63 protein-coding genes and 1 pseudogene (1 of these 64 only partly in view) are annotated in these 55,425 nt (G+C 54.7%); 50 read left to right on the top strand and 14 right to left on the bottom strand.

Annotated elements, in window-relative coordinates:
• Nucleotides 1–445: the 3' portion of a class I SAM-dependent methyltransferase gene (locus ET33_RS02780; protein ID WP_036676189.1), read on the top strand. 287 nt of this gene lie to the left of the window's left edge; the window shows 445 of its 732 coding nt (coding positions 288–732); the start codon falls outside the window, past its left edge; the stop codon is at nt 443–445.
• Between the two features lie 126 nt (nt 446–571).
• On the opposite strand, the gene ET33_RS02775 is transcribed toward ET33_RS02780, so the two are convergent.
• Both ET33_RS02775 and ET33_RS02770 read right to left on the bottom strand, forming a co-directional pair.
• Nucleotides 572–1,192, bottom strand: coding sequence for a TetR/AcrR family transcriptional regulator (locus ET33_RS02775; protein WP_036676187.1), 621 nt, complete (start codon nt 1,190–1,192; stop codon nt 572–574).
• Between the two features lie 99 nt (nt 1,193–1,291).
• Entirely contained in the window at nt 1,292–1,501 is a 210-nt protein-coding gene (locus tag ET33_RS02770; protein ID WP_036676186.1) for a hypothetical protein, read from the bottom strand.
• Between the two features lie 213 nt (nt 1,502–1,714).
• Here ET33_RS02770 and ET33_RS02765 point away from each other — a divergent pair, with 213 nt between their 5' ends.
• The 7 genes from ET33_RS02765 to ET33_RS02735 all read left to right on the top strand — a co-directional run bounded on the left by ET33_RS02765 (nt 1,715) and on the right by ET33_RS02735 (nt 7,756).
• Nucleotides 1,715–2,449 carry a metallophosphoesterase gene (locus tag ET33_RS02765; RefSeq protein ID WP_036676182.1) on the top strand — a complete coding sequence of 245 codons (735 nt, stop codon included), beginning with the start codon at nt 1,715–1,717 and terminating at the stop codon, nt 2,447–2,449.
• Nucleotides 2,446–3,309: a GNAT family N-acetyltransferase gene (locus tag ET33_RS02760; RefSeq protein ID WP_152570582.1), complete on the top strand. Its 864-nt coding sequence runs from the start codon at nt 2,446–2,448 to the stop codon at nt 3,307–3,309. The genes ET33_RS02765 and ET33_RS02760 overlap by 4 nt, the downstream gene beginning before the upstream one ends.
• A gap of 235 nt (nt 3,310–3,544) precedes the next feature.
• Nucleotides 3,545–4,822 (top strand): threonine synthase, encoded by a 1,278-nt coding sequence (locus ET33_RS02755; protein WP_036676519.1) that lies wholly within the window; start codon nt 3,545–3,547, stop codon nt 4,820–4,822.
• Entirely contained in the window at nt 4,819–5,484 is a 666-nt protein-coding gene (locus ET33_RS02750; protein WP_036676181.1) for an amino acid ABC transporter permease, read from the top strand. Before ET33_RS02755 ends, ET33_RS02750 begins: the two co-directional genes overlap by 4 nt.
• Entirely contained in the window at nt 5,465–6,151 is a 687-nt protein-coding gene (locus tag ET33_RS02745) for an amino acid ABC transporter permease (RefSeq protein ID WP_036676179.1), read from the top strand. The genes ET33_RS02750 and ET33_RS02745 overlap by 20 nt, the downstream gene beginning before the upstream one ends.
• Nucleotides 6,132–6,899 carry an amino acid ABC transporter ATP-binding protein gene (locus tag ET33_RS02740; RefSeq protein WP_036676177.1) on the top strand — a complete coding sequence of 256 codons (768 nt, stop codon included), beginning with the start codon at nt 6,132–6,134 and terminating at the stop codon, nt 6,897–6,899. Before ET33_RS02745 ends, ET33_RS02740 begins: the two co-directional genes overlap by 20 nt.
• A complete protein-coding gene (locus tag ET33_RS02735) occupies nt 6,896–7,756 on the top strand; it encodes a transporter substrate-binding domain-containing protein (protein ID WP_200879177.1) in 861 nt (286 codons plus the stop codon). Before ET33_RS02740 ends, ET33_RS02735 begins: the two co-directional genes overlap by 4 nt.
• A 72-nt stretch (nt 7,757–7,828) precedes the next feature.
• Here the strand turns inward: ET33_RS02735 and ET33_RS02730 are convergent, their stop codons facing one another.
• Complete coding sequence (locus ET33_RS02730) at nt 7,829–8,638, bottom strand: inositol monophosphatase family protein (protein WP_036676175.1); 810 nt, start codon at nt 8,636–8,638, stop codon at nt 7,829–7,831.
• Nucleotides 8,639–8,951: 313 nt separating this feature from the next.
• On the opposite strand from ET33_RS02730, the gene ET33_RS02725 reads away from it, so the two are divergent.
• The 4 genes from ET33_RS02725 (at nt 8,952) to ET33_RS02710 (ending at nt 13,230) form a co-directional block, all read left to right on the top strand.
• Nucleotides 8,952–9,956, top strand: coding sequence for a 2-oxoacid:acceptor oxidoreductase family protein (locus ET33_RS02725; RefSeq protein ID WP_036676172.1), 1,005 nt, complete (start codon nt 8,952–8,954; stop codon nt 9,954–9,956).
• 38 nt (nt 9,957–9,994) lie between these two features.
• Nucleotides 9,995–12,298, top strand: coding sequence for a thiamine pyrophosphate-dependent enzyme (locus ET33_RS02720; RefSeq protein ID WP_036676171.1), 2,304 nt, complete (start codon nt 9,995–9,997; stop codon nt 12,296–12,298).
• 89 nt (nt 12,299–12,387) lie between these two features.
• Nucleotides 12,388–12,687, top strand: a complete 300-nt coding sequence (locus ET33_RS02715; protein WP_036676170.1) for a hypothetical protein — start codon at nt 12,388–12,390, stop codon at nt 12,685–12,687.
• A gap of 21 nt (nt 12,688–12,708) precedes the next feature.
• A complete protein-coding gene (locus ET33_RS02710; protein WP_036676167.1) occupies nt 12,709–13,230 on the top strand; it encodes a hypothetical protein in 522 nt (173 codons plus the stop codon).
• Between the two features lie 86 nt (nt 13,231–13,316).
• On the opposite strand, the gene ET33_RS02705 is transcribed toward ET33_RS02710, so the two are convergent.
• Nucleotides 13,317–13,796, bottom strand: coding sequence for a GAF domain-containing protein (locus tag ET33_RS02705; RefSeq protein WP_036676165.1), 480 nt, complete (start codon nt 13,794–13,796; stop codon nt 13,317–13,319).
• A gap of 133 nt (nt 13,797–13,929) precedes the next feature.
• Between ET33_RS02705 and ET33_RS02700 the strand changes: the two genes are divergently transcribed.
• The 3 genes from ET33_RS02700 (at nt 13,930) to ET33_RS02690 (ending at nt 16,627) form a co-directional block, all read left to right on the top strand.
• Nucleotides 13,930–14,619, top strand: a complete 690-nt coding sequence (locus ET33_RS02700) for a response regulator transcription factor (RefSeq protein WP_036676163.1) — start codon at nt 13,930–13,932, stop codon at nt 14,617–14,619.
• Nucleotides 14,616–15,983 (top strand): sensor histidine kinase, encoded by a 1,368-nt coding sequence (locus ET33_RS02695; protein WP_036676162.1) that lies wholly within the window; start codon nt 14,616–14,618, stop codon nt 15,981–15,983. The genes ET33_RS02700 and ET33_RS02695 overlap by 4 nt, the downstream gene beginning before the upstream one ends.
• Before the next feature lie 161 nt (nt 15,984–16,144).
• The gene (locus tag ET33_RS02690; RefSeq protein WP_036676161.1) at nt 16,145–16,627 is read left to right on the top strand and encodes a C40 family peptidase; all 483 of its coding nucleotides are present in this window, start codon (nt 16,145–16,147) and stop codon (nt 16,625–16,627) included.
• Nucleotides 16,628–16,694: 67 nt separating this feature from the next.
• Here ET33_RS02690 and ET33_RS02685 read toward each other — a convergent pair whose 3' ends face one another.
• Nucleotides 16,695–17,612 carry a DMT family transporter gene (locus ET33_RS02685; RefSeq protein WP_036676160.1) on the bottom strand — a complete coding sequence of 306 codons (918 nt, stop codon included), beginning with the start codon at nt 17,610–17,612 and terminating at the stop codon, nt 16,695–16,697.
• Between the two features lie 207 nt (nt 17,613–17,819).
• On the opposite strand from ET33_RS02685, the gene ET33_RS02680 reads away from it, so the two are divergent.
• The 5 genes from ET33_RS02680 to ET33_RS02660 all read left to right on the top strand — a co-directional run bounded on the left by ET33_RS02680 (nt 17,820) and on the right by ET33_RS02660 (nt 21,548).
• A complete protein-coding gene (locus ET33_RS02680) occupies nt 17,820–18,344 on the top strand; it encodes a hypothetical protein (protein ID WP_036676159.1) in 525 nt (174 codons plus the stop codon).
• Between the two features lie 184 nt (nt 18,345–18,528).
• On the top strand, nt 18,529–19,758 hold the full coding sequence (locus ET33_RS02675; protein WP_051775072.1) for an NAD(P)/FAD-dependent oxidoreductase: 1,230 nt from the start codon (nt 18,529–18,531) through the stop codon (nt 19,756–19,758).
• 125 nt (nt 19,759–19,883) lie between these two features.
• Nucleotides 19,884–20,654: a (S)-benzoin forming benzil reductase gene (locus tag ET33_RS02670; RefSeq protein WP_036676155.1), complete on the top strand. Its 771-nt coding sequence runs from the start codon at nt 19,884–19,886 to the stop codon at nt 20,652–20,654.
• Nucleotides 20,655–20,681: 27 nt separating this feature from the next.
• A complete protein-coding gene (locus ET33_RS36195) occupies nt 20,682–21,260 on the top strand; it encodes a hypothetical protein (protein WP_051775071.1) in 579 nt (192 codons plus the stop codon).
• Between the two features lie 48 nt (nt 21,261–21,308).
• Complete coding sequence (locus ET33_RS02660; RefSeq protein WP_036676153.1) at nt 21,309–21,548, top strand: YkuS family protein; 240 nt, start codon at nt 21,309–21,311, stop codon at nt 21,546–21,548.
• 759 nt (nt 21,549–22,307) lie between these two features.
• On the opposite strand, the gene ET33_RS02655 is transcribed toward ET33_RS02660, so the two are convergent.
• Nucleotides 22,308–22,616: a hypothetical protein gene (locus ET33_RS02655; RefSeq protein WP_036676150.1), complete on the bottom strand. Its 309-nt coding sequence runs from the start codon at nt 22,614–22,616 to the stop codon at nt 22,308–22,310.
• A gap of 63 nt (nt 22,617–22,679) precedes the next feature.
• Between ET33_RS02655 and infC the strand changes: the two genes are divergently transcribed.
• The 8 genes and pseudogenes from infC to ET33_RS02615 all read left to right on the top strand — a co-directional run bounded on the left by infC (nt 22,680) and on the right by ET33_RS02615 (nt 29,758).
• Nucleotides 22,680–23,159 (top strand): translation initiation factor IF-3, encoded by a 480-nt coding sequence (gene infC / locus ET33_RS02650; protein WP_036676148.1) that lies wholly within the window; start codon nt 22,680–22,682, stop codon nt 23,157–23,159.
• Nucleotides 23,160–23,246: 87 nt separating this feature from the next.
• A complete protein-coding gene (locus ET33_RS02645) occupies nt 23,247–24,095 on the top strand; it encodes a class I SAM-dependent methyltransferase (RefSeq protein WP_235206629.1) in 849 nt (282 codons plus the stop codon).
• 37 nt (nt 24,096–24,132) lie between these two features.
• Nucleotides 24,133–25,014: a phosphotransferase family protein gene (locus ET33_RS02640; RefSeq protein WP_051775070.1), complete on the top strand. Its 882-nt coding sequence runs from the start codon at nt 24,133–24,135 to the stop codon at nt 25,012–25,014.
• Between the two features lie 227 nt (nt 25,015–25,241).
• Nucleotides 25,242–25,970, top strand: a complete 729-nt coding sequence (locus ET33_RS02635) for an MBL fold metallo-hydrolase (protein ID WP_036676144.1) — start codon at nt 25,242–25,244, stop codon at nt 25,968–25,970.
• Between the two features lie 3 nt (nt 25,971–25,973).
• Nucleotides 25,974–26,570 carry a TetR/AcrR family transcriptional regulator gene (locus ET33_RS02630; RefSeq protein WP_036676142.1) on the top strand — a complete coding sequence of 199 codons (597 nt, stop codon included), beginning with the start codon at nt 25,974–25,976 and terminating at the stop codon, nt 26,568–26,570.
• A gap of 121 nt (nt 26,571–26,691) precedes the next feature.
• A pseudogene (locus ET33_RS02625) lies at nt 26,692–27,253 on the top strand (permease).
• A gap of 461 nt (nt 27,254–27,714) precedes the next feature.
• Nucleotides 27,715–28,614 carry an EamA family transporter RarD gene (gene rarD, locus ET33_RS02620; protein ID WP_036676139.1) on the top strand — a complete coding sequence of 300 codons (900 nt, stop codon included), beginning with the start codon at nt 27,715–27,717 and terminating at the stop codon, nt 28,612–28,614.
• Between the two features lie 244 nt (nt 28,615–28,858).
• Entirely contained in the window at nt 28,859–29,758 is a 900-nt protein-coding gene (locus tag ET33_RS02615) for an aldo/keto reductase (protein ID WP_036676137.1), read from the top strand.
• A gap of 4 nt (nt 29,759–29,762) precedes the next feature.
• On the opposite strand, the gene ET33_RS02610 is transcribed toward ET33_RS02615, so the two are convergent.
• Nucleotides 29,763–30,959: an MFS transporter gene (locus ET33_RS02610; protein ID WP_081890182.1), complete on the bottom strand. Its 1,197-nt coding sequence runs from the start codon at nt 30,957–30,959 to the stop codon at nt 29,763–29,765.
• 204 nt (nt 30,960–31,163) lie between these two features.
• Between ET33_RS02610 and ET33_RS02605 the strand changes: the two genes are divergently transcribed.
• From ET33_RS02605 to clpP, 3 genes are read left to right on the top strand one after another with little or no spacing between them, the layout of a single operon-like run.
• Nucleotides 31,164–31,583 (top strand): MerR family transcriptional regulator, encoded by a 420-nt coding sequence (locus ET33_RS02605; protein ID WP_036676130.1) that lies wholly within the window; start codon nt 31,164–31,166, stop codon nt 31,581–31,583.
• A complete protein-coding gene (locus ET33_RS02600) occupies nt 31,580–32,122 on the top strand; it encodes a hypothetical protein (RefSeq protein WP_036676127.1) in 543 nt (180 codons plus the stop codon). The genes ET33_RS02605 and ET33_RS02600 overlap by 4 nt, the downstream gene beginning before the upstream one ends.
• A gap of 18 nt (nt 32,123–32,140) precedes the next feature.
• Nucleotides 32,141–32,725 (top strand): ATP-dependent Clp endopeptidase proteolytic subunit ClpP, encoded by a 585-nt coding sequence (gene clpP, locus ET33_RS02595; RefSeq protein ID WP_036676125.1) that lies wholly within the window; start codon nt 32,141–32,143, stop codon nt 32,723–32,725.
• On the opposite strand, the gene ET33_RS02590 is transcribed toward clpP, so the two are convergent.
• Nucleotides 32,722–33,687 carry a cation diffusion facilitator family transporter gene (locus ET33_RS02590; protein ID WP_036676123.1) on the bottom strand — a complete coding sequence of 322 codons (966 nt, stop codon included), beginning with the start codon at nt 33,685–33,687 and terminating at the stop codon, nt 32,722–32,724. The two genes, clpP and ET33_RS02590, sit on opposite strands and share 4 nt — an antisense overlap.
• A 319-nt stretch (nt 33,688–34,006) precedes the next feature.
• Between ET33_RS02590 and ET33_RS02585 the strand changes: the two genes are divergently transcribed.
• The 13 genes from ET33_RS02585 to ET33_RS02525 all read left to right on the top strand — a co-directional run bounded on the left by ET33_RS02585 (nt 34,007) and on the right by ET33_RS02525 (nt 42,536).
• Complete coding sequence (locus tag ET33_RS02585; RefSeq protein ID WP_036676121.1) at nt 34,007–34,783, top strand: DUF1836 domain-containing protein; 777 nt, start codon at nt 34,007–34,009, stop codon at nt 34,781–34,783.
• Between the two features lie 99 nt (nt 34,784–34,882).
• Nucleotides 34,883–35,320 (top strand): GNAT family N-acetyltransferase, encoded by a 438-nt coding sequence (locus tag ET33_RS02580; protein ID WP_036676120.1) that lies wholly within the window; start codon nt 34,883–34,885, stop codon nt 35,318–35,320.
• A 62-nt stretch (nt 35,321–35,382) separates the two neighbouring features.
• Nucleotides 35,383–36,498: an NADH-dependent flavin oxidoreductase gene (locus tag ET33_RS02575; RefSeq protein ID WP_036676117.1), complete on the top strand. Its 1,116-nt coding sequence runs from the start codon at nt 35,383–35,385 to the stop codon at nt 36,496–36,498.
• Between the two features lie 191 nt (nt 36,499–36,689).
• The gene (locus ET33_RS02570) at nt 36,690–37,343 is read left to right on the top strand and encodes a TetR/AcrR family transcriptional regulator (protein ID WP_036676114.1); all 654 of its coding nucleotides are present in this window, start codon (nt 36,690–36,692) and stop codon (nt 37,341–37,343) included.
• Nucleotides 37,344–37,414: 71 nt separating this feature from the next.
• Complete coding sequence (locus ET33_RS02565) at nt 37,415–37,858, top strand: SRPBCC family protein (RefSeq protein ID WP_036676112.1); 444 nt, start codon at nt 37,415–37,417, stop codon at nt 37,856–37,858.
• The gene (locus ET33_RS02560) at nt 37,858–38,454 is read left to right on the top strand and encodes an NAD(P)H-dependent oxidoreductase (protein WP_036676104.1); all 597 of its coding nucleotides are present in this window, start codon (nt 37,858–37,860) and stop codon (nt 38,452–38,454) included. The genes ET33_RS02565 and ET33_RS02560 overlap by 1 nt, the downstream gene beginning before the upstream one ends.
• An 83-nt stretch (nt 38,455–38,537) precedes the next feature.
• Nucleotides 38,538–39,002 carry a hypothetical protein gene (locus ET33_RS02555; protein WP_036676101.1) on the top strand — a complete coding sequence of 155 codons (465 nt, stop codon included), beginning with the start codon at nt 38,538–38,540 and terminating at the stop codon, nt 39,000–39,002.
• 3 nt (nt 39,003–39,005) lie between these two features.
• Complete coding sequence (locus tag ET33_RS02550) at nt 39,006–39,548, top strand: DUF1697 domain-containing protein (RefSeq protein ID WP_036676098.1); 543 nt, start codon at nt 39,006–39,008, stop codon at nt 39,546–39,548.
• A gap of 130 nt (nt 39,549–39,678) precedes the next feature.
• Entirely contained in the window at nt 39,679–40,215 is a 537-nt protein-coding gene (locus ET33_RS02545; protein WP_036676088.1) for a GNAT family N-acetyltransferase, read from the top strand.
• Nucleotides 40,216–40,266: 51 nt separating this feature from the next.
• Complete coding sequence (locus ET33_RS02540; protein ID WP_036676086.1) at nt 40,267–40,566, top strand: hypothetical protein; 300 nt, start codon at nt 40,267–40,269, stop codon at nt 40,564–40,566.
• Nucleotides 40,554–40,874: an ArsR/SmtB family transcription factor gene (locus ET33_RS02535; protein ID WP_036676505.1), complete on the top strand. Its 321-nt coding sequence runs from the start codon at nt 40,554–40,556 to the stop codon at nt 40,872–40,874. The genes ET33_RS02540 and ET33_RS02535 overlap by 13 nt, the downstream gene beginning before the upstream one ends.
• A 58-nt stretch (nt 40,875–40,932) precedes the next feature.
• Entirely contained in the window at nt 40,933–41,889 is a 957-nt protein-coding gene (locus ET33_RS02530; protein ID WP_036676083.1) for an NAD-dependent epimerase/dehydratase family protein, read from the top strand.
• A 71-nt stretch (nt 41,890–41,960) separates the two neighbouring features.
• Nucleotides 41,961–42,536 (top strand): putative glycolipid-binding domain-containing protein, encoded by a 576-nt coding sequence (locus ET33_RS02525; protein ID WP_036676082.1) that lies wholly within the window; start codon nt 41,961–41,963, stop codon nt 42,534–42,536.
• 61 nt (nt 42,537–42,597) lie between these two features.
• Here ET33_RS02525 and ET33_RS36190 read toward each other — a convergent pair whose 3' ends face one another.
• Entirely contained in the window at nt 42,598–43,386 is a 789-nt protein-coding gene (locus ET33_RS36190; protein WP_051775068.1) for a stalk domain-containing protein, read from the bottom strand.
• A gap of 390 nt (nt 43,387–43,776) precedes the next feature.
• On the opposite strand from ET33_RS36190, the gene ET33_RS02515 reads away from it, so the two are divergent.
• The gene (locus ET33_RS02515; RefSeq protein WP_036676080.1) at nt 43,777–44,022 is read left to right on the top strand and encodes a helix-turn-helix domain-containing protein; all 246 of its coding nucleotides are present in this window, start codon (nt 43,777–43,779) and stop codon (nt 44,020–44,022) included.
• Nucleotides 44,023–44,044: 22 nt separating this feature from the next.
• Nucleotides 44,045–44,563, top strand: a complete 519-nt coding sequence (def, locus tag ET33_RS02510) for a peptide deformylase (protein ID WP_036676079.1) — start codon at nt 44,045–44,047, stop codon at nt 44,561–44,563.
• A 68-nt stretch (nt 44,564–44,631) separates the two neighbouring features.
• Here the strand turns inward: def and ET33_RS02505 are convergent, their stop codons facing one another.
• Entirely contained in the window at nt 44,632–44,847 is a 216-nt protein-coding gene (locus ET33_RS02505) for a hypothetical protein (protein WP_036676078.1), read from the bottom strand.
• Nucleotides 44,848–44,996: 149 nt separating this feature from the next.
• Between ET33_RS02505 and ET33_RS02500 the strand changes: the two genes are divergently transcribed.
• The 4 genes from ET33_RS02500 to ET33_RS02485 are packed head-to-tail and all read left to right on the top strand — an operon-like array spanning nt 44,997 to nt 48,897.
• Nucleotides 44,997–45,833 carry a hypothetical protein gene (locus tag ET33_RS02500; protein ID WP_051775067.1) on the top strand — a complete coding sequence of 279 codons (837 nt, stop codon included), beginning with the start codon at nt 44,997–44,999 and terminating at the stop codon, nt 45,831–45,833.
• A complete protein-coding gene (locus tag ET33_RS02495) occupies nt 45,830–47,008 on the top strand; it encodes a hypothetical protein (protein WP_036676071.1) in 1,179 nt (392 codons plus the stop codon). The genes ET33_RS02500 and ET33_RS02495 overlap by 4 nt, the downstream gene beginning before the upstream one ends.
• A gap of 15 nt (nt 47,009–47,023) precedes the next feature.
• Nucleotides 47,024–47,752, top strand: a complete 729-nt coding sequence (locus tag ET33_RS02490; RefSeq protein ID WP_036676069.1) for a glycosyltransferase — start codon at nt 47,024–47,026, stop codon at nt 47,750–47,752.
• Nucleotides 47,749–48,897, top strand: coding sequence for a glycosyltransferase family 4 protein (locus ET33_RS02485; RefSeq protein WP_152570581.1), 1,149 nt, complete (start codon nt 47,749–47,751; stop codon nt 48,895–48,897). The genes ET33_RS02490 and ET33_RS02485 overlap by 4 nt, the downstream gene beginning before the upstream one ends.
• Nucleotides 48,898–49,017: 120 nt before the next feature.
• Here ET33_RS02485 and ET33_RS02480 read toward each other — a convergent pair whose 3' ends face one another.
• The 4 genes from ET33_RS02480 to ET33_RS02465 form a co-directional block, all read right to left on the bottom strand.
• Nucleotides 49,018–50,874 carry a tetratricopeptide repeat-containing glycosyltransferase family 2 protein gene (locus tag ET33_RS02480; RefSeq protein WP_036676066.1) on the bottom strand — a complete coding sequence of 619 codons (1,857 nt, stop codon included), beginning with the start codon at nt 50,872–50,874 and terminating at the stop codon, nt 49,018–49,020.
• A gap of 19 nt (nt 50,875–50,893) precedes the next feature.
• Entirely contained in the window at nt 50,894–52,594 is a 1,701-nt protein-coding gene (locus ET33_RS36185; RefSeq protein WP_051775066.1) for a glycosyltransferase, read from the bottom strand.
• Nucleotides 52,557–54,614 carry a TPR domain-containing glycosyltransferase gene (locus tag ET33_RS02470; protein ID WP_036676065.1) on the bottom strand — a complete coding sequence of 686 codons (2,058 nt, stop codon included), beginning with the start codon at nt 54,612–54,614 and terminating at the stop codon, nt 52,557–52,559. Before ET33_RS02470 ends, ET33_RS36185 begins: the two co-directional genes overlap by 38 nt.
• A 67-nt stretch (nt 54,615–54,681) precedes the next feature.
• Nucleotides 54,682–55,425: DUF6385 domain-containing protein (locus ET33_RS02465; RefSeq protein ID WP_036676064.1), on the bottom strand; the 744-nt coding region annotated here is incomplete at its 5' end.

Genomic DNA, 55,425 nt, shown 5'->3' with positions numbered 1-55,425 from the left:
GAGGGTAGAGCGGGCCGGGCTCTCGCATCGGGTTTCGTTCGTCCAAGGCTCGGTCCAACAGCTTCCCGAAAGACATGCATTCCCTTATGATGCCGCTACTTGCATGCTGGTCCTGCATTTTGTAAGCGGGCTCTCGCAGAAAAAGGAGCTGCTCTGCCAAATAGCCGGGCGTCTCAAGCCCGGATCGCCCTTTTTTCTCGCTTCGATCAACGCGGAGCCGGGCACGGCCGCATTTGGCATGCAAATGCAGGCTTGGAAGAGCCACATGCTGGACAACGGCATTGCCATGGAGGAATGGGAACGGTTTACGGCCTCCATCGGCCGGGAATCCGATCCGGTTGCCTCTTCGAGTGTGCTCGAGCTGTTGAAAGAGGCGGGATTTATCCAGCCGATCCGTTATTTTGGCTCTTATTTCGTCGAAGCCTGGTGCGCGGTCAAACAATAAAACAAAGGTGGAGCCGCATGAAGGATAAGATCGTGGTGGTGCCGATGCCTCTGACGCATGGCTTTTCCGCATCTAAAGAAGGGAGGGGCTGCTTGAGTTCTGCCTCAAGCAGCTAGCCCTTATTTTTCATTTGCGCGTTGCCCGATCATACATCGTAACAAGTTCTTCCGCGTAGAGGTCGATATCGAACTGATCGTTCTTGGCCAGCTGATCCCCGGCAGCGTCAATTGCGCTTCGCAGCATGACCGCCATAAACCTTTTTGAAAAGCTTCTGAAGGTACCCTCCACTTCTTGTCCGTATTGAAATATTTCTTCAAGCGGAGCATAAATGGCCTCCTCCTGCCCGGCAAAGCGCAATTCGCCTTGTTCGTTGCGATCGTTCGTCACGATTTCTATAACTGCCGCCACATGCTTCCGGTTCTCTTTGATAAAAAGTAAATTCGATACAATATAGGCTCGTAACATGTCGATGGCATTGTCCGGATTCTGCATATGCTTTTCCATGAAAAAGGCGGCTTTTTGATATAAATCGACAACGACTCCCGTCATCAATTCCTCTTTGTCCGAAAAGTGATACGTGATGACCCCTTTACTGACGTTTGCTTTTTGTGCGATCTTTCCAATCGATGTGTTCGCATACCCAATTTCGGTGATGACATCGATGGTGCACTCGATAATTTGCTTACTTCTCGCCTTCTCCGTAAAGGTCTTTTCTTTTGGTTTTTTACCTTGTTTATTCGTATCCATGTATTGAATTTAGCACTATCGTACTAATCTAGCAATACACCTCCGTTTTCCCACACCCTTTATCCCCGTGATTCCATACTCTGCACCTTTTGGCGTGAGTTATTTTTTGTTTTTGCGCATATGATCGCCTATTCCTGCAAGGAATAAACCAATGACGATGAGTCCGATATTGGCATACATCTCTAGCTGCTGCGGCAAGAAGTTCTTGATAAAAAATGAACTTTCCGAGCCTGTGATAAGATCGCTAATAAAACCCTTACCACCCAAGGCTAATGCAATCATTCCAGCGACTAAATAAAACGTGCCCATTCAAAACATCCTTTCTATCCATTCGGTATATAACATGAATTCGTACTATCGAGCTAATATTAGCACGATCGTACTAATTTTTCAACGATAACTTAACGCGAGCTCCGCCCGCCAGATAAAGGAACACTATCCAGAGACAAACGGCTGTGATAAAATTACCTATTGTCAGAACGGCTACGGAATTGGATACCAGAGCGGAAGGACAGATAGGCATTGAACAGAACGTTAGTCATCAGCGACATTCACGGGAGCTACGATAGCTTCGACGCACTGCTGCGCGCTGCGGAGTATAACGCCGGTCAGGATCGGCTTATTCTGCTTGGAGATTATGTGGATCGCGGACCGAGAAGTAAGGATGTCGTCGAACGGGTGATGACCATGGTTCGGGAGGACGGGGTCATCGCGCTGCGGGGCAATCACGATCAACGCTTTGTCGACGTCGTAACAGGCCCGTGTGAAGAGAACGAAGAGATGAAATTTTTAAAATACGGCGGAGTACAGACGCTTGCCAGCTACTATGCCCCTTTTGAATCGAATGAAGGGACCGACCGGGAGCGTACCGAAAACGCCAAAGAATGGGTTCGATCGGAGTATGGCCATCATTTGGCATTTTTAGGCAGCCTGCCTTTGTTTTACGAGGACGAGCGGTTCATTTATGTCCATGCGGGCTTGAACCCGGCGTATCCCAACTGGAAGGAACAGCCTGCCCGGGATATGATCTGGATACGCGAACCGTTTTACGGCCATCCGACCGTGGTCGAGAAACCCGTCATTTTCGGCCATACGAGAACCTCGTCCCTACACGATTCTCCTGACGTATGGTTCGGCGGCGATAAAATTGGGATCGACGGTGGCTGCGTCTACGGACAGCAGTTGAACTGTCTGGTCATCGACGAGAACGGAGGCTTCACGACGTATCACGTGGAAGGGACGAATTGGGAGCGATGAAGGAACCTTATGCCCTGGAATCGATGAATGCCGGCGACGGCGCGCATCTGCTGGCCTTGACCCGCAGCGTCGGTTGGAACTTTTCTGCGAAGCAGCCCAATTTGTACTTGCGTACGGGCCCGGTATATGGGCACCGGTACGGGGAGAAATGGGTTTCGTGCGCGGGATTTTATGCGTACGGCCAAGAGCTGGCCTCCATCGGCCATCTTATCGTCGATCCGGCATATCAAGGCAAGGGGCTAGGAAAACGTCTGATGCTCCATTGCCTGTCGGAAGCGGAAAAGACGGGCTCGGCAGTTACGCTCGTTTCAACTAAGTCCGGGTTTCCGCTGTATACTTCGCTCGGCTTTCAAACGGTTGAGTATGCCCACAGGTTTCAGTGCGACGTTCCTTCAGAAAGCGCGCAGCAGGAACGGACTTCCGTTGACGGTGATCTGGTACCGCTGAATGAAGCCGTGCTGCCCGAGGCGATCGAGCTGGATCGGGAAGCCGCAGGCGTCCGGCGAGAGCGCGTGCTTCGTTCCATCGATCATCATAAAATCAGCGGATGGGCTGTACGTGATTCATCCGGCGCAATACAAGGCTATGGCTTCGCCCGGGCGAAGGATGATATCTTGGTTGTAGGTCCTCTCGTTTCGGCAGACACGGACATGGCGCTCCGGCTGCTGAAGGTGCTTATTGCTGGATGGCGGGGGCGGGTTCAGCTTGATGTTCCTGGCGTTCAAGCCTCTTTTCGAGAGCGGCTTCGCGAGCTGGATTTTCGGGAGGTTTCCGTTTCGCCGCAAATGCTGCTCGGGGCTTCGTCTTTGCCCGGACGGCGCGAGCTGCTGTTCGCGCTTGCCGATCCTGCATTCGGGTAAAAGCCCAGGCGGCCGCTTTCCGGTTAGGTTCGAATCCATTGGACCGCCGTTCAAAATCTCAGTTGACAAATTGGAATACTCTGTATAGTATAAAAACATCAAATGAACGAAAAGTGCCAGGTTGCTGACCGTACGGACGGAAGCCCTTGTTTTATTCTGCGCAAGCGGAACGAAGCAAGGGCTTTTCCTTTGTTACGAGCGTGTGCGGCATCCCGTAGAAAGGCAGGAATCCATCGTGACCTTCAGCTATGTCTCGCATTTGTATTGTCCGAAATGCGAAGCGAAGCATTCCGCTCAAGCGGCGGTACAATTATGCTCTTGCAGTTCGCCGCTGCTCGTCCGCTACCGTCTGGAGGAGTTGAAATCGTCGCTAGACCGCTCCGAGCTGGCGGCAAGAACAGAACGGAGTCTTTGGCGTTACCACGAGCTACTCCCGGTAGAACGAGCGGACAACGTAGTGACGTTAGGCGAGGGGATTACCCCGCTCCTGCGGATGCCGAAGCTCGGCAGCGGGATGGGCATCCCTCAGCTGCTGATGAAAGACGAGGGGATTACTCCGACAGGCTCGTTCAAGGCCCGGGGCGCAGCCGTTGGCGTCTCCAAAGCGAAGGAGCTTGGCGTGCGCGAACTGGCGATGCCTACGAACGGCAATGCTGGAGCGGCTTGGGCGCTGTATGCGGCCAGAGCCGGCATCCGGGCAACGGTCGTAATGCCAACGGACGCTCCGGAGATCACGCGCAAAGAATGCGCCGCCGCCGGGGCCCGTCTTTACTTGGTCGATGGCCTGATTAGCGACGCGGGCAAAATCGTTGCCCAGGCGATCGCGGAAGAAGGTCTGTACGATGCGTCGACGTTAAAGGAGCCGTACCGGATCGAGGGCAAAAAGACGATGGGCCTCGAAATCGCCGAGCAATTGAACTGGCGGCTGCCCGACGTCATTCTATATCCGACCGGAGGCGGCGTCGGCTTGATCGGGATATTTAAAGCGTTCCAGGAGCTTCAGGCGCTGGGTTGGGTTCAAGGCAAGCTTCCGAGACTGGTCGCCGTCCAAGCGGAGGGCTGCGCCCCGATTGTTCAAGCGTGGAAGGAGAAGAAAACCGAATCGACGTTCTGGCCCGCTTCTTCCACTGTTGCCTTCGGCATTAACGTCCCCAAGGCGCTCGGCGATTTTCTCGTGCTCGACGCGCTCTACCGTACGGACGGCTGTGCGGTGGCGGTCGATGACCGGACCCTGCTGCGCGAGCAGCTCCGGATTGCCGGGGAGGAGGGAGCTTTTGTGTGCCCGGAGGGCGCTGCGGCGTTCGCTGCCGCCCGTTTGCTGCGGAGCAGCGGTTGGATTCGGGAGGAGGAGACCGTCGTCGTATTGAACACCGGCTCCGGAGTGAAATACCCCAATACGGTTCAGGCCTCCCCGCCTGTGCTGCAGCCGGGCGAGCGATTGACCGGCCGGGGAGAGACTTGGCTTCGGCCGGATGACCACGCGAGCGGACAGGAGCGATTGCCGTTGACATGACACTCGATACCGCATTCATGCTCGACCATCTGCCCGACTTCGGCCACGCGGCGCTCGTGACGCTTGCCGTCGCCGGAATCGCCATCGTCGCTTCGCTGCTCGTGGCTGCGCTGAACTCGGCCGTTATCTTTTTCCGGGTGCGCGGGCTGACCTGGGTGGTGCGCGCCTACGTCGAGCTTGCGCGGAATACGCCGCTGCTGATTCAGCTGTTTTTCGTTTATTTTGCGCTGCCGTCTCTGGGCATCCATCTATCCAATTACGCCACGGCGGTACTGGCGCTGACGTTTCTCGGCGGCGGGTACTTCACGGAGGTATTCCGCGCCGGGATCGAGGCCGTATCCGGGAGCCAGACGGAATCGGGGCTGGCGCTCGGCCTGTCCCGCTGGCAGCTGTTTCGCATGATCGTTCTGCCTCAAGCGCTGCGGATTGCGACACCGTCCTTGTTTGCGAATTTTATTTTTTTGCTGAAAGAAACGACGGTCGTGTCCGCAGTGGCGATCCCTGAAATTTTGTACACCACCACGAACTACATCGCGCTTTACTACAAAACCTACGAAATGCTTCTGTTGATGACCTTCCTGTATGTGCTGCTTTTCCTGCCGCTGTCCTTCTTGCTTTCATGGGTGGAAAGGAGGTTCCGGCATGGCCAGTTCGGGATTTGATCTCTTGATCGTATCGCTTCCCCAGCTCGTCAAAGGCTTGCTTCAGACGTTAATCCTCGCGCTGTACTGCATTGTGTGCAGCACGCTCGGCGGCCTTGTGTTCGGAGTGCTTCGGGCCTCCCGCAGCCGCTGGCTGGGCGTGCTTACCCGGACGTATCTGGAGCTGTTCCGGTCGATTCCGATTTTGGTCTGGCTGTTTTTCTTTTTCTTCGGTCTGCCGATCTTTTTCGGCATTGACCTGCCCGGCTTCGCCTGCGCCGTTCTGGTGCTGTCGCTGTGGGGGATGACGGAGGTCGGCGAGGTAGTCCGCGGCGCCCTGATCTCGCTGCCCAAGGGGCAGAAGGAAGCGGGGCAATCGATCGGCCTGAGCCCGATGCAGCTTTATGTCCACGTCCTGCTTCCGCAGGCGCTGCGCCGCATGATTCCGCCCGTCATCAACGTGTATACCCGCATCGTCAAAACGACGTCGCTCGCCGTCCTGATCGGCGTAACGGAAATCATCAAGACGGGGCAGCAAATTATCGAGCGGACGGGAGAATCCGTACTGATCTACGGCACGCTGTTCCTGCTTTATTTTGTGCTGTGCTATCCGCTGTCCGTCTTATCCAGAAAACTGGAAAACAAATTGCGGAAAGGAGGAGAGGCGGGTGTCCGGGATTTTGCTTGAACTGACGAAGGTAAGCAAAGCGTTCGACCGGCATTGGGTGCTGCGAGAGATCGATCTCCAGATTGCCAAAGGCGAGGTGGTCGTCATCCTCGGGCCAAGCGGCTGCGGCAAAAGCACCTTGCTGCGGTGCCTGAACGGGCTGGAAACGGCGCAAGCCGGCAGCATCCGGTTTTGCGGGCAGGAGCTGACCTCGGGGAACGTCCGCTGGCAGCACATCAGGCAGCAGATCGGCATGGTGTTTCAGAGCTACCATCTGTTCCCGCACTTGACCGTTCTCGACAATATCGTGCTCGGCCCGGTCAAAGCCCAGCGCCGGTCCAAGCGGGAAGCGGAGGCTCAGGCGGAGAAGCTGCTGGAGCGCGTTGGACTGCTCGATAAGAAGCACGCCTATCCGAGGCAGCTTTCGGGCGGTCAGCAGCAGCGGATTGCCATCGTGCGGGCGCTGTGCATGAACCCGGAGGTCATACTTTTCGACGAGGTCACGGCGGCGCTCGACCCCGAGATGGTCAAGGAAGTGCTGGAGGTCATGCTCGGTTTGGCCGAGCAGGGCATGACGATGGTGATCGTCACTCATGAAATGGGTTTTGCCCGGGCGGTAGCCGACCGGATCGTCTTCATGGACGAAGGAAGAATCTGCGAGACGGGCTCGCCGGAGACGTTTTTTACAAAACCGAAAACGGAGCGGGCTAGGCACTTTTTGGACAAATTTTTGCTTGTGGAGACATGGAAAGGGAGAGAGAGCGGATGATAAAAAAGAGAAAAACATCCTTATTGGTTTTAAGCCTGCTAGTAGGGTTGCTTGCTGCCTGCGGCACGGGTGGAAAGGCGACGAACGATCCAAAGCCGGCAGGCGCGCTGCAAAAAATCAAAGACCGCGGTAAGCTGATCGTCGGCGTTTTCTCGGATAAGCCTCCGTTCGGCTTTACGGACGAGAAGGGCAAGCTTGTCGGCTTTGACAACGACTTGGCGAGACGGTTTACCAAGGATCTCCTCGGCGATGAGAGCAAAGTTGAATTCGTGGTCGTCGAACCGGCAAGCCGCATTCCATTCCTGCAAAGCGACAAAGTCGACCTCATCGTCGCCAACATGACGGTGACCGAGGAGCGGAAGCAGGCGGTCGACTTCACCAACCCGAATTTGAAGGCGGCGACGCAGGTCATTGTCCGTGACAATAGCGGCATCAAGTCGCTGGCCGATTTGAAGGGGAAAAAAGTGATCGTTACGAAAGGAACGACCGCCGATATTTTCCTGACTAAAAACCGGCCGGACGTCGAATTGATCAAATTCGAGAAAAATACCGAGTCGCTTCAAGCGCTGAAGGACGGGCGGAGCCCCGCGTATGCCCAGGACAGCCTCATCTTGTTGAGTTGGGTGCGCAAAAACCCCGGCTTCACCGTGCTTCCCGAGAAGCTGGAGAAAGAAGCTCCGATCGCTCCGGCGGTGAAAAAAGGAAACAGCGAGCTGCGGGAATGGGTCAATCAGGAGCTGGAGGCGCTGGGGAAGGAAAAATTTCTGCTGCAGCTCTACGACAAATACGTCAGGGCAGAGCTCGGTCCGGATGTAGATCCGAATGAAATTATCGTCGAAGGCGGCAAGTGGCAATAGTTGATGAAAAGGGAACCAAGCCCAACGGCATGTTAGGGCTTGGTTTTTGATTTATCCCCTCCCGCGGGCCTGTCAAACGGCCTCCTCCTGCAAGGCGGCGACTAACTGCGGGTGAAGCGTACGGCTGGCGGCTGCGATTCCGCCGGGACCTTGCCCGAACAGACGGCCTTCCGTATCCGTGACTTTACCTCCGGCTTCCTGTACCAGCAGCGCGCCGGGCAGCCAATCGAAGGTATCGTTCCCGTGCTCCCAGTAGGCATCCAGCCTCCCGCTTGCGACATAAGCGAGCTGAAGCGACACGGAGCCCAGCATCCGGGTGATCATCGAACGGGACATGACCCGTGAAAGCCCTTGAACCGTCTGCAACAGCGTGCCGTCTTTGGAAACCTGGGTAGGATGGGAGGTGGCGACGACGGCATGCTTCAGCTCCTGCTTCTTGCCCGCGGCTATCCGCACCCCGTTTAAATAAGCGCCTTCGCCCTGCACCGCATGAAACAGCTCGCGGTGGCACGGGTCGTATACGGCGGAAAAGACCGGAACGCCGTCCCGGATCAAGCAGAGCGCCGTAGACCAGAACGTGAAGCCTTGGAAAAAGTGAAACGCTCCATCCATCGGATCGCAAATCCAGTAGTCGCCAGAACGCATAGCGTGCTGCTGCTCTTCCAGATCGAACTCCCCGTCGGACCAGCGGATGGCCGGGTAGTTCGTTTGCAGTGCAGAGCGGATCGCCTCCTCGGCTTGGTCGTTAAGCTGCCGAAACCGCTGTGCAAGCTCCTCGAAATCGTGCGGCGGGGTTCCTCGCGTCTCCGCAAATTTCGCATACAGGTCGTCTCCGACCTCCTTCAGCAGTCTTGTGCAAAAAGCAATATCGATTCCAGTCATCCAATATCCCATCCTTTGTTTTTTATATTATTTAGGCAAGCAGCTTTCCATAGTTTTCACCGTACTTTGCAGCCAGCTCCCGCCGAAATCGGCTTTGATGTGCATCTACGCTGCCTCATCTTTAGTAGTGGTATGAATAAATACTACTTCTAAAATCATGTCAGGTCAAATGCTCGAGCAATGGAAGCTTAGTTGACGAAAGCGTTTGCGACACGAAACTTTCAAGCCAAAAGCCCTATGCGAGGCAGGTATAAACTGGTATACTGAATTGTGGGAATAGTATAACTTTTCAAACATGAGGGGAGTTGAACAGATGAGAGTTCTACCGAAAATGAACGACCTCGGCTTCTTTGAAATTCGGCTCGAATCCATCGGCGGTTTGGGAGCCAACTTGGCGGGGAAAATGCTTGCGGAGGCTGGCGTCGTTGGAAGCGGGTTTAACGGCGTGAGCTTTTCTTCTTACGGTTCGGAGAAAAAAGGCTCGCCGGTTAAAGCGCATATCCGTTTTTGCGACATAAATACGAATATTCGCGATACGACTCCAGTAGAACGTCCGCATGTCGTAGGCATTTTTCATGAGAACTTGTCGAAAACGGTCAACGTGATCAGCGGCATTTACGAGGACAGCCTGGTTCTGGTCAATTCGGCAAAAAGTCCGGAAGCCCTGAAAGAGAACATGAAGCTGACCGGCGGCACCATTGCGGTGGTCGATGCAACCGGCATTGCGCTGGAGGAGAAAAACCGCGTCAACATGGCGATGCTGGGCAGTCTGTTCCGGCTGTGCGACTTCCTCGATTTCGAACACATGAAAGGCATTATCCGCAAGTCGCTGGAGAAAAAATACCCCGGCGCGGTTGAGCCTGCCCTGCGTACGTTCCAGCGCGGCTATGACGAGGTGCAGTTCCAGACGTTCGCACTGCCAGAGGGTGTGGAGATGCCGCTGCCGAAGCGGTGGGATATTCCGATGTACGGATACGAGACCCAGCCGATCGGCGGGATGGTGACGAATCCGGGGAACAGCATCCTGAAGGACCTCAGCATATCCCGCAGCGGGATGATGCCGCATTTTGACGACGAGAAATGCATTCACTGCGCGGCCTGTGACACCGCCTGTCCCGACTTCTGCTTCGTGTGGGACGAACAGCCGGACAAGAAAGGACGTCCGCAAATGTTCCTCCAAGGCATCGACTATCAGTACTGCAAAGGCTGTTTGAAGTGCGTCGTCGCCTGTCCGACCGAGGCGCTGTCCTCCAACCGCGAGACGGAGGGCTACGCGGAAGAGCATCGCGTGCCGCATCGTTTTAGCTTAGCTCAGTAAGAGAAATTACTGTTAGCAGGGAGAGGTGAACCAAACGAATGGCTATTGAGATTAACAAAGAGGTCAGCCAAGGTACGGTTGAGCAGCGGATGGTCTACGAATCCGGCAACGAGATGGCGGCTTATGCGGCTCACCAGATCAACTACCATATTATGGGTTACTTCCCGATTTCGCCGTCAACGGAGGTTGCGCAGTTTCTCGATCTGATGAAGGCGAACGGCCAGCATGACATCAAGCTGATTCCGGCGGACGGCGAGCACGGCTCGGCAGGGATTTGCTACGGCGCTTCCACCGCGGGTGGACGCGTGTTCAATGCGACCAGCGCGAACGGTTACTTGTATATGCTGGAGCAGATGCCGGTACAATCCGGGACCCGGTTCCCGATGGTTTTGAACCTCGTCTGCCGCTCGGTATCCGGACCTTTGAACATCCATGGCGACCACTCGGACCTGTACTACGCGCTCAATACGGGCTGGCCGATCCTGATGTGCCGCGATCCGCAAGCCGTCTACGATATGAATATTATGGCCATCAAGCTGGCCGAAGATCCGGAGGTTCGCCTACCGGTCATCGTCGCTTCCGACGGTTACTTCACTTCTCACCAAAAACGCCGCGTGCAAACGTTCGCCCACAAATCGGACGTGCATGCCTTTATCGGCGAGCAGCCGAAGCAGTTCCCGCACGTGCTTGACCGCAACAATCCGATTACGGTAGGACCTTACATGAACGAGCCGGATTACATCAACAACTGCTATCAGCAGTCCGTTGCCATGTACAATGCCGGGGAAGTATTCGACCGCATCCGTCAAGAATACCGGGTGCTGACGGGCCGCGATTATCCGATTCTCGACCTGTACCGGATGGAAGACGCCGAAGTGGCGGTATTCCTGATGAACTCGTCGTCCGAGATCATTAAAGATGTTGTCGATCAGCTGCGGGCCAAAGGGATCAAAGCCGGCTCGATCGCGCCGAATATGATTCGCCCGTTCCCTCAGAAGCAGATCGCCGAAGCGCTCAAAAACGTCAAAGCCGTCACGATCGGCGACCGCGCGGATTCGTATGGGGCGCACGGCGGGAACATGACGATGGAGATCAAAGCGGCGCTGTTCACGGAAGGCAACCGCGATACGATGGTCATCAGCCGGATTTACGGGCTGGGCGGCAAAGACTTCTACGCCGAGGACGGTCATCATCTGTTCGAATTGGCGATCGAAGCGGTCCAAAAAGGCCGGGTCGACGTCCCATTCGATTATTACGGGCATACGCCGGGCGATCCGAACAAGAAACCGGAGCGTGTCATTGAACCGATGAAATACGAGGATTTGAAGACCGGATTGATTACGGTCGACAAAGACGAGACGACGGGCCAATTGAAGGTGAAGGTTCCGCCGATCCGCCAGCTAACCAAGAAGCCGAAGCGGCTTGCGCCGGGGCATGGGGCCTGTCCGGGCTGCGGTATTTTCTCCGGTCTGGAGCTGTTCTTCAAAGGGATCGAAGGAGATATCGTGGCGCTGTTCCATACCGGCTGCGCGATGGTCGTGACGACGGGCTATCCTTATTCTTCGCATAAAGCGACCTACATTCACAACTTGTTCCAAAGCGGCGCGGCAACGCTCTCCGGTGCCGTGGAAATGTTCTGGGAGCGCAAACGCCGCGGCGAGCTGGAGCATCTGGACCTGCCGGACGATTTCACGTTCGTCATGATCACCGGCGACGGCGGGATGGATATCGGGATGGGCCCGGCCATCGGCGCTGCGCTACGCAATCATAAAATGATCATTCTCGAATACGATAACGAAGGCTACATGAATACCGGCGCGCAACTGTCCTATTCGACGCCGCTCGGCCACCGGACCTCCACGTCCAACGTCGGGAAGCATCAGGGCGGCAAGCTGTTCCATCATAAGGACACGCCGCAGATTATGGCCGCGACGAATATTCCTTACGTGTTCACCGGGTCCGAAGCGAACCCGCAGGATTTGCTGAAAAAAGCCGCCAAGGCGCAGTACTATGCGCAGAACGAGGGTTTGGTTTACGGCAAAATCCTCATCACCTGTCCGCTCAACTGGCTGTCCGAGGAACAAATCGGGCAATCGCTCATCGATCAAGCCGTCAACTCCTGCTTCTTCCCGCTGTACGAAGTGGAGAACGGCGTAACGACGATCACGTTCAATCCGGAAGAGAAGAACAAGCGGATTCCGGTCGGCGACTGGCTGAAAAATATGGGTAAGACGAAGCACCTGACGAAGCCCGAATACGCGGAGGCGCTGCAATCGTTTGAGAACGAAGTCGAACGCCGCTGGAGCCGTCTTAAGGCGAAGCACGAAAATCCTTACCTGTAATAAGGTAAGGGCCGGCACGAACCTCAGGCGCAAACTCGTACGTTGAGCTTGCGCCTTTTCATTTTCAGAACCGATTCGGAGGAGTTTCGATGCCTTATGTACTAAGACATGCCGATTCCGGCGAAATCGCCGCATGCATTCAAAAAAACGTATACGATTTCGATTATTTCGGCGTCAGACAGTGGGAGGACGAGGGGCAGGCCGAGGCGGACAAGCATTCTTTTCTGGAGAGCATCGGGTATGATAACCCTCATCATTGGCATATCCTTTTGATCAAAGAGGATCGTGTCAAGCTCTGCAACGTGAAGCTGAAGAACGATCCGTCGCGCCGGGTGCGCCTGAGCGGAGACGGCCAGCTAACCGTTCATTCCGCCTCCGAACGACTATAAAAACGGGGAATGGTAGTTTTGATGAATACAAACCCTTTTGCCGATTTCAAAGCGGCGGGCACCGAGCAGGAGCTGGCCGTCTTTCGGGAATCGATTCAAAGCCAGGGCTTTACCGCCTTCCGGCTGCTGCTCGAAGGCTTTCGAGATCGTCTGAAGCAATTTTCGGACGGTGACATTGCAGCCGTGAATAAGCTGCTGGCGCAAGCTAAGCAGTTGTTTCCCGAGCCGGGGACGTTCAGCCCTTCCTGGGTCAACATATGGGACGAATTCGAGCGGATTGCCGCATACAAGCAAACGGTGCTGGAGACCATTCCGGTCGAAGAGCGCGAAGGGGAGTGGCAGGTGCTGCTCGATAATCCGTATACGAATTCGGATCTCGTATGCTATCCCGGACTCAGCTTTTTGGAGGGGGCGTATTTATACGCGTACTTCCGCAGCGATCTGAAGCAGAACGAATATATCCGGCTGCAAAAAATTCAAAATCTCGTTATGGCCTTCGGCAGCGAGCGGCAGGAAGCCGCGAACCAAAATAAAGAAGGTTAAATTTGGGAAGTTTTAGAACAAACCGGAATTCGAGCGGGAAACCGTTTCAAATCCCGGTTTTTCGTGTGGATAAAATTCGCCCTACGTTACATCCGTTCAGTGAGCTTCAACGCGAACAGCTCCAAATAATGCTGGTCCGTCTCGTCGAAACGATTTTTCTCTGGGCTATCGATGTCCAGCACGCCGATCAGGCGCTCGCCATGGAGAATCGGAACGACAATTTCCGATTGCGAAGCGGCGTCACAAGCAATGTGGCCGGGGAATTGATGAACGTCCGCGACGCGGACCGTTTCCCGGAGGCTGGCTGCACGGCCGCAGACGCCCTTGTCGAGCGGAATGCGCACGCAGGCGGGCAAGCCTTGAAAAGGCCCGAGCACCAGCTCCCCTTCCTCGATTAAATAAAAGCCGACCCAGTTGATCCGCTCCAGAAACTGGTTCAGCAGCGCGGCGGCGTTGGCCAGGTTGGCAATCCGGTTCGGCTCATCTTCAATAAGCGCGGACAATTGGGAAATGAGCAGCTTGTAATTTTCCTCGCGCGTTCCCGTATAGGCAGAGGCATGAAACATAAACGACGACTCCTTTTTGGCGGCAGATTACGCTGAAATTAGCATATTTTCCATGGGACGTCAAGGCGCCGAAAATCGGAATACGGTCCGGCTGGAATGGTTACCCTGTATACAAACGGCTGCAGGAGAACGTATGACGCAATCTATTCTGGTCATTGAAGACGAAAAACATATTGCCCGCGTGCTGATGCTGGAGCTTGAGCACGAAGGCTACGAAGTCGAGACGGCGCATGATGGCCGGGAAGGGGCGAGACTGGCTACTTCCAAGCCTTGGAGCCTTATTTTGCTCGATGTCATGCTTCCGGAATGGAACGGACTGGAAGTGCTGCGGCGCATTCGTCAAGTCAACGCCGAAGTGCCTGTCATCTTGCTGACGGCCCGCGATGGGACGCCAGATATTGTCAGCGGGTTCGATCAGGGCGCGAACGACTACATCACAAAGCCGTTCGTGATCGAGGAGCTGCTGGCGCGCGTCCGCAACCTGATCGGGATGACGAACCGGCATAAGCCGGAATCCGACACGCTGAGCGCGGCGGATTTGACCATCGATCTCAAGGCGCGAAAAGTGACGCGCGCAGGCAGCTTGATCGAACTGACGCCGAAAGAGTTCGACCTGCTGCAATATTTGATTCAGCACAAAGGGTACGTCCTGACGAGGGAACAAATTATTTCCGACGTGTGGGGCTACGATTTCGTAGGCGATACCAATATTGTCGACGTCTATATCCGCTATTTGCGCCAGAAGGTCGACAAAGGCTATCAGCCCAAGCTGATCAAGACCGCCCGAGGCGTCGGTTACGAGCTGGCGGACCTTGAGCCATGAGCCTGCGGACGCGACTGATGCTGCTGTCGTGCGTATGGATCTTGTTGATCGTCATCTTTTTCAACTGGTTCATTTATTACTATATTTTGAAGAAGACGACGGATAATGAAGTGCGACAGCTGTGGAGTAAAGCGCAAATCATTTTGCGCGATCCGGAGATTTATGCTCCATCCCATTGGAATTCCGGCCAATTGCAGCAATATTTGGAGTCCGACACGCTCATTCGAATCATTTCACCTGACGGGGCCGTGCGTGCGCAAGTGTCGTCAAGCGAGGAGCTGTCGGCTCACCCGGCGACGTACCGGACGCAGTATCATACCTATGTGCAGAACGAGCTGGGCCTGCTGATTTTGTTCGTTCAAGTGCCGATCGTCGGCAAAAATAACGTTCAAATCGGGCTGCTGGAGCTTGGAAAAGGGCTGAACGTCGTCGCCGCTTTTATGGACCTCCTGGTTGCGGGACTCACGGTGACGACGGGCAGCGTGCTGCTGTTTTCACCGCTCGTCGGTTTTTTCTATACGAAGGCGCTCGTGCGTCCGATCCGCCAATTGCTGGAGACGATGCGAACGATCCGAAGCAAGGGGGATTTTATTCTGCTTAGTCCCCAGTTCACGGCGAAAAAGGACGAGCTGGGCGAGCTCGGCCGAACGTTCAACGAAATGATCGTGCATTTGCAGGAAAACGACCGGAGACAGAAGCATTTTGTCGCGGATGCCTCGCACGAGCTGAAGACGCCGCTGACCGTCATCGAAAGCTATACGTCGCTGCTGCGCCGATGGGGAGGCCGGGACCCAGTAATCCAACAGGAGGCGCTGAATGCGATTCATTCGGAAACCGTGCGCCTCAAAGGGCTGATCGACGCTCTGCTGCGGCTGGCAGAGGTGGAACGCCTGGCGATGACGGAACTGCATCCCGTCCGCATCGCGGAGCTGATCCGCTCCACCGCCGAGCAAATGCGCCGTGCGTTTGGCAGAGATATAATCGTTCGAATCGATTCGGAGGAGGCGCGATGCAGCGGCGATGAGGCAAGGCTGAAGCAGCTGCTGATCATTCTGCTGGACAATGCGATCAAATACAGCCGGAAAAACGTTCTCGTCGAATGCGGGGAGGAGGAGCGCTTCGTCGTTATTCGAGTCATGGATCAAGGGATGGGGATTCCGTCCGAGGAGCTTCCTTTGCTGTTCGAGCGGTTCTATCGCGTGGATAAGGCGAGAAGCCGGGGCACCGGAGGATCGGGGCTGGGTCTGGCGATAGCGAAGCAAATTGTCGAGCTGCATCAAGGCTCGATCCGCTTGGACAGCGAGGAAGGAGAGGGGACGACGGCGACGGTCAAACTGCCAAAATCATCCTCGACAGCGGTTTAATAAAAACAATATGAGAGTTTTCTCACGAATTTCTAATAAACGGCTCTGGAGCGCCGGGCGGCAGGCCTTAAGCGGAGTTTGGCGGAAAAACCTGCGTTTTGATCTGTGCTATAGTGGGTACAGGCAATCAGCCAAACCTTACTTCAAGGAGGACGTTACAGATGAAACAACTGTTTGGAAAACGCTGGGGAAACATGGTACTGTCGATCGGCCTATGCTCGGCTTTTCTGTTCGGCAGCACGCTCGCCACTCCGGCCAATAGTGCTTACGCGTATTCCGCATCCAAAGCGCAAAGCATTATTTCCACAGGGGAAAACTACCTGCACACCCCTTACAAGTTCGGTGCGCCGCTCGGTACGACCAAAGTATTCGACTGCTCTTCTTTCACGGCGACGATCTTCGGCAAATACGGCGTGAAGCTGCCACGTTCGTCAGCAGCTCAATCCAAAGCCGGCACCTTTGTGCCAAGAAGCCAATTGCAGCCGGGAGACCTGGTCTTCTTCTACTCTCCGATTCATCACGTTGCAGTTTATATAGGTAACGGGAAAATTATGCACACGTACGGCAAGCCGGGGGTTACCATCTCCGATCTGAACAGCGGCTGGTGGAGCCAGCACTATACGACGGCACGCCGCGTACTCTAATCTCCAACGAGCGCATGAACAAAAGCCGCTGCCCCCGGGTTTCCGGGAAGCAGCGGCTTTTTGCGTATTAGGTCATCTCTGTTCTGCCGGTCTGGGCGGCGACGGCTTTCCGTTCGTTCGAGCGGAGGAACATCCATACGCCGGACAACAGGACGAAGCCGGCTGCGGCTTGCATCCACGTGATGCTCTCGCCGAGCAGCAGATAGGCCAAAATCGTTGCACCCAGCGGCTCCCCGAGGACGCTCATCGATACGGATTCGGGACGCATATATTTCAGCAGCCAGTTGAACAAATAGTGGCCGAACAGCGTCGGAATGACGGCCAGAAGCAGAAAGATGCCCCATTCTCGCGAGTCGTAGCCGGTAAAAGGCAATCCGGCCGCCACATTATATACGGCGAGCACCAGCGCGGCAAGCACAAAGACGAAGAAACTGAAGACAAAGGCGGGAATGCGCTTCAGCATGCTTTTGGCAAGCAGGATTTGCACGGCCATCGCCGCCGTTCCGAGCAGGGACAGCAGATCGCCGAGCAGCGCTTCGTCGGTCAGCCCCCAGTCGCCCCAACCGATCATGGCCGCACCCAGAATCGCGACCGCCATGCTGAGCACGGCCAGCATATTCGTCCGTTGGCCGAGGAACAGGCACGCGCCGATCAGGACGAAGACGGGCTCCAGCGAAAGGATCGCGGTCGAGCTCGCGACCGTCGTCAGCTTGAGAGATTCCATCCAGAACAAGAAATGGAGGCCGAGCGCGAGGCCGGACCAGAACAAGCCCGCCCAGTCGCTTAGACGCAGCTGCGCCACCTCGCGGCGGTAACGCATCAGCAAAGGCAGCAAAATGACCGCGGTCAGCAACAGCCGGTACATTGCAATGACCGACGACGAAGCATTCGACCAGCGGACAAAAATGGCTGAAAAAGAAATCGCGACGATGCCGATCACGAGCAGCAGCGGCAAAGGAACGGGAAAACGTTTCGCAGCATTCATCAGATTAACTCTCCATTTCATAACGTTCGGTTACAGGCACATTGCTTTATTATAGCACCGGATTCCCGACTCTTACAGAGCCGAATTGAAAAACCCGGAAAAGCGTGAGAAAGTCTGCAAAGTTGGACTTTTATTCCCAATTGTGATATGAAAGAATGTAGGCCGGACTTAGGAACGGACGCATCACAATAGGGGGGAATTGGAAATATGTCCCGGCGTTTTGTTATCGAGGCGGTGCTTGTGGCCGTATATGGTGAACTCATGGCGCCAAGCCGCCCGGTGGAATATTTGATTCCGTATTCGACGATATTGGAATTATACGAGATGAAAGACAGCCCCGAGCCGGTCATGCCGGACGCGGATGACGATGCTCATGTGAAAGCGAAAATCGGGGAGCTCATCGCCTTTTTCGACGACTCGTTCAATAAGAAGAAGCTGGAGCGTTCGCTTGCCGCCCCATGGCGCCCAAGCCCGCCGCTGCCGATTAACGAGAATGTGACGTTTATGGTCATCAATGCCGTTGATAATGCCCAATACGGGGAATCGTTCGATCCGATCGAAACCGAGGTCGTGCTGACCTCCCTGCGGGAGAAAGCGCCTATTTTGACGGACCAGCTTGAATTGATGGAGAAAATCATTCAGGCCGAGGTTCCCGTTCAAGTGTATGACGTGTACGATTTTGAATTCGCCGTCGAAGACGGGATTACCGCAGACGACTTGATGAAGCCGTAACCGCCGGGTCGCGCTCAGCGGCCCAATGCATGCCGGAATCCCGATCAAGGGAAGCCGCCGGCGACAGGTCAACCGGATTTGCCCGGTTGGCTTTTTTGCGTTTTTTCGCGCAGGCTGTCACAAACCGGCCCTTCCGTTCGCCATAAGGGTAGAATGCGAAAAAGACGCGAGAGGGTGGATCACCATGGAAAGCAAAACAATCCTTATCGTCGGCGGAGGCTACGCCGGTCTGAATGCGGTTCGGGCGCTGCAAAAGCAATATGTCCATGCAAAACAAAAGGTTCGGTTGATCCTGGTTGATAAGGAGCCATACCATTTGAGAAAGGTGCTGCTGTTTAAAGCGGCCGTCGGGGAGCCGGAGCTTCGGATACCGTTCTCCTGCTATTTTGGCGATGAGGTGACCGGCATTACCGCTGCGCTGACTTCCGTGAAGGCGAGCCACCGTACGATTCAAGTGGTTTATCCGGACGGTACGACCGGCGCGCTGGCCTACGACCGGCTGATCCTTGCGCTAGGCAGTATCGTCGTCTCGCCTCCGCTCGAGCAAGGAGGCATCCCGCTCACAAGCGTCGCGGCCGCCGAACAAATCCGAAATGAGCTGAAGCGGAAGGTGGAACAGGCGCGGTTGGAGCGGGAGCCCGCGCGGCAAAAAAGCCTGCTGTCCGTCGCGGTCGTAGGCGGCGGCATCACGGGGATGGAGGCTTCGGCGGAAATCGCTTATTGGTTGAAGCGGGAGGCGGAGCAGAGCGGGCTCGATCCTCGCTTGGCCGAGGTGCATCTTGTCCATTCGGGGACGCGGCTGGTGGACAATGCCCCTGCCGTTGTCGGACGCAAGGCCGAGGGCAGGCTCGGCCGTGCCGGGGTGAACGTACGGTACGGCGTCCGGGGCACGAAGCATACGGACGGCGTGCTGCATTTGAGCGACGGCTCCAAGCTGCCTGCCGGCGTATGCGTGTGGACGCTGGGACTCAAGCCGAATCCGGCGTTGAAGCAGCTCGGGCTGCCGACGGAAGCCGACGGCAGATTAACTGTAGATGCCCATTACCGCGTTAAGGGTACAAGAGACATTTACGCGATTGGCGACGGGGCGCGAATTATCGACCCCCGTACAGGCCAAGAGGACTCGATGACGTGCAAAGAGGCGATTCCGCAGGCGCAGCGGCTTGCGAAGATTATTGCGGCCGAGATGGAAGGAAAGGAAGGGCCGAAGCATCGGTCGTTCATGCCATTGTACTGCATCGGGCTCGGTCCCGAGGACGGATTGTTCTGGATGCGTCAATGGGGGATGAACCTGATTCTGACCGGAAAGGCGGGATTGTTCGTCCGGAATTTGACATGGGATTCGGCAAGCTTGATCGGCAGTGATCTCCGGCACAAGCTGGCAGAGAGGCATGCAGCAAAAGCTGAAATTTAATCCAATCGATGGTACAATAGAAATAGGACCATAGCGAGGTTCCCCTTCAAGGTTAACGTGCTTGTGCTGCAATGCGGCATCACGTCGGGCTGGAAGGGGAGTTTTTTGTGGAAGGAGAACCCTGAATGAAAGGTTATGTTGTGACCGGCGCTTCCAAAGGATTAGGACTGGCTCTGACCCGCCGTTTGCTCGATGCCGGGCACCGCGTCATCGGAATTTCACGGACCGCGGCGGACGCCGGCGACCGTGCGGGCGGAGCTGCTGCCCCGAGGAAAGCCGAGCATTACGCATACGATCTCAAACGCGTGGACGGGATAGAGGCACTGATCGCGACGATCGTCCGTTCGCTTGAAAAGGAGCCGCTTGACGCCCTCACGCTGATCAATAACGCAGGCATGCTGGAACCGATCATGCCGCTGGAGCAGGCCGATAGCCTCACGCTGACGGAGCAGATGAACGTCAATCTTTTGGCCCCGATGCTGCTGATGTCCGCTTTTATCCGGGCGACGAAGGATTGGCCCGCCTCAACGGCCAGAACGATCGTCAATATTTCTTCCGGCGCAGGGAAAAAGCCGTATTCCGGCTGGAGCGGCTACTGCGTCACCAAGGCCGGGCTGGATATGCTGACGCGCTGCGTCGGGCTGGAGCAAGGCGACGGGCCGCAGGCGGTGAAGGTCGTTTCGATCGCGCCCGGCGTCGTGGATACGGGTATGCAGGAGCTGATCCGAGGGACGGAGCCGCACCGGTTCCCGGAGGTGGAGCGCTTCGTAGGGCTGAAGCAGACGGGCGGACTGTATACGCCGGATGAGGCGGCGGAGCGAATCATAAACGTGGTGGAGGGCGGACGGTTCGCTCAGGGAGACGTGCTGGATATCCGCCATTTGCCGCAGGCGTAAAGCCATGCTGCGAAAGGGGAAGTTACCTTGTTTGACCCGACGATTTTCGATAATTTAAAAGTAGTGCTCGAAGGACATTTGTACGATTTGGATGCGGAGCAAACGATCCGGGTCATCGGCCGGGAAGATTTCATCGATCTGGCCAGCATGAAACGGATATTCAGCATGCGCATTCGACGTGACGAAGGCTGCTGCCAAGCGGAAATCAGCATGACCAGCGTGTTGTCCGACTTCGCCGGGGAACGGTTCCGGCTCATCGAACACGGCGAGCGGCCCGGTGCCAAGCTCGCGCTAAGACTGGACATGCCGCTTAGCCACTGCGAGCACGCGGCGGAGCTCCACCGGGCCATGGCGGACCGGTGGGCGGAGGAAGCCCGGGTCCGTCACGAAAGGTCGGTGGAATTCGTTCCGGACGACGGTTCCGGACAATTGGGAGGCGGGCCTTCGGATGAAAAGGGCGCTTACCGGATACATATCGAGTTTATCCGTAAAATCGATGAAAGCCATATCGGCGATATGGAAAGCCTGCTTGCCCATCTGGTCGACAGCTTGGTCGATGCGGACGAGGTTGGCGAGCGGAAGGGGAGGGCCCGCGACAGCGAATAAAAGTGGTCGGAGCTCGGCATACTACAATCTGGATAAGGAGGGAAGATCATGGCGAGAATTGCAGTGGAAAACAGCTTGCAGGATGTAAAGGACGCGCTGCAGCAAGGCGGGCACGAAGTCGTATCCGTCGATAACGCGAGTTTGCAAAATTGCGACTGCTGCGTTATTTCCGGACAGGACAAGGACGTACTGGGCATCGCGGAAACCACAACGAAAGCTTCCGTTATCAATGCTCAAGGCATGACATCCGACCAGATTGTTGAACGAGTGAACCAAAGCTTAAGCTGATTCGCCTTCGCTCCGCCAGCCATCGGCGGACACACCGCAAGGACCGGATTCCATTGAAGCCGGTCTTTTTTTGTGTGCTAAGAATAGTTTGGCGGGGCTGCGGCTATGGTATGTATGGGTTTTCGAGGTTTGCGGATATGTTGGATTTTCAGTTTGTATGATTCGCTAGTTGGGTGGTGCTGATGGTGCGTACGGATGACAAGTGCGTGCAAGACGACATGTGCGTGTGGCTAATGGTATGTGCAGTTGATAAGTGTGTGCAAAAGACAAATGTGTGCAAAAGACAAGTGCGTGCGATCGATAGTGAGTGCAACTGGCAACTACATGAAGTTGGGAAATAAAGGAATTTCGATGCGTTAAGCGGAACGTTGGATTGTTCGTCGGGGTTTAGAGGAAGCAGGATGACTTATTCGTGTCGAAAAATGTTCATGTTCCGCGGAATGAGGGTTTTAGCGAACGTCAGTTCCTCTATTTGCGCTGAAAGCGGCGAAATGGGTGACATAAGGCATTGCAGTTCCTCTATCGTGGGCGGCAAGCGATTGGGAGCGGTTGACTAAGGGAGGGGATTCGTTCCTCTGGTATTGTCGGGGAGGGATGGAAGCACGTTTCCATAGCAGTGGGAGCGCTGTTCGTTCCTGCGGCCACTTAGAGGGTGGCTTTCAGGACGAGGTTTCGATGCCAGTCGGGAGCGGAATAAGCCGGGTGGGAGCCTGCGAGCTGCAGGCCCAAGCTATGACTCCGGCTCCGGCGATGCCGGGTCTACCGTCCGGACTTTTGGCGCTTCGCGATTTCTTGCGTAACGACGAAAGCCAGATCTTCGTTGCCGAACATGGACAGCACGCCGAGCAGCGTATCGTCCGGCACTTCCCCGGCTTCCTCCTTCGGCACGGTGAGCTCCAGCGCTTGCTGAAGAGCGATGTTCGCTTCCTGCTGCGGGTAGGCGCGCTCATACAGCAGGGCGGGATCGAGGCCGTGGTTGATGCACCACTGGGCGAACGCGAGAATCATAATATTTTCGTCCCGCTGATAATTGCGGATGACTTGTTCTTCGATTTCTTTGCGGTTCATTGAAAAATCTCCTTTTAAGCGGTAAGATGGGTTCATTATATCGAAAGTTCAGGTGGGTTCACAATGATTCTTAACGAAAAAATTAAAGCGTCCGAAGTTCATTTAACCGGGGTCGACGGCGAAGATTTCGGCATCGTCCCTACCGCCGAGGCGCTGGCGATGGCTCGGAAGCTCAAGGTCGACTTGGTATGTACGTCCCTCATGAGCAGTCCGCCGCCGTGCAAGCTGGTCCGCGCGGGGAAAGCAAAAGAGGAGGCGCAGCAAACCCGCAAGCGCGAGCAGGCGCCGAAGCTGAAGGAAATTCGTCTGACGCCGCAGATCGAGGAACACGATTACGAGACGAAGAAGCAGCAGGCGGAGCGGATTTTGAAATCCGGAGACACCGTCCAATTCGTTGTGCGGATTCAAGGTAAGGAAGGGGCCCAAGCCAAAGTGCTGCTCGAATCGCTGCTGAATGATCTAGCCGCGAGCGGACGCAAGAAGACGGGCATCCAGCTTAGCGGGAAGCAAGCGGCTGTTCAAGTCGATCCGTTGACCGACTAGGGCTGCGGGGAACGTTTGCTGCCGGGGATGGATTTTTTAGCTTCAACTAATTTTGGATATTTACACCTCTTTCGGAAGTGCGATAGGATGGAAAAGATCGTAAATTTGGAAGGGGTTTACCATATGGAATACGGAATGAACAAAAATCGGGACAATTGGAACGACCGGGCGCCGGTGCATGAGCAATCCGAATTTTACGACGTGACGTCGTTTCTTTCCGGCCGTTCGTCTCTCTTGTCGGTCGAACTGGACGAATTAGGCGAGGTGGCGGGGAAGTCGATGCTGCATCTGCAGTGTCATTTCGGACAGGATAGTTTGTCTTGGGCCAGACTCGGAGCGCGGGTGACCGGGGTCGATTTTGCCGAAGAAGCGGTCAAGCTGGCCCGCTCGCTGAATGACAAACTGGGGCTGGACGCTCGGTTCGTATGCGCGAATGTGTACGATGTGCCTCAGGTGCTGCCGGAGGAGACGTTCGACATCGTGTTTACGTCTTACGGCGTTCTGTGCTGGCTGCCGGACCTGACCCGGTGGGCGGAAATCATCTATGAGAAGCTGAAGCCCGGCGGCACCTTTTATATTGCCGAAGGTCATCCGCTTGCCGATATTTTCGAAATCGTCGATGGAGAGCTGCGCATGGTTTATTCGTATTTCGAAGACGAAGCGATCGTATTCGATACCGAGGACACGTATGCCGACCGGAACGCCAAGCTCGACAATACCGTCACCTACGAATGGGCGCATTCGCTGGGTTCCGTTGTAACCGCATTGATTCAAGCCGGGCTGCGCATCGAATTCTTGCATGAGTTTCCCTTCTGCATGTATGAGAAGTTTCCGGGGCTGATGGAGAAGGGCGAGGACGGCTGGTGGAGAATGAAGGGGAAGGAGTATATCCCGATGCTGTTTTCGATTCGGGCGACGAAGCCGGCAGAAGCGTGAACGGCCGCGGCGTCCCGGTGCAGGGGAGTTGATGCGTATGGAACATAAAGCATTGTACATGGAATCGCTCAGACACTATTGTCCCGAGCTGCCGCTGCTCGAGGTCGAGGCCATTGAGTCCGGTCAAAACAACGATGTGCTGCTGGTCAATGCGCAGTGGATTTTCCGATTTCCCAAATATGCGGAAGGTATCCATCGGCTTCGCTACGAAGTCGGGCTTCTAAACACCGTGAAGGAGCGGGTGTCGATCCCGGTTCCGGCCCCGGCGAAATGGAATCACCAATCCGATCGGGTCGGCAGCGTGTTTGTCGGCTACCCGAAAATTCCCGGGGAACCGTTACTGGACGGGCAGTGGAGGGAACTGGAGAGCGCAGGTGTCCCCACGGTTCGCGGGATTGCCCGGCAGCTTGCCGCGTTTTTAAACGAATTGCACAGCGTACCTGCCGATGCATTGGGAGAGTCCGGGCCGGAGTACGACGGTTACCGCGAATGGTCGGAGCTGTTCGAGCGCATCCGGGCGAAGCTGTATCCTCACATGAACCGGGAAGCGCAGCGATGGACGGAGCGGCACTTTGTGGGCTTTCTTGGCAATGGGTCCAATTTTCGAATAACGACGGTGCTCGTTCACGGCGATTTTGGGGGCTCGAACATTCTTTACGATCCGGGGCGGCGCAAAATTAGCGGCATCCTTGATTTCGGCTCATCCGGTCCGGGAGACCCGGCGGTGGATTATGCAGGGCTGCTCGCCTCTTATGGGGAGCCGTTTTTGCGGTATATGATCGAGCTTGATCCGGATATTGAAGGGCTGCTGGAGCGGGTGAAATTTTATCAAGGGACGTTCGCGCTGCAGGAAGCGCTGTTCGGCTTGGAGAACGACGACCCGCAAGCGTTTCGCGACGGGATCGAAGCTTATAAGTAAGCTGTACGGGGCAGAGAAGCGGCGCGGGCGACCGGGCGTTCTGCCGTGGCGCGCAAAAGCTCAGCTTGAAACCATGTTTAGGTCAAAAGGAAACGGAAACAGTTATCTTCCGAGGTAACTGTTTTTTTGTTTTTTCATCCGCCAGAAAAATAGGCTTGCAAAAACTAATGACATTAGTTAATATAAAACTAACGATATTAGTTATTTGACTAAGGGGCGATATAACGATGCAAATCAAACAAGAACTGACCGTCTACCAACTGACGTTTATGCCGCGGATTTTTCCGGTAAATTGTTACTTTGTTGAAGAGAACGACGGCTTGACATTGATCGATGCGGCGCTGCCGTATAGTGACAAAGGAATTCTTCAAGCGGCACAAACGATCGGGAAGCCGATTACACGCATTGTCTTGACCCACGCGCACGACGATCATATCGGGGCACTCGATAAGCTGAAGCAAGCGCTGCCCGGTGTTCCGGTGCATATTTCCGCTCGGGATGCGCGGCTGCTGGCGGGCGATGTCACGCTGGACCCAGGCGAGCCGGATACTCCGGTCCGCGGTGGCGTGCCGAAGAACGTGCGGACGCGAGCCGAGGTGCTGCTTCAGGACGGCGACCGGGTCGGCTCGCTGTTGGCTGTCGCGGCCCCGGGACATACGCCGGGCTCGATGGCCTTCCTGGACACCCGTAACCGGGCATTGATCGCAGGCGACGCGTTCCAGATAAGAGGCGGCATGGCCGTGTCGGGCCAAGTTCGGCCTTGGTTTCCGTTTCCGGCGATGGCAACCTGGAGCAAGGAGCTTGCGCTGGATAGCGCCCGTAAGCTTTGGGAGCATCGGCCTTCGCTGCTGGCGGTAGGGCACGGGAGCATGCTCAGCCGTCCCGAAGAAGCGATCGACCGCGCCATTGCCGACGCCGAGCGCACTCTGCCCATCACCGCGAAAAGGAGCGTGTAAACGATGTCGCCAAGAATCGGTCTCGATCTGCCTACGATCCTGCAAGCCGCGGTTGAAATCGCCGATACCCGCGGTCTGGAGGAAGTCACGCTGGCTTCGCTCGCTCAGAAGCTGGACGTTCGGTCTCCTTCCCTCTATAACCATGTGAACGGATTAAGCGGGCTGCGCAGCAAGCTGGCCGTCCACGGCCTGGAGCAGCTTCTGCACGTCATGACGCAGGCCGTTGTCGGGCGCTCGGGAGACGATGCGGTACGCGAGCTAGGCAAAGCCTACGTGGCGTTTGCCCGCGCACATCCGGGCTTGTACGATGCGACGCTCCGCGCTCCCGACCCGCAGGACGAGGAGGTGCGGCGATTGGCCGGCGAAACGGTCGATCTCGTGGTCCGCGCACTGCAGGCGTACGAGCTGAAGGACGATGCGGCGCTGCATGCCGTACGCGGACTGCGCAGCCTCCTGCACGGCTTCTCATCGCTTGAGCAGCGCGGAGGCTTCGGGCTGCCGCTCGATCTCGACGTCAGCTTCCGGCTGCTGCTCGATACCTTTCTTGCGGGCCTGCACGAGATGAAGCGGAGGGCAAAGGCGGAGTCAAAGCCGACTTGAGAGGGAGGAAACCGGCATGAGCTTTATCGTCTTTGTGCTTTTATTCACGCTTGGGTGCGGGTGGCTGGACGCCAAAGCCAAAGCTAAAGCAAGCTCGTACCCGAAAAAGGAGGGCTAGGTCATGTTCGCAGGTCATTTCGGACTAGCCGCGGTAGTGAAGGCCAAGACCCCGAACGTTCCGTTGTGGGCGCTGATGCTGAGTACGCAGCTGTTGGACGTCGTTTTCGTGCCCTTACTGCTGTCGGGTGCGGAGACGCTGGAGCCTATCGCGGGCGAAGGCTACGGAGAAAGCCTGATTCACGCGGATTACACGCACTCTCTGGGCCTTGCTGCTTGCGATTCTTGCCGGTTGGGGAGCCGGAAAGCTGTGGGGGAGCCGGGGAGGTGTGGCGATCGGTTCGGTCGTATTTAGCCACTGGCTGCTCGATCTGCTCGTACACCGGGCCAATATGCCTCTTTTTCCGGGGAATGCAGGCGGCTTTCCGCTGCTCGGCATTGGCTTGTGGCAGGTCCCGACAGTCAGCATCGTGCTGGAATCCGCTTTGGTCTTGCTCGGGGCCGTGCTGTATTACCGGTCGGTCACGGCGGCGGCGGAACGAAGCCGTCGAGGGTGGGCTGTTGCGGCAGGCGGCATCATGGGTTTGTTATTAACCCTTTCGCTTGTAACGGATGTGTTTGGTTAAAGAATGAGGAGACTTACATCTCATGTCAGCAGGAGATGGGAAGTCTCCTTTTTACTGGTTTCCAATAACTTGAATTTCCGATATAATCACAACTATAGGCACTCCGAAAAATAAGGTCGGTGAAATGTAGGGGAGATACGGACCATTGGTACATCACGAGCAAGCATTTGATTGCCGATACCGGGACCTAATTAGAAAAAGGAGCTGATCGGATGGTTATAACCTTTATTCACACGATAGCCGGATTTCTTTCCATGGATTTATTTGGCGCGGTTCTTCCCTTGTTAGCGGTCGCTTTCGTCTTCATTGCTTTTTGTTATTTTATCGATAAAAGTATCCGCAGACAGTCCCGATAAAAGCGTCGTGTTCATCAAAGTCGTGCTTGCCGGATACTCGGATCGGGAGTATAATGGTTTCTTTAGTCATTCGGCTTATATAGAAATAGAGAAGGAGAGAGAAACGTGAATGCTGGGATTGGTTACGGGCTGCTGGCTTACCTTGCCTGGGGCCTTTTGCCGTTGTTTTGGAAAACCTTTATTTCCGTATCCTCAGGAGAAATATTAGGCCACCGCGTCGTGTGGTCCTTCGTATTCGTTGCGCTGCTGCTGTTGATCGGCGGCCGTTGGAAGGCGCTGAAGAGCGCTTTTTCCGAGCGCAAAAATGTTTTGCCAATGGTGGGGTGCTCCCTGCTGATCAGCCTCAACTGGCTTATCTACATCTGGGCCGTCAACCATGACCGCGTTGTCGAAACGAGCCTGGGCTATTACATCAATCCGTTGATCAGCGTGCTGCTTGGAGTCTGTTTTTTGGGCGAAAGGCTTCGCGCGGTACAATGGATGGCCATGGCGCTTGCCACGGTTGGAGTAACCGTTCTGACCTTTAGCTACGGATCGGTACCTTGGGTATCGTTGGCTCTGGCGATGAGCTTCGGAGTGTACGGGCTCGTCAAAAAGAAAATGCGACTCGAGCCGATGGTGAGCCTCGCCGGGGAAACGATCGTCGTGCTGCCTGTGGCTGCCGTTTATTTGCTTGTTGTGGGGATGACAGGCCAATCGACGACATCATCGTTAAGCACAGGCTACCAGCTGCTGCTGGCAACGTCAGGAGTGGCCACGGCGATGCCGCTGCTTTGGTTTGCCAAGGCGGCTCAAAGGCTGTCGCTGACGACCGTCGGGTTCCTGCAATATTTAGCTCCGACCATCAGCCTCATTCTGGGTGTCACTTTGTACGACGAGCCGTTCACGACCGTGCACCTGATCAGCTTTTGCCTGATCTGGAGCGCGCTGCTGCTGTTCACGCTGAGCTCGCTGAAGGGCAGACTTGCGATGCGTGCGGCGGATACCGGAGTGCAGAAGGGATGAGCTTCACGGAAGCCGGTTCGACCGTTTGGGTCGGCCGGCTTTTTGTTATAAGGATAGAATGTATAAGTTTTCAGCGGAGCTGAACCATTCTATCATTTCAAGAAAAGCTTCCTCTAAAACACGAATGTATCTTCTTCGAAAGGGCTTCGACAAGAAGCTTTTCTTATTCCTGACCGCTTGCGGCTTACAAAGGAGTAAATATTTGTTAAGATAATATTAATCCGAAGCGAAGGAGTGACAAGCCATGGAAAGACGTCAGTTAGGAAATACGGATATGCAGCTCAGTATGCTTGGATTCGGCGGAGCGGAGATCGGCTTTGAAGGCGCTTCCGTATCGACCGTAGAGCGATTGCTTGATTCGGCGCTGGATGCAGGCTTGAATATGATCGATACGGCGGAATGCTATAAAGGCAGTGAAGAGCTGATCGGACAAGCGGTCGGTCACCGCCGGAAGGACTACTATTTGTTCACGAAATGCGGACATGCCTCCGGATTTGCCATTCCGGACTGGGACCCGGATCTGCTCGCCCAAAGCATCGACCGGAGCTTGAAGCGGCTGAAGACGGATTATATCGACTTGATTCAGCTTCACAGCTGTTCGGAAGAGCTGTTGAAGCAAGGGGACGTCATTGAGGTGCTTCAGCGGGCGCGCGAGGCGGGAAAAGCGCGCTACATCGGCTACAGCGGCGACCGCGAGGCGGCGCTCTATGCGATCCGCTGCGGGGCGTTCGATACGCTGCAGACGTCGGTCAACATTGCGGATCAGGAGGCCATAGAGCTTACGATACCGGAAGCTGTCCAGCGAGGGATGGGTGTCATTGCCAAGAGACCGCTCGCGAATGTGGCCTGGCGGACGGGGGAGAAGCCCGTTTCGGCTTACCATGAGCCGTATTGGGAGCGGTTACAGCGGCTTCGTTACGATTTTCTGCAAGGGGACTTGGAGCAGTCGGTCGAGATTGCTCTGCGGTTCACGCTGAGTATTCCGGGCGTGAGCACGGCCATTGTCGGCACGGCGAACCCGAACCGCTGGGTGCAGAACGCAGAGCTGGCGGGGAAAGGGGTCCTGCCGGAAGCGCAGCTGCAAGCGATTCGCAGCCGTTGGCGCGAAACGGCGTCCGGTCAGGACTGGAGAGGGCAAGGGTAACACGTCAGGCATCAAGCGCCTGCTCCGAGCGGGCTCGCCTGAGGCCGATGATGACGATCGCTGCGGCGCAGGCGGCGGCGACCCAGCCGTTGAACATAAAGACGTTCCGCATGCCGTATGCCTCGCTCGCATAGCCGCCCAAGAAGCTGCCGATGATCCGGGCAAGGCCGAGATTCAGCAGCCCGTTCAACGTCTGGCCGCTCGCCTTGAGCTCCTTCGGCACTTCCTGGTTGATATACATCGCCATGGTGACGGTCAGCACGATAAAGATGAGCCCGTGCAGCAGTTGGGTAGGGAGTACCCAATAGGGGTTGTCCGTGAACGAGAAGATGAACCAGCGGGCCATGGCCGCCAAACTCGATAAAAGCAAAATATGCGTCATGCGAACGCGCTTCATAATCTTGGAAGCGAACAGCAGAAACGGGATTTCGCTCAGGGACGATATAACCATCGACCAGCCGAGCAGCACGCTGTCGCCGCCCATTTCTTTGTAGTACACTGGGAAAAACGTATAATAATACCCCATTGTAATTTGCAATATCAGATTAATCGCCAGATAGGTGACGAGCTTGCGGTTTTTGAACAGCACCCACACCTGCATTTTGTTGCCGGCCGACTGGTATCCCGATACCTTGGGGAACTTGGCCAGCAGCAGCAGCGACACCAGCATGACCAAGGCGTACGCGTAAAACAAATAGCCGATATGATCCTTGGCGATCCAGCCGAAGGTGATGGACATGACCGCAAAGCCGATCGTGCCGCCGAGCCGGATCGGGCCGAACGACCATCGCTTGTGCTTCTCCAATTCTTCCAGCGTAATGGCGTCGCTCAAGGCGAAGATGGACGTTTGGAAAAACGTAAACAAGCATACGACGACAAGCAAATACAAGAACGCTTCGGAGAAGGGAAACAGCAGAATCATTGCCCCGCTGCCCGCGATCAGCCAACCGAGGACGGCATTTTTCGTCTTGGCCCGGTCCCCGACGGTGCCCCACAGCGGTTGAGCCAGCACGGCGACGAACGGACCGACGCTGAGCAGCGCCCCGATTTGGGTCGGCGTCGCGCCGATCGATTGAAAATAAACAGGAATGTACGTCCCGTATATGGCATTGCCCATGTAAATGATGAAGTAGAACAATAGAAAATACGACATAGCCATCGTGCGATCCCGCGCTTTCGTCAGCAAAATGAGGAACGACAATAATTATCTCATTGCTCCGGCGGATTGACAATGAAAATCAGGCCTGCGGACGATGCGCACCCAAGCGTATGAACTCGGTGAACGAGTTCGTACGCTTTTTTTGTTGATTATTGCTATTTTGCATGCCGACGGATATAATTACAGTCAACTGCATATGTTACAGTAAACTGTAAAACAAACACTAAACTGTTACGAGGTGATCGGATGAACGGCTATACGGCCAAGCAAATCACGGAGCTGCTTCAGCAGGACGAACCGGGGATCAACCTTCGGACCGTGCGCTATTACACGCAGATCGGGATCGTTCCTCCGCTTGAACTGGCGGGCAACAAGCGTGTCTACACGGATAAGCATCTGCATTATTTTCGCGCGGTTCTGACGCTTTCCAAGACCGGAGAGACGCTTGCCGCCATTCAGGAGAGGCTGAAGGGTTTGCCGTTGGACGAAATAAGGCGGATCGGAGAGAGCATGGACATGTACCGCCCGGAGCGCGTACTGGAGAACGAGACGTGCCGAATCAGCGACGATGTGTATATCACGGTGGGGCCGCAAACCCCGGGCGAACTGAAACGAAAAATTATTGCCGCCGTTTCGGACGTCATGAAAGGGGAGAACCGGCCATGATCGTCGCAAGGCTCGCGAAGCAAGCCATGGAGCATGAGGAAGGCATGAATCATCTGTGGGTCCGTTTCAATCTGCCTCAGGCCGGGAGCATCACGGATGTTCGGCTGACGGTTGACCTGCCTCTAGGCGTGCATCGTTCTCCGAATTTGAACGGCTACCCGGAAACCGACCTCTGTATTATTCTGCTCGGGAATTCGCCGGAGGATCATGACGTATTTCTCGAACTGTACACCGAGGAGGCGGCAGCTTGCGGCAGGGCGGAACTTGGAATCGTTGTGGAATACAAGGATGGAGAAACGGAGGTCCGTGCGGTCCAAGGCATCTCACTGGAGTTAAAAGTGGAGGACGACGCGGAAGATTGGCCGGTTGACGAGGAAGTGGTCGAACGAGTCAAGGCGCTGCAATGCAGGCTTCAAGACAGAGCGGCCGAAAGAGCACGCGAATTCGTTATTGTCCCGCCGATCGTTCGACCGCGAAGCGGATATTTCGAGGATTGGGAGAAAAAGTACCGCATCGATTACAGCTTTAATCATCGATAACCGAAGGAGGTACGTTTCATGCATCTGATTCCTTATGTGGTCGAGCAAACCGGCCGCGGAGAACGGACGTACGACATTTATTCCAGGCTGCTGCAGGACCGGATCGTGTTTTTGACCGGACCGGTTACGGACGAAGCAGCAAATGCGATCATCGCCCAGCTCTTGTTTCTGGACGCGGACGATCCGGACAAAGAAATCAAGCTGTATATCAACAGCCCCGGCGGTTCGATTGCGGCCGGCCTTGCCATCTACGATGCCATGCGGCATGTCAAGCCCGATGTGAGCACGCTGTGCATCGGACTTGCCGCATCGATGGGGGCGTTTCTTCTGTCCGGCGGTACGAAAGGGAAACGCTACGCGCTGCCGAACAGCGAAGTCATGATTCACCAGCCCCTAGGCGGGGCTCAAGGCCAGGCTTCGGACATCGAGATCGGCGCCCGAAGAATACTCAAGCTTCGCGACAAAATGAACGGGCTGCTCGCGGCACATACCGGGCAGCCCTTGGATACGGTCGAACGCGATACTGACCGGGATTATTTTATGAATGCGCAGGACGCTCTGGCCTACGGGATCATCGACCAAATTCTGTACCGCGACGTTTAAGGAGTAAGCTCCGGCCTCCAGTCCCGGACACCGTTGTCTTCGAGAATGCCAAGCGTAACGTCGGTAATATCCGGATCGCTCAGCAGGATCGCTTTCAAGCGGAACTTAATATCGTCGGCGTCCGCCAGCGTCAAGCCGACGCGGAGCTCTACATAGCCGTCGACGTGATACGTTCGGCCTTCCTGCAGGATGCGGAGCTGGTTAATGTCCCGGACATCCGCGTCGGCCAGCAGCAGGCCGGCGACCCGGTCCTCTACATCCTTCGGCGCGGCTACGCCGATCAGACCTACCATATTGTCATACCCGACCTTGAACGCCACACCGACCATAAGAAATCCGATCAGGATCGTGGCGATTCCGTCCAGCATTTTGAAATCCGACAGCTGCGTGACGATAACCGCAATCAAGGCAAGAGACGCGCCCAGCGTCGCGACGATATCTTCGTAGAAGACCAGCCGGGTAGGAGGGGCGGAACGCCCGACATTCCGAAATGCGGCCGGTATGATCGCAAGTCCTTTGGCTTCCACGCGCGCTTCGCGGACGATTTCTTTCATCGCCTTCCACAGGATGGCACCGTCGATCAGGATGGCGATCAGCAGGATGGCAAAGTTCAGCCAGAAATTCGAAGCTTGCACGGGGTGGGCCAGCAGATGAAAGCCTTCCAGAATCGTTTCGTAAGCCATGAAGAAAACGACCATGACCGCGACCATACAGAACAGATTGATTACACGGCCGAAGCCGGTGGGAAACCGCCGGGTCGGCTGTTTTTCCGCGAGCACGCTTCCCGCAAAAACAAACCCTTGGTTGATCGCATCCGCTACCGAGTGCATGGCCGACGCGAACATCGCACCGCTTCCGCTAAGCGCTGCGGCGACTCCCTTGGCAGCCGCGACCGCCGTATTTCCTAGCGCCGCCATTAAGGAAGAAGTATTTCCTTTTTTAAGTAAAGCCCATAATCCCATCGTTTGCTCTCCTCATCGTTTTCGAGTTTGATACGCTTACTGCCGGCTGCGGCCTAGTCGTTCCTAGTGTAGCCCGTTTACCTTAGCGGCAGAAGCGGCATGATGAACTTTTAATTTACAAGTTCTTATGAACTTATATTACGACCTTTTGAGTTGAATAACAAAGTCTATTTTGAAGCATTCTCGGCGAAAATACGTCAGAAACGAGAAAGAGAATGCCGTAGCAAGCTCAATCTTAGCGGGATGAGCGTTTTGACATTCTCACTACAAAGTCTTATGATTAGTTCAAATGAACTCATTGCAACGAAGGGGCTTGCTTATGGAAACCTTTTATTTAACGAGAAAACAAATGGCCGGCTTGCTGATGTCTCTTACCGGGAAGACGGATCGGACGCCGCTGGCTACACTGCAGGAGGCCTGGGCCAAATCGCACCGGTCGGACATGGAGCACGGCAAGACGCTGGGGGCGTTCGTATCCACCTCGCTGCCTCCGATCTTCGAGAAGCTGATCAAGATGAAAAACACGGGCGAAGGCTTCTCGTTAACCGATATCGTTGCGCTCGGCAATCAGATCGAATACGCGCAGTATTCGGTCACTTCGGTGCAAAATTGGGTGAAGCGCGATTTCAAGTCGCTGATTCCTTCGCCGCGGCTAGGGAAAAAATATTCGATCGATCAAACCGCCATCTTGTTCATAATCGACGATTTGAAGGCGACGCTTGATTTCGAGTCGATCCGCAAGCTGCTGACGCTCGTCTTCAACCGCCCGGACGACGATGCCGACGATGTCGTTTCCCCGCTACGCTTGTACACCGCGTACTCCTCGATCTTTGAAGAGCTCGACCAAAACAATGACCAAGTGCTGGACCTGTCCGGACACGACAGCGGCCTGCGTAACCATGACCATATGCTGGAGCAGTTAATCAAGCAAAAAGCCGACGACTATGCCGGGACGGTGGAAGGATTGAGCGACGGGCAGAAAAAGCTGCTGAGCCATACGATTTTTATCGCTATGGTGTCGGTGCAGACCTCGTATTTTCAATCCCTGGCCAAACGTTATTTGAACGCAACGCTGTTTTTGCAGGATCTGGTGTAGCGTTTTATGTCGCGGCAACTTTAGCTGCAACTTGTTCTCGGACAGGCCCTGCCCGCAGGCTCGTGCTATAATGTTACCGTGAAGGGAGGGAATTTGGTCATGCTAACCTTGAGAGCCGCACGGGAAGAAGACATGCCTTGGGTGAACGAGCAGTACCGGGAAGTGGGATTCGCCGCATCCGATTATGGGAACGAAATTATCGCGCTCGCCGAATGGAACGGGGAAATGGCCGGCGTCGGCCGCTTAGTCAACATGGGGCAGGATACCTACGAGATGGGCGGCATCTATGTGCAGGAGCGCTTCCGGGGGAAGCAGGCGGCAAGCGCCATCGTCGGTTTGCTGGTGGAGGAGGCCGGGCGGCGGGGGATTCCGCACGTCTACTGTATTCCGTTCGCGCATCTGGAGTCCTTCTACAGCCGGTTCGGCTACAAACGGGTGGAGAACGAGTCTGCCGTACATCCTGGCGTATTGAAGAAATATCGATGGTGCCGCACCGAGTATCCGCAAGAGACGATCTTGATGAAGCTGATTCCCTGACAGTCATTGTCAGTGATTGTTTGTTATACTAAACACAATCAACAGTAAGGGAGATGCAGCAAATGACGAAATCCGTTCAACCCATGCTCGAGCCGTTCACGTTACCGAATGGGATCGAACTGAAAAACCGCATCGTCATGGCACCGATGACGCATTCCGCTTCGCTGGCGGACGGGTCCGTTTCGGATGTGGAAATTAAATACTATGCAAGACGGGCCAGCGGGGTCGGCATGCTGATCACTGCCGCAGCCGGCGTCACTGCCGACGGGAGCTTCCCGGGGACGGCGCTCGCCGACCGCGACGAGCTGATTCCCGGGCTGAGCCGCCTGGCCTCAGCCATCAAGAGCGAAGGAGCCAAGGCGATTCTGCAAATCGTTCACGGCGGACGCAAGTGCTTTCCGGGCGGAGATCTCGTGAGTGCAAGCGCGATCCCGGAAGAAAAAGAAGGGGCAGCCGTGCCCCGCGAACTGACCGATTCCGAGATCACCGGAATCATCCGGGCGTTCGGCGAAGCGACCCGACGGGCGATCGAAGCCGGCTTCGACGGGGTCGAGCTTCACGGGGCCAACGGATTTCTCATTCACCAGTTTTTCTCCCCGCACTCCAACCGCCGCACCGACCGCTGGGGCGGAACGCTGGAGAAGCGCATGACGTTCCCGCTGGAGCTGATCGACGAGGTGCAGCGGGTCGTACGCGAACATGCAAAGGAACCGTTCATCGTCGGGTACCGGCTTTCACCTGAGGAGCCAGAAACGCCGGGGATTACAATGGCGGATACGTTAGCTTTTGTCGAGGTGCTTGCGGGTCGTGGACTCGATTATCTCCATATCTCGCTCAATGATTTCCGGTCCGTTCCCCGGCGCGGGGCGGACGATTCCCGAACCCGCCTGGAGCTCATTCAGGAGCTGGTCGGCACCCGGGTCCCGGTGATCGGTGTGGGAGCGATCCGCACCGCTCAAGACGCCGTGCAGGCGCTGGAGTCGGGAATTCCGCTCATCGCGATCGGCCGCGCGCTCATCATCGAGCCGGATTGGGTTGCTAAAGTGGCGCAAGGACGCGAGCGGGAGCTTCGTATGACGCTGTCCAAGAACGATCAGGAAAGCCTCGCCATCCCGGATTCGCTTTGGAAGATGATCTTAACCGTCCCGGGCTGGTTCCCGGTCGAAGCCGAAGCCTAGACAGCAAGCTTTCATCCAAGCGAAATGCAGCAAGTAGGAAGGTTACAACTCTCCATCCTTTTGGAACGGGGAGTTTTTTTATTTTCATGAAGCTAAGAAACCGGTCGACTTGTTTTTTGATTGACAATCGGGATTGTTATTCTCTATAATTTCGACTAATATCAAAGTCAAATGAAAAGGTGAAAAGCGACATGTCTCCTCGTACCAGAGAGCAAAACGAAGAAATTCGGAAGCAGCGTAAACAAGAAATTTTGCAGGCGGCGATCCGCGTGTATGTCGATAAAGGCTATTCGGCATCCGAGATGGGGGATGTCGCGAGTCAGGCTGGGCTTGCGCATGGGTTGGTCTACTATTATTTTAAGAGTAAAAAGGCATTGTTCCGCGAGCTTTATGAAGTCATGATGGAGGAATCCAGAAAATTTACGAAGACCTTCTTCGAACAAGAGGGATCTGTGTTTGAGCTGTTTAAGAATTATGCTCACATCGTATGTGAACGTGTCTTGGAGGATCCTGTAATACCGCGATTTTACATGCGGATTAGTTTGGATTTACAGCACTTGTATACGCCGGAAGAGTTTTCTCCGTTCGAGTGGGTGAAAAGCTTCATGTATCCGATGACTCAAGCGATTGAAAGGGGAGTCGGGCAGGGCACGATTCAACCAGGTGACGCTAATCTGATGGCTATGCAATTCTGGGGTTCTGTGTCTCAGGGGATGAATTATCTGGATCAGGTGCAGCAGGAACTTATAGCGCAAGGTATTCCGGAAACGGCATTGAAAGAGCAGTTGAAGAAGATTTTGAATCAGGTGGTCGAATCGTCTGTGTCTTTGTTTAAGCCTCAATAAATTTTTTTACTTTTATTATTGACTTATATGTCAATCAAAAATATGATGGCAATAAGGAGAGTGATTGGAATATGGCTACGATTCGCAAGGAAATTATGATTGAGGCCAAACCCGAGCAAGTGTGGGATGCGGTGCGTGATGTCGGCGCGGTGCATCGGCGCTTCGTACCCGGCTATACCGTGGATACACGTCTGGATGGCGATTACCGAATTCTCACCTTTTCGAACGGAGCGGTCGTGCGTGAACTTATCGTAGCTGTGGATGACGAGGTGCGTCGGCTGGCGTACGCAGTAGTGGAAGGACGTATGCCGCTTGTGCACCACCATGCGTCGTTCCAAGTCTTTGCCGAGAATGATAGCCGCAGCCGGCTTGTTTGGATCACCGACTTTTTGCCTCATGAGCTCGAAGCGGAGATCCGAATGCGCGTAGAACGGGGAGCTGAAGTGATGAAACAAACGATTGAAGCGGAAGTTCAAGCGGACAGCCGATGTCATAAAAAAGGAGATGAAAAATGATGAAAATATTGGTTATCGCAGCCCATCCGAATTTGCAACAGTCGCGCGTCAACAAACGTTGGATAACGGAATTGCGCCAGCATCCCGATCGAGTGAATGTGCACGAGTTGTATGCAGCGTATCCGGAAAAAACCATTGACATCGAGCGCGGGCAAGCTCTGCTAGCCGAGCATGATCGCCTTGTTTTGCAATTTCCGCTTCAATGGTACAGCACGCCGTCGCTGTTAAAGCAATGGCTGGATGAAGTCTTCACAACGGCCTGGCTGTTCGGACCCGGCGGCAGGGCCGTAGCAGGTAAAGAACTTTTGCTTGCCATCTCCATCGGAGGGGTGGAAGCGTCTTACCAGGCAGGAGGCTTGATCGGTTACACCATCAGCGAACTGACCCGGCCCTTGCAAGCCCTTGCCAACCAAATCGGCATGACGATGCTCCCGCATTTCAAATTGTACGGCGCGGCACAAGCAACGGACGAGCAGATCGAAAGCAGCGCCAAACAGTATCTCCAATACATCTTGAACCCTGAACTCGATCCCCGAATAGCCAGACAGCGAATGCTGGACGAGATGAAACAAAAAATGAAGGCAGCTCAGAAGTAGTCCTTACACCACGGACTCCCTCCTTTTAAACGCGATATTTGGTATAATGGGATGATTTAGAAAAAGTGGTGAGGGTGGACGCTATGAAATCCGATTTTCGGGAAGTAAAATTATCCGAATTAAGCGATATTCAAGTTGATTATTTTGTTGGGCCGTCAAAGACTGTGGAATATCGCGATATGATGATTATAAAATACTCGGGCGAATACGGCTTCGGCTCGGCGGGGAACAGCGATGCGGTATATATGAAAGCGATGGGGCGGGCGGCGCTGGAAGCCTGGAAACCGGATGCGGTTATTTTGGACTGGTCCGATCTGAAGTACGAATGGGGAGATATGCTGGAGTTGGCGCTAGATGTCAGTACAGGCTGCTGCGAGCCGGCCCTACCCCTGGCTGTCATCGTGGGCCCGCCTTGCGAGGAGGCCGTCAGGACGCTGCTGCTTGGAATCAACAGCGATGAAGGGCTGGAAACGATCGAATGGGTGTTCAAGAATAAAGACGAGGCGATCGATTATATCGAACAACAATTGCAGAAAGTAGGGTCCTAAACAATGAATACTTACGTTGCGATGCTGCGCGGGATTAATGTGAGCGGACAAAAAATAATTAAAATGGACCGCTTGAAAAGCATTTTCGAATCGATGCAGCTGCAGGAGGTGACGACTTACATTCAGAGCGGGAACGTCATCTTCGAGACGACGGAAACGGATACAATCGTTCTTCGCGATCGGATCGAAAGCACGTTAAACGAGGCGCTAGGGTACGACGTTCCCGTCGTGATCAGGAGCAGAGACGAGCTTGATGAGGTCATTAAGCGAAATCCGTTTGCCGTCGCGGTGCTCAAGGAAGGTGAAAAAGTATATGTAACCTTCCTCGCATCGCAGCCGACCGCCGAAGCGATAGAACATTTCGAGTCGTACAACAACGATGTGGACGATTTCCGGGTGCTGAGCCGGGAAGTATATATTTTATCCCGGAAGGGGTACGGGAAATCTTTATTTTCGAATAATTTTGTGGAAAAGAAGCTGAAGGTGACCGCGACGACAAGGAATTGGGAAACGGTCAACAAGCTTGCCGATCTCAGCAGACGATGAAGAAACTGCATATCTTACTAAGTTCTGTAACTTTTACTCTTGCTATTGCGTTTAGTATTTGGGCACGGTTGGAACATAGCCGCGGTCCAGCTGCGAACGAGAATCTAATCATAGGAGAGCCTGAACGCTTATGTTAACGATTACGACGGAAAGATTGCTTATCCGGGAGTATAAGGAAAACGATTTCGATGAACTCAAGATGCTGCTTTCCGACTCTGAGACGATGCGCTTCTGGCCGCAGCCTTTTGGCGATGAGCAAGTCCATCGTTGGCTGGAGCGAAGCATTCGAAGCTATCAAGATTCAGGGTATGGCAGATGGGCTGTCTTTCTGAAGGCGAATCGGAAGTTCGTCGGTGACTGCGGCTTCATGAAATCTAAAATCATAGATCGCTTCGAAAACGACCTGGGCTATATCATTCACCATCCTTACTGGCATCAAGGCTATGGGTACGAAGCGGCCAAGGCTTGCTTGGAATATGGCTTCGGTCCATTGAAATTCGACTGCGTATGCGCCAATATGCCGCACGACCATTTTGCCTCGCAAAAGGTGGCCGAAAAATTAGGAATGAAGCGGGAAGCGCAGTTTACGAATCCGCGAAACCGGAACCTGCTGACCTATGTATACCGGATAAGCAGAAATGAAGCCTCTGGCAAGGAAGGAAATTGACTTGAACAAGCAGCGATTTGTGATGTTCACGGCGATAGGAGGGAGTCTGCGATGTGGAACAAACTGTTCAAGTTTGGGGAGACGCCGCCGATCCGGCTAATCACGGTTTTGTTTTATACAGGGTGGATTCCAATAGCTTATAAAGCCGTCCTATTCGGAGAAGAAATCTATAGGACGAATACCTATATGGCCACGGTTAAAGAAGGATATTTTTACACGGCCAAGGCGGTAAACGATCTTCCGAAGGGATTCGTGTACGGTGTTGTCGCTTTTGCGGTAGCTGTTGTGATCTGGAAGATATTTTGCGAGATTTTGCTGATCGTTTTGCGGTTTTTCGAATCGAGCAAATAAGCAAAGAGCCCGTTATTCTCGAAAAATTCAAGCTAAGCACACCGATCTTCCAAGCTTTGGGCGATGTCAACCGGCAGCAGATCATTACGCTTCTGCTGGAGCAGAACAGCTTGAACGTCAATCAAATTACCGAGCGTATGGATATTTCCAGGCCCGCAATTTCCCACCATTTGAAAATTTTAAGACAGGCCGATCTGATCGATTTCGACCGCAGCGGCAAAGAGAAATATTATCGCTTAAGCAAAAATTTGCGCGGTTCGCTGCAGCTGATTAAAGATTTGATCGTCGCGGTGGAGGAAAGTAACTAATTTTTTTTGATTAATAAGTTCATAAGTTTAAACCTAATAAAATAAGAGGGTGACATGAATGAAGGCAGTCGTGTTTGGAGGCAGCGGATTTATCGGGAGTCACACGGTGGAGCAGTTGGTGCTGGCCGGGCATCGGGTGACCGCGGCCGTTCGCGAGCAGAGCGATACGGCTTTTTTGGATAGCCTGAGGGTGAACGTGGTCCGGGTTGATTATTCCGATCCGTCGTCCATTGCTGCAGCTATTCGCGCACATGAGATCGTCTATAATTGTACGGCAGATGCGAAGCTGCATACGGTGATCGACACGGAAGCCGAGGTGGAGGTCAAGCTGACGCGGAGGCTAATCGAAGCGGCCGCTTCCCAAGGGGCCGAACGTTTTATCCAGTTAAGCACGATTGTCATGTACGATTTTCGGACAGGAGACCCGATCGACGAATCCTACGTGACCGTACCGGAGTATCCGATCCAAGCGCTGGCCGTGAAGAGGGAGGAAGTGGTCCGGCAAGCCGGGAGGGGAACCGGGATCGGGACAATTTTGCTGCGTCCAGCCAGTACGATCGGGGTGCGTGATCTTTCGTCGTTCTTTTCCAGGCTGTATAGGGCGCATGCTCACGATCAATATCCGATCATCGGAGACGGCACCGGCCGGGTGTCGTTAATCGATACGCGCGACATCGGACGGGCGATGGTATGGCTTGGGACCTTGGATAGGAACGGTCAAGCGGACGACGCTTACCTGTTGAAAGGGTTCGACACGACTTGGGGCGGACTGAAAGCCGAGATCGATCGCGCCGCCGGAAAAGCTGCCGCAACGGTACGGATTCCGGAAAGCCCGACGGAGGAGCAGCTGGCTCAGCTTCATTTGACCCCTTTTGCGATAAAAAGCTTCACCGTCAACCGGTTATGGAACGACAGTAAAATTCGCCGGCAAGGCTTTGCGCCTCGCTACTCTTTGACCAATGCCGTGGATGCAGCCGTCCTTGACTTGATTCGCCGGAACGGGAACAACTTTTAAATATCGCTCTTAACAAGGTCCAAAGAACATGATAAACTTCCTTTGTGAACAAACGATGGGAGGATTTACCTATGTTGCCTGCGGATATTGTTTGGAGACCGAGCACGGGGATCGGTTATGAACACCTTAAAGTCAGAGAGGAAAACAATCAAATTCTCATTGATAGTATTGTTATTGGAAGTCAAAATAACAATGACATCTTCAGAATTAAATATGATATCGTGCTCGATAAAAGCTGGGTCACCAGAGCAGTCACGGTTCGTTACTTGGGAGAAGATCAAGGCTTGCGTCTCTCGTCCGACGGCAATGGGATCTGGAAAAATGAACAGGGACAAGTTATTCCCGAATTATCAGGCTGCATGGATATTGATATTTCATGCACTCCCTTTACGAATACACTTCCGATCAACCGATTACCGCATGAGCCATTGCAGCAGCAGGAGATCCAAGTGGTCTACATTTCTGCCGCCGATTTGAACTATAAACAGGTTAAACAGAACTATACCTTGCTTGAAAGCGGGAAGGATTCGTCTATATTTCGATATCAGAGCGGGAATTTTACGGAGAGCATTACGGTCGATTCGAACGGTATCGTAGTGGTCTATCCGAATTTATTTTATCGCGAGATGGGACCAGATGCACGATAAAAGGGTCCATAACAAAAAGCCCCGGAAAGGGTCTTTGTATATTTCATGCGACAGCGGAGGATTAAAAGTTTAGTACACTCTTGGACCACTCGGTGTATCCTTTGGAGGATTTCTCTTTTGCGATTTTGGCGTAATCGTCGGCTTTTCCAATGTTATTTAAATATTCGTTATAATCGCTTGCTTTTTTGTCCCGGACATACTTATCGAGATAATCCAATGCAAGCTGGTAATGCCGGGCGCTCTCCTGGTAATCGGTTAGTGTGAACATTATCTGGCTTGAATTGATACCATACTTATCGAAATCGTCATAAACGCTTTTCGTTGTGTCCTTCGTTAGACTTGTTAGCATTTCATTGGCTTTGAAGTAGCTTGTCTTGGCAATGGAAATTAAGGAGGAAGCCTCCGCTTTCCCTGCATTCATGGCATCGGCAGTCAACCGGATGGTAGTGCGGGCGGAATCCAGCGATTCGCCGAGTGTCTGTAATTTCAAGTATAGCTCGGCGGCAGCGGCATATTTCTTAAGCTTCTTTGCATCGTTTTGCTGCATCGTGACCTCAGATTTGTCCACTGCTGCAGGAGGTGCCGTAGGAGGCTCGGGGAGCTTAACATCCACCTGATAAGCGTCGCCGTCCCATGTCACGGAAGCCCCGAGCTGCCGGAGTAAAGAAATCGGCACGAGTGTGTTGCCGTCATAGATCATGGCAGGCACTTCGCCCGCTTCGAGCGGCTTCCCGTTCGACGTTACTTTCACGATCGGATTTCCTTTGTAATCCCCGTTCAATCCGGAGGCGCTGACGGCTCCGGCCATCAGGAGTAGGGTGGCGGACAATACCGCAATTTTCTTTTTCATGGATTTCCCTCTCTTATTCCCCATCAGTTGGGGGGATTGGCTAATTATTGGATAGCAATCCTAATTATCTATATTTTCAGCGGGTTTGTCCAATGATGGGCCGCTAACTGACGTGTAGAGTAGATGCATTCCGCTTTGCTCGGCACCATGATGAACAAGGCGCTTCAGCACGAGTGGAAGGAGTACGGCGAGCGGGGATACAACCGGGAAAAGTAAGGATCGCGCGCAACACAAGGAAGAGGGATCTGCGTCAGCTTTGACGCCGGTTCCTCTTTTTTTTCATGGTGACATGACCATACCATTTATTATTGGCAAGCGATGTGATATATTAGGTATTGCCTAATAAAGTTAGGCGCTGCCTAATCTTTGAGTTCGGAAAGGGGAAGGCTTATGCTGGTGTGGATGTTAAGAAAGATGATGATGGAGCGGGGCATCCGAACGGGGGCCGCATTGTCCCGGCTGCTCAAGGAAAAAGCAGGCTACGAGCTGTCCGCCCCCTCGATCAGCGCCCTGCTGACCGGCCAGCCGAAACAGATGAAGGCCGAGACGCTGGACGCTCTATGTACGGCTTTGGACTGTACTCCGAACGACTTGTGGGTGCATACGCCGTCGCAAGTCAGAAGCGCATCCATATAAAAAGAAAAGAGGCGTAAACGTTATGGCTGAAAAAAGAATACTGCCGTTCGGCGACCCGGTTCTTCGCAAGAAGGCCAAGCCGGTGGAAGAGGTAAATCCGAGAATCCTTAAGCTGCTTGACGATATGGTCGATACGCTGTATGCCGCAGAGGGCAGGGCGGGGCTTGCGGCGCCGCAGATCGGATTTTTGCGTAGGGTGATTGTAATGGACTGCGGCGACGGACTCATTGAGCTCATCAATCCGGTCATGCTGGACATGTCCGGAGAGCAGATCGGGCCGGAAGGCTGTCTGTCGTTTCCTGGGCATTCCGGGTTCGTGAAGCGGGCCAACCAAGTCAAGATCAGCAGCTTGAACCGGCAAGGCGAGACGTTCGTTCTCGAAGCGGAAGGGTATCTTGCGCGCTGCATTCAACATGAAATGGACCACCTGGACGGGGTGCTCTACATCGACCGGATTGAAGGGAATGCGCTCATTCACGACGAGACGGGGCGCAAGGTCAATGTGTTCGATATTATTCGTCTGTCCAAGCCTGAGCATTAAAGAAGCGGAAGCACCCAAAAAGAAACAGCCCGGACTTGAGGTTCAAGTTCCGGGCTATTTCGCATGTTTTACCTTTTTCTCATCTCGAAAAATTCGCACAAGTCCCTGCTGTGATAAGCCACATCGCTGACCCCGGACTGAATCACGACCGTGTCGTTGTCGAAGCGGGTGATGATCCCGCCGGAACCGACCACATGATCGTCTTGAAAAACCCGGATCGATGCTTCGCGTTCCATCGCTTCCTGGAAATCCGCATCGGTTACCAATCTATGATTGCGCGCCATTCTTGTTCTCCTTCGTCGTTAGGCTGTATCCATTGTACCATATTATTCGGCCAAGGCGTGAAAAGGGCATCGGGAGTGGCATTCTGCCCTACCCGGAAGCATACAGTTTAGAAAGACTATGAATCCATATATCGAGGAGCGGATGGCCGATGCCGACGGTCGTGCATACGATGCCGGCGTTAATCCGGCACGAGACGGACATGCAAATGTTCCGCCAATGCTTGTCGAGCCTGGAGCGGGCCGAACAGAGAGCCGTCCTTGTGCTGCATAATCAAGGCATGCTTACGAACGACCGTTTGCTGGAAACGGCAAGCTCGTTTGAGCTGGATGTGCATGTGATCGGCAGCGGGGAGAACGTTGGCATTCCCGCGGCGAGACAGGCTTGTTTCGAGTATGTTTGGCAGCATATTCCGGATTGCGCATACCTAACCGAAATTCATCCGGATATGCTGTTTCCTGCCGGCTGGACGATGCCGCTTCAAGCTTTCCTATGGGAACGGCCGCAGGAGCCGTGCGTCTGTCCGGGGATATTGACGGCCGCCGGGGAATGGCATCCCGAAGGGAAAGGCGTGCGCAGCGCTGCCGTTCCAAGTTCGATCCCGGAGCTGCTCGCCCTGCTGAACGAGTCTAGAAGGGATGAGATGGCCGAGGGATTCGTCCATCCGGTCATGCACCGATCCGAAGCTCTACGGGCGATCGGCGGGTATCGCTTGGAGGATTTGCCGGGAAAACAGGGCTATGAGGACGATTATTTGCTGCTCGCTTACTATCACGAGCTGAGGCTGCCCAAAGGCTGGAAGCCGAAGGCGGATCTTCGTTCCCGAGTCTTTCATTATACGATGGCACAGCGCATGGATTATAGCGATTTGAACGAACAAGCCGGGTTGAATCTGCAAGGGCTGCTGCGGCGTTTTGGAACCCAAGGGCTTCACGACCTGAAAAATATCCATGCCTTGCCCAGTTTTCCGATGGGAGGGTCTGTATGAACGTGGTGCTTTTCGGGGAACCCGGCAGAGAGGAGGAAGCATGGTTTCCGCTGCTGCCGGACTGCCAGGTGCTTGCCGTTTCTGCGGGGAAGAAGTCCGGGAAGAAAAACGGCATCTCCTATGTTCCGCTTTCAGCGGTTAGAGAGCTGGAACCGTCGCATGGGGTGGCCGTGGTGTCCCATCCGTATTGGATGCCCTTCCTTCGGCAGTGGAAGCCTCATGCCGTGATCGGGCTCGCTTACGGTGCGGAGGCTTCATCGGATGCTTCCTTCGATTATTACCGGAAGGCGCTGAATAGGCTTAGCGATGCGCTACTGACCGATTCGGAAGAAGCCATGCTGGACCTGAGTTTGCGGGGCATTCCGGCCTTTTACGCGCCCGGACCGCCTAGTCATGTCTCACACAAGGCCGGAGCGTCGCTTGACGAACGCTACGTTGAGCTTGTGGGCTTGTGCAAAGCGAATGCGAACGTTCACGATTTGGGGCGGTCTTTGCGGGAGCTGGCGTCGCACAAAAGAATGGAACGGACGGAGGGGCTGCTTGAAGCCGTCGAATGCGACCCTCACAACGAAGCTCTTCTCGCGCTTGCCGCTCGTTATTTGTATGTGGAAGGACGGCATAGCGAAGCGGAACACTACGGTTTTCAAGCCTTTGGCCGCTGTGTCGTGGCGAATGGAAGCCGCTGCCTCTCTCTTTACCGCTGGATTGCGATGGTCCAGGCCCGGCAAGACAAGATCGCTGACGCGTTGAACAGCTTCGGCGTTACGGCGATTCAAGCCGAAGACAAGGCCCGCTACCAGCGGCTGCTTGCCGCTTACGATCAGCAGATGCATGCTCTGGTTTGCGCGGACATTTGCCGGGAGAACGGGGATATGGCGTATGCTTTGGAGCTGCTCGAACGTCAACCTGCACCTTTTGACCGTTCCATCCGTTATCAGCTTTACAAAGAAACGGGCCAGTATCCGAAAGCGCTGGATCTGCTTGCTCAAGACCGTCCGAAGGAGCCGGCAGTGGAGCGGGAGAAGTGGCTGCTGCTCGGGGAGCAGGAAGAACAGGAAGGCTGCGTGCCGCAGGCCGTTTCTTTTTATTTGAAAGCGGCTTGCATCGATCAGGAGGTGATTTCGAACATCTTGCGCTTGGAGATGGTGGAACGTTTTTTGGCTGCCTATTCTTAAACGAGGTGAGGCTTCATGCGGCCCGTTCGCAAAACCGAAAATAATCGCTTGACGGCAATGATGCAGGTTCGTAACGAAGAAAATCGTTTTCTGGAAGAAGTGCTCCAAGACGTGAGCGAGTATGCAGATGATATCGTCATCGTAGACGATGCGAGTACGGACCGGACGGTAGACATCTGCCTGTCGTTCCCCAAGGTGAAGGAGGTGGTGCGCCTGGCGGAGCGGCATTTTTCCCGGGAATGGGAACTTCGCTCCCTGCTCTGGAGAGAAACCTGTAAGTACGGACCCGACTGGGTGCTGGCTATCGATGCCGATGAGGTGTTCGAATCGAAATTCAAACGGACGGTCCGGCAGCTTATGAACCAGGACAGCTACGACTGGGTTGCATTCCGGATGTACGATTTCTGGGGCGGACGAACGCATTACCGCGAAGACGAGCACTGGCAGCTGCACAAGCGGCATACGATCATGCTGCTGCGCAATTTGCCGGGCTTTCCTTATTATTACTTGCAGCATGATCATCACGTTCACCGGGTGCCTCTGTCGTACGGAGCGCTTCCGGGCCTAGTGTCGGATATCCGGGTGAAGCATCTCGGCTGGGCGGGCAGTAAGGAGGAGCGCCGCAGGAAGTACGAACGATATAAGCAGATGGACCCGGAGGGCGTCTGGGGAAGCCAAGCCCAGTATGAATCGATTCTGGATGCGGCTCCCCATCTGGTCAAATGGAAGGAGGAGGAGTCTTGAGCAGCGTCGCCATTTTGACGCATAGCTTTTTGGACGCGTATAACGGTCGTATCGATAAAATCTACGGAGGCGGGCTTGAGAGATACCTTTACGAGCTGTGCCTGCTCCTACGGAAGCTGGGCGCGGAACCGGAAGTGTACCAGTTGGCATTCCGCAAGCCGTTCGAGACACGGCTTAAGACGACCGAGCTGGCCGGGATGAAAGTGCACGGATTGTTTTGCGGACAGATCGAGAAGGTGGCGGAGATCTTTGAGGAGATGTCCCACAAAGCAGCCGCTCCGATCATTTACGCGAGCTGCATCTGGCATCCGATCCGCTATGTGCCGGGGTCCCTTGGCATCTGTCACGGCATCAATTGGGACCGGACGGATCTGGTGACCAGCGCCAAAACGCAAGTGGCGGATAATGTCCAGCGCGCTTTAAATGAACTATGGCGCATTGTGTCGGTCGATTCGCATTTTTTGACCTACTGCCGGTCGGTCTGTCATTATTTCGATCCGCTCAAGGTGGAGCTGATCCCCAATTCCGTCGATACGAGCCGCTTTTACCCCGGGGAGCGCAAAGAACAGGGCCGCACAGGCTTGAAGGTGCTGTTCCCCCGCCGAATCAGCCATGAAAGAGGCATTCTTCCCATGATGGTCGCAGCCGATGCGTTGTTGGAGCGGTTTCCGGATCTTCAAATGCAGTTCGTCGGAGAAACGATCGAGGACGCGGACATATGCCGGGCATTTCTGTTCTGGTTATCCTGTCACCCGCATCGGGCAAGAATCACGCATGAAGTCAAATCGTTCGACGAGATGAGGCTCGTCTACGCTGACGCGGATATCGCCGTCATACCGACCGTGTATTCTGAAGGAACGTCGTTGTCCTGTCTCGAGGCGATGAGCTCCGGGCTGCCGGTGGTTGCGACCAACGTCGGAGGGCTTAATGACCTTATTCTGGACGGCTACAACGGCAGGCTGGTGCCGCCTTCGGCCAAGCGGATCACTGCGGCGCTTATTGAGCTGATCGAGGATCGGGAGATGCGGAAGGCTTTGGGCATTCGGGCCCGGGAGACTGCGCGCTGCTTCGACAAGAACATATGGGCCGGCCGGTGGGAGCGGGTGCTGAAGGAATATTTGCGGAAGGAAGAGGCCATATCCTAGAAAATCTGGAGGAATGCTTATCCGTTTGAGGCGATGTGACAGAAACACAAGGGGAATTGACAAACGTTCCATTCATACAAAAAGGCGACGCCTCCCGCCCGTTGACAGAGGGTCGCCTTTTCAAGCGGATAGCCACAAGGATAGCTTCAGCCACTCGGCTTTTTCCAGCGGTTGACCAAGCCGCTCGAATGCGAGCGACCGGTACGCTTGCGCCAGAATAAGCCGGGGCAGCGGCCAATCGGGAAGCCGGTCTTGGACTTGGCGCAGCGCGCCGGCAGCCTCCATCCAGCGCCGCAGCGCGCCGAAAAGCAATCCGTAGGCGCACAACTCCTGCGGAGATAGCCGATCCCGGTCACACCGGGAAAGAATGGCTTGAATCACGAAATCGGGAGACTGCAGAACAAGCTGAAGCAAAGGCGGGCGAAGCAGACCGGGAAGATGCCGGAGCGCTCCCCCGGATTGGCGTAGGTAACAAGCTAGCCCGTCCCAGCAGGCCGCTTCCAGGAAGACGGTGCAAGCGGTAAGGAAGGTGCGCTCATCTGCGGCAGCAGATTCGTCCCGGACAAGCTCCTGCCTGTCATCCTCCTTGGCCGCGGACAACTCGAATTGGATAGCCCAGCGGAGCAGCTCGATATCGAGCGTTCCCTCTTTCGGTTCGTTCAAACCTTGTAATTCGGCCAAAACACCGGCTTTGTCTCCTTGCTTGCAACGTATCAGCCACTGACTGAGGCGAAGGGACAGCGGATTCAGGCTTGCGAGGACTGGTTTGGGTGCCCACTCCCGGATTCGCTGCGCAAGCAACAGCTCGTTGTATTGAAGCAGGCCGCGGACCGCTTCCGTCCATTGCTGTGGCGTCAGTTCCGCCTGCCAGCTTCGGAGGCAGTACAGCAATTCGGCCCAGCGGCCTTCGGCGGCGGTCAGCTCAAGCCAGCGCCGCCAAGTCGGTTCGTACCGGGGGAACGTATCCAGTGCTTGACGGTACGAGCGAAGGGCTTCGACCCGATTCAGCAGCTTCTCCTGTAATTGGCCAAGCCGGTGTGCCGTTGCAAAGCTTCCGGAGCCCGTCTGGCTTGCGTAAAGCCCGGAGCGAGGCGTCAGCGAGAGGGAGTGTTCGTAAGCCTTCCGGGCGAGGCTGTACTCGGTTCGCTCCACGCAAAGGTCCCCCAGGAGATCCCACAGATCGGTAAAATCGGGAAATAAGCGAAGCCCTTCCTTCACAAGCCGAAGCGCTTCGTCGTTGGCTCCCTGCACCCGGAGCAGGAGAGCTGTCTTGAGCAGCAGATCGGGATAAAATCCGCAGGAAGGCTCAAGTGATTTCAGCAGCAGGAAGAACACTCCCATGGCCTCGGTATATTGCTCCGCATGAAGATATTCCGTTCCCAGCGCGTACTGCAGCCTCGAATCCCCCGGGTTTTCCGCGATCGCTTTGGCGAGGAGGGCCGTGTTGCGCTGCGGTTTTCGTTTCTGCCGGACTCTGTCCTCCAAATAACCGTAGTGACGAATCGTAATGCGGCTTGGGATCGGGGTCCAATGCCTTTTCAACAAGGAAGGCACGATATCTTCGTGGATTTTTCCGCTGTAGCGCAAATCGGGCAAATTCCGAAACAATCGGCAGCACGAATCGGTGAAGCTGAGATATTCCGTAAGCTGTCCGTAATAATTGACAAAATGCAAGGCATAAGCGAAGGCGTCGGATCGGCACAACGACTCGGACAGCAGCGGCAGGCATTCGGGCGCCAGCTCCTCATCAGCATCCAGCACCAAAATCCAGTCCCCCGACGCCGCGTCCAGCGCTTGATTCCGCGCTTTTGAGAAATCGTCCTCCCACTCGTGGGTATAGACGCTTGCTCCGAATTCCCGGGCGATGGCCGCGCTGCGGTCCGTTGAGCCGGTGTCGACGACGATGATCTCCGACGCGATTCCGGCAACCGAAGTCAAGCTGCGGGGCAAGAGCCCTTCTTCGTCTTTCACGATCATGCATACCGACAGGCGTGGATTAGACAGAAATTGCTCCCTCCCGCTCCGGCAATCCCTCGTCGAAGGGAAGCGACAGTATAGCGCTCCTGATCAATTCCGGCTTCGGCTCCCGTCGCAACAGTCGGTTCAAGTGAAGTTCGGCATTGTGAGACAAGTTGTAAACCATCTGGAGCACCGAATCGCATTGGAAGTCTTTTTCCAATGTTCGCTGCTGCTCCTCCCATAGGGACAAAAATTGGTGGTAGACGGGATATTTTTTTTGAGCATGAAGAATACGCGCTTTCTTTGCCGTCTCGCTTAACGATTGCGGTGAGCCCGGCTGCAAAAGGGGAAGCCAGTCGTTCGGCAGCCCGTTTTTGAAAAAGTCTTCACTCCACGATTCCCCGGATTCAGGATTCCCTGCTGACGGTTCGGTCAATAGACGACATTCTGCGGCGATATTCAACAGTGCCTGTTTCTCGTCCTCGTCCACTCTATCCGTCAAGGCCCACAACTGCGTCAAGTTTTCCAGCGTCTGGTAACAATGGGTCCGATAAAGGACCTTGGCAATATCGGCTCGTTGCTGCCGTAGGCGCAGCTGGAATGATTTCTGGATTAACGTCATCAGCTCATGCTGCTTCTCTGCCGTCCGGTACAGACGGAACATGCGGTAGAGGGAACGGAGAGCACCCGGCTGCTGTTGGAAGGAGGTGAGGTAGGCTTGCGCCGCTTCGTTGTCCTGAGCCATGGTCTCGCATACGAGACCCAGCAAGTAGTAGGTGGTATGGGACCCGACACCCGCTTCCGTGTGGTAGCCCTTGGGTTCCGAGTAATGAACCGCTTTTCGGAAAGACTGCTTGGCGGAGTGAAAGTCCCCAAGCGTCATCTGGTAACAGCCTTTGTAATGATACAAGTCGGTATAGTCCGGATATAGAGCAATCCCGCGGTCACAGCTGTCGATCGCTTCCTTCAGCCGGTTCATTGCCGCGTAACAACGGGCTTCGCACTTATACAGCAGGTGGGCGTAGTTGGCCATCGGATGCGCATACCGGATCGATTGCTGAAACGCATCCAATGCTTCTTCAACCTGATTATTTTGCAAATATTCAATCCCGATGTTATACAGGTGGAACGAATGCTGGGGATGCTCTTCCAGCTCTTTTTTCAGCAAAGCCAGATTTCGCTCCGTCTTGTTCTTGCTCGCCCGGATATGGGCTTGGTATCCGTAGTGATGCACCCGGATATCGGTCATGACAAAGCGCGCTCCTGGATTTATCTGCTGAATGTTTTCGGCGATCTGCTCATGGATTCTTCCGGTGAAACGGTACCCCGGCAAATTCCGAAACATGCGGATCGTGGGATTGATGCTGGCATTCAGCTCCTGATCGCCAAAATGATTGATGATTCGCACAAAATAAGCATCCGCCTCGGCGCAGCCGGCCCAAGTCAGCAGCTCCTCTTTGCTGCCCGCATCAAGCTCCTCGTCCGCATCCAAAAATAAGATCCATTCGCTCGACGCATGATCCACGCCAAGGTTCCGCGCCCCGGCAAAATCGTCTTGCCACTGCATTTCGATCACACGGGCCTGAAACGACTTGGCAATCGATATCGTCTCGTCCTGCGAACCGGTATCGACCACGATCATTTCCGAGACGACGTCTTTGACGCTTTCCAAGCAGCGTGGCAGGGCTTGCTCTTCATTCTTAACGATCATGCACAGCGAAATGCTGCCAGGCTTCATGGTAATTCCTCCTTTGTACGCCGCGCCAGTATGGACGCCAATCCGACTTGGAGACCAGCTCGATGGAAAGATTGAGTTTCTGTAAATTGGCTTGCAGCAGAGCGGCTTCCGGCATTCGCTCCAGAGCTTCTTGCACAATACTCTTGGCTTGCTGCAAATAACATAAGGCTGCGGCTGTTCTGGCTTTACGATCTTCCGGGTCAAGGCTCAAGGCCTGCTCGAACAGCACGGATGCTTCCTGCCATCGGCCGCGATCATACAAAACGAGCCCCAGAATGTAAAAGCTCTCGCCATCCAGCGGTTCCGTCTCCATGACCGTGAGCAGGCGATCGGCTGCTTGATCCACAAAGCCTTCGTAGAACAGCATTTTTGCCGTAAACGGGCGAAATGCCGGAGTAAGTCCTGTCAGCCTGTCGATGACAACCGGATACTGCATTTGGATGGCCAGATGGAGCAGTGGCTTGACGAACAGCAAGTACGAGTAATCCAAATCTTCTTCGGATATTTCGGCATGCGTTCGAAGCTGCTCGAACAAACGGGCGTAAAAGGCTGCTTCCGGCTGGCGGGTCATCCAATCCGACAAGTAAGCGGGGATGGGAACGGCTTTCTCCAAGCTGTGCAGCAGCAGCGTATGAAAGAGGAGCGGGGCGTCCGGCGCTTCCGAGGCCGTTATCGGTTCGGCCAGACGATGCACTTCCTGGATTTCTCCTTCGCGGATCAGGGACAGAGCGATCCATTCCCGGATGCGCGGCGATCGGGAGAGATAAGAATTCAGCACCTCGCGGCTGGCGCGGTAGCAGCCGACGTCGAACAGAGCTTCGCCAATGCTGATCTCGCACAGCTCGCGAAGCGGATAGGTAGGCGAATCCGGCTGGAAATTCGGGCTTACAATATGAAGGAGCTCCTTGACGATCTCCTCTTCGCATTTGTTTAAAGCGATCAGGACATCTGCAATGCCGACAAACGCTTCTTTGGAATAAAAGCAATGGTTGAGCGCGTCCAGATAAAATTTTAATGCGTCCCTGTATGCGGACCATTTCGCGGCAATGTTCCCCATCCCCAAATAAGAGCGGAAGGAATGAGTGCCGGACTCCGTTAGATAGGAACGGGAAGGGGAGGCGCCGACGGCGGCTTGAAACGACCGAAGCGCCATATCTTCCTGGTGTACAGCCGTGTAGGCAACCCCTAAATAATAATGCAGGTCGGGGTAATCCTCATATTTATGCTTTTCCTTTTCAAGCAGCTTCACCGCTTGCGGAAAGGCGGCGGTTTTGATCAATAATTTGGACAAATCTTTCACGATGGTCGGCCGGTAGGAAACTTCGGACGGAGCACTTTTCAGGGCTTGCTCCAAAAGCTTGACGGCATCGCGATCCATCCCCATCTGTTCGTAGCAAACGCCCAAATGGTAACGGTAATAGGAGGATTTGGGTTGATCCTTAACCGCTTCCTGCAGAATGGTCAAATTTCTCTTGGCCTTTTCTTTTTGTTCCCGCACCTCGGGCAAGTAGCCGAAATGCAGAAGGCTCAGACCGCTTGTACCGATGCAAGTGATCGAACCGTTACGCTTCTCGATGGAAGGGAGGATGTCTTCGTGAATCGGACCTTGGTACCGGTATTGCGGCCGATTCCGGAAAAGGCGCAGCGACCGGTGGTAGACCCGTTCATGAGGGAGCGAACCGGTTACATTTTCCACGTCCAGCCAGAAGGCTTCCAGTTCCGTGGTTTTCAAGGTTTTCTTGAATGCTTGCAGATCGCCTGTCATTTGTTCGTCGGCGTCAAGAACGAGAATCCAGTCTGCCCGGGTTCGAACCACAGCCGCATTGCGAGCTTTGGAAAAATCCTTTTCCCAATCGATACGGAACACCTTGGCCCCGTAAGACTCGGCTATTGGAATAGTTCGATCGGTAGAACCGGTATCCACTACGATAATTTCATCCACCCAGGATTTGACGCTCTCCAGGCATGACGGCAAAAAGTGCTCTTCATTACGCACAATCAGGTTCAAACTCAGCAGCATGACGCGGTTTCCTCCCTCCCAGGAAAAAAACAACCCCTCTGCTATGCAGAGGGATATGTTTTCTATTTTATGAACCTTGAGCGTTGAATATGACGTCAATCGTTCCCGTTACCAACGTCGTTGATGCCCGATACGAGAGGCGGGTATATTTCAAAAAGCGTTGAGGCACGAGTACGTCGACAGATCCCGGAGCCAGGTTCGAGCTGGTTACGTCGGTAAACCAGTTGGTTCCGTTCGCGCTAATTTCAAGTATTGTATCGACGGTTCCCACGGGACTGGAATTGTAGACAAAGAACGAATAAGTTTCCAAAACAGCCGTCGTTATGGCCGCCAGCGGCGCGAACGTCGTAGCTGTACCTGCCGGGACGGCCAAGAAGCTCTGCTCCACGAAGCTGTTCTGGGAGATCGCCGTTAACGTTCCGCCCAAGATGGCGGTAATCGTACCCGCCGTGATGGTGGCTCCCAGTATGGAACCGACGGTGGTCAAGGTCCCCGCGGTGATGGTAGCGCCGAGCACGCTGGAGATGGTGCCATTGAGCAGGTTGGTGATCGTACCGCCCAGAATCGTGGCGCTGACCGTGCCCGCTGTAATGGTAGCTCCCAGTACGGAGCCGACGGTGGTCAGGGTTCCTGCGGTGATCGTGGCTCCGAGCACGCTGGTAATGGTGCCATTGAGCAGGTTGGTGAGCGTACCGCCCAGGATCGTGGCGCTGACCGTGCCGCCGAGAATGGTAGCGCTGATCGTACCTGCTGTAATGGTGGCTCCCAGTACGGAGCCGACGGAAGTCAAGGTCCCCGCGGTGATGGTAGC

Origin of the sequence: Paenibacillus tyrphae (genome assembly GCF_000722545.1) — a bacterium.
Classification (GTDB): domain Bacteria; phylum Bacillota; class Bacilli; order Paenibacillales; family NBRC-103111; genus Paenibacillus_G; species Paenibacillus_G tyrfis.
The sequence above is the reverse complement of the archived record's forward strand: the minus strand, read 5'-3'. Positions and strand labels throughout refer to the sequence as shown.

Coding starts and splice junctions, on each gene's coding strand:
- ET33_RS02775 (WP_036676187.1), bottom strand. CDS start 1,192: ATGGATACGAATAAACAAGGTAAAAAACCAAAAGAAAAGACCTTTACG.
- ET33_RS02770 (WP_036676186.1), bottom strand. CDS start 1,501: ATGGGCACGTTTTATTTAGTCGCTGGAATGATTGCATTAGCCTTGGGT.
- ET33_RS02760 (WP_152570582.1), top strand. CDS start 2,446: ATGAAGGAACCTTATGCCCTGGAATCGATGAATGCCGGCGACGGCGCG.
- ET33_RS02750 (WP_036676181.1), top strand. CDS start 4,819: ATGACACTCGATACCGCATTCATGCTCGACCATCTGCCCGACTTCGGC.
- ET33_RS02745 (WP_036676179.1), top strand. CDS start 5,465: ATGGCCAGTTCGGGATTTGATCTCTTGATCGTATCGCTTCCCCAGCTC.
- ET33_RS02735 (WP_200879177.1), top strand. CDS start 6,896: ATGATAAAAAAGAGAAAAACATCCTTATTGGTTTTAAGCCTGCTAGTA.
- ET33_RS02730 (WP_036676175.1), bottom strand. CDS start 8,638: ATGACTGGAATCGATATTGCTTTTTGCACAAGACTGCTGAAGGAGGTC.
- ET33_RS02725 (WP_036676172.1), top strand. CDS start 8,952: ATGAGAGTTCTACCGAAAATGAACGACCTCGGCTTCTTTGAAATTCGG.
- ET33_RS02720 (WP_036676171.1), top strand. CDS start 9,995: ATGGCTATTGAGATTAACAAAGAGGTCAGCCAAGGTACGGTTGAGCAG.
- ET33_RS02715 (WP_036676170.1), top strand. CDS start 12,388: ATGCCTTATGTACTAAGACATGCCGATTCCGGCGAAATCGCCGCATGC.
- ET33_RS02710 (WP_036676167.1), top strand. CDS start 12,709: ATGAATACAAACCCTTTTGCCGATTTCAAAGCGGCGGGCACCGAGCAG.
- ET33_RS02705 (WP_036676165.1), bottom strand. CDS start 13,796: ATGTTTCATGCCTCTGCCTATACGGGAACGCGCGAGGAAAATTACAAG.
- ET33_RS02700 (WP_036676163.1), top strand. CDS start 13,930: ATGACGCAATCTATTCTGGTCATTGAAGACGAAAAACATATTGCCCGC.
- ET33_RS02695 (WP_036676162.1), top strand. CDS start 14,616: ATGAGCCTGCGGACGCGACTGATGCTGCTGTCGTGCGTATGGATCTTG.
- ET33_RS02690 (WP_036676161.1), top strand. CDS start 16,145: ATGAAACAACTGTTTGGAAAACGCTGGGGAAACATGGTACTGTCGATC.
- ET33_RS02685 (WP_036676160.1), bottom strand. CDS start 17,612: ATGAATGCTGCGAAACGTTTTCCCGTTCCTTTGCCGCTGCTGCTCGTG.
- ET33_RS02680 (WP_036676159.1), top strand. CDS start 17,820: ATGTCCCGGCGTTTTGTTATCGAGGCGGTGCTTGTGGCCGTATATGGT.
- ET33_RS02675 (WP_051775072.1), top strand. CDS start 18,529: ATGGAAAGCAAAACAATCCTTATCGTCGGCGGAGGCTACGCCGGTCTG.
- ET33_RS02670 (WP_036676155.1), top strand. CDS start 19,884: ATGAAAGGTTATGTTGTGACCGGCGCTTCCAAAGGATTAGGACTGGCT.
- ET33_RS02660 (WP_036676153.1), top strand. CDS start 21,309: ATGGCGAGAATTGCAGTGGAAAACAGCTTGCAGGATGTAAAGGACGCG.
- ET33_RS02655 (WP_036676150.1), bottom strand. CDS start 22,616: ATGAACCGCAAAGAAATCGAAGAACAAGTCATCCGCAATTATCAGCGG.
- infC (WP_036676148.1), top strand. CDS start 22,680: ATGATTCTTAACGAAAAAATTAAAGCGTCCGAAGTTCATTTAACCGGG.
- ET33_RS02645 (WP_235206629.1), top strand. CDS start 23,247: ATGGAAAAGATCGTAAATTTGGAAGGGGTTTACCATATGGAATACGGA.
- ET33_RS02640 (WP_051775070.1), top strand. CDS start 24,133: ATGGAACATAAAGCATTGTACATGGAATCGCTCAGACACTATTGTCCC.
- ET33_RS02635 (WP_036676144.1), top strand. CDS start 25,242: ATGCAAATCAAACAAGAACTGACCGTCTACCAACTGACGTTTATGCCG.
- ET33_RS02630 (WP_036676142.1), top strand. CDS start 25,974: ATGTCGCCAAGAATCGGTCTCGATCTGCCTACGATCCTGCAAGCCGCG.
- ET33_RS02615 (WP_036676137.1), top strand. CDS start 28,859: ATGGAAAGACGTCAGTTAGGAAATACGGATATGCAGCTCAGTATGCTT.
- ET33_RS02605 (WP_036676130.1), top strand. CDS start 31,164: ATGAACGGCTATACGGCCAAGCAAATCACGGAGCTGCTTCAGCAGGAC.
- ET33_RS02600 (WP_036676127.1), top strand. CDS start 31,580: ATGATCGTCGCAAGGCTCGCGAAGCAAGCCATGGAGCATGAGGAAGGC.
- clpP (WP_036676125.1), top strand. CDS start 32,141: ATGCATCTGATTCCTTATGTGGTCGAGCAAACCGGCCGCGGAGAACGG.
- ET33_RS02590 (WP_036676123.1), bottom strand. CDS start 33,687: ATGGGATTATGGGCTTTACTTAAAAAAGGAAATACTTCTTCCTTAATG.
- ET33_RS02585 (WP_036676121.1), top strand. CDS start 34,007: ATGGAAACCTTTTATTTAACGAGAAAACAAATGGCCGGCTTGCTGATG.
- ET33_RS02580 (WP_036676120.1), top strand. CDS start 34,883: ATGCTAACCTTGAGAGCCGCACGGGAAGAAGACATGCCTTGGGTGAAC.
- ET33_RS02575 (WP_036676117.1), top strand. CDS start 35,383: ATGACGAAATCCGTTCAACCCATGCTCGAGCCGTTCACGTTACCGAAT.
- ET33_RS02570 (WP_036676114.1), top strand. CDS start 36,690: ATGTCTCCTCGTACCAGAGAGCAAAACGAAGAAATTCGGAAGCAGCGT.
- ET33_RS02565 (WP_036676112.1), top strand. CDS start 37,415: ATGGCTACGATTCGCAAGGAAATTATGATTGAGGCCAAACCCGAGCAA.
- ET33_RS02560 (WP_036676104.1), top strand. CDS start 37,858: ATGAAAATATTGGTTATCGCAGCCCATCCGAATTTGCAACAGTCGCGC.
- ET33_RS02555 (WP_036676101.1), top strand. CDS start 38,538: ATGAAATCCGATTTTCGGGAAGTAAAATTATCCGAATTAAGCGATATT.
- ET33_RS02550 (WP_036676098.1), top strand. CDS start 39,006: ATGAATACTTACGTTGCGATGCTGCGCGGGATTAATGTGAGCGGACAA.
- ET33_RS02545 (WP_036676088.1), top strand. CDS start 39,679: ATGTTAACGATTACGACGGAAAGATTGCTTATCCGGGAGTATAAGGAA.
- ET33_RS02540 (WP_036676086.1), top strand. CDS start 40,267: ATGTGGAACAAACTGTTCAAGTTTGGGGAGACGCCGCCGATCCGGCTA.
- ET33_RS02530 (WP_036676083.1), top strand. CDS start 40,933: ATGAAGGCAGTCGTGTTTGGAGGCAGCGGATTTATCGGGAGTCACACG.
- ET33_RS02525 (WP_036676082.1), top strand. CDS start 41,961: ATGTTGCCTGCGGATATTGTTTGGAGACCGAGCACGGGGATCGGTTAT.
- ET33_RS36190 (WP_051775068.1), bottom strand. CDS start 43,386: ATGAAAAAGAAAATTGCGGTATTGTCCGCCACCCTACTCCTGATGGCC.
- ET33_RS02515 (WP_036676080.1), top strand. CDS start 43,777: ATGCTGGTGTGGATGTTAAGAAAGATGATGATGGAGCGGGGCATCCGA.
- def (WP_036676079.1), top strand. CDS start 44,045: ATGGCTGAAAAAAGAATACTGCCGTTCGGCGACCCGGTTCTTCGCAAG.
- ET33_RS02505 (WP_036676078.1), bottom strand. CDS start 44,847: ATGGCGCGCAATCATAGATTGGTAACCGATGCGGATTTCCAGGAAGCG.
- ET33_RS02500 (WP_051775067.1), top strand. CDS start 44,997: ATGCCGACGGTCGTGCATACGATGCCGGCGTTAATCCGGCACGAGACG.
- ET33_RS02495 (WP_036676071.1), top strand. CDS start 45,830: ATGAACGTGGTGCTTTTCGGGGAACCCGGCAGAGAGGAGGAAGCATGG.
- ET33_RS02490 (WP_036676069.1), top strand. CDS start 47,024: ATGCGGCCCGTTCGCAAAACCGAAAATAATCGCTTGACGGCAATGATG.
- ET33_RS02480 (WP_036676066.1), bottom strand. CDS start 50,874: ATGATCGTGAAAGACGAAGAAGGGCTCTTGCCCCGCAGCTTGACTTCG.
- ET33_RS36185 (WP_051775066.1), bottom strand. CDS start 52,594: ATGAAGCCTGGCAGCATTTCGCTGTGCATGATCGTTAAGAATGAAGAG.
- ET33_RS02470 (WP_036676065.1), bottom strand. CDS start 54,614: ATGCTGCTGAGTTTGAACCTGATTGTGCGTAATGAAGAGCACTTTTTG.